50 protein-coding genes and 1 tRNA gene (1 of these 51 only partly in view) are annotated in these 56,789 nt (G+C 64.3%); 32 read left to right on the top strand and 19 right to left on the bottom strand.

Annotated elements, in window-relative coordinates:
- The 5 genes in view from DAEP_RS0100635 to DAEP_RS0100615 are tightly spaced (each overlapping or abutting the next) and all read left to right on the top strand, a layout consistent with a single transcriptional unit that may run on beyond the window.
- On the top strand, positions 1-601 hold the 3' portion of the coding sequence (locus DAEP_RS0100635; RefSeq protein ID WP_027243308.1) for a MupA/Atu3671 family FMN-dependent luciferase-like monooxygenase. Its footprint begins 3,965 nt before the window's first position; only the last 601 of its 4,566 coding nucleotides appear in the window; its start codon lies beyond the left edge, outside the window; it ends in the stop codon at positions 599-601.
- Positions 598-1,287, top strand: coding sequence for a 4'-phosphopantetheinyl transferase family protein (locus tag DAEP_RS0100630; protein WP_008553299.1), 690 nt, complete (start codon positions 598-600; stop codon positions 1,285-1,287). The genes DAEP_RS0100635 and DAEP_RS0100630 overlap by 4 nt, the downstream gene beginning before the upstream one ends.
- A complete protein-coding gene (locus tag DAEP_RS0100625) occupies positions 1,287-2,222 on the top strand; it encodes a hypothetical protein (RefSeq protein ID WP_084204479.1) in 936 nt (311 codons plus the stop codon). The genes DAEP_RS0100630 and DAEP_RS0100625 overlap by 1 nt, the downstream gene beginning before the upstream one ends.
- A complete protein-coding gene (locus tag DAEP_RS0100620) occupies positions 2,219-4,723 on the top strand; it encodes a hypothetical protein (RefSeq protein ID WP_027243306.1) in 2,505 nt (834 codons plus the stop codon). The genes DAEP_RS0100625 and DAEP_RS0100620 overlap by 4 nt, the downstream gene beginning before the upstream one ends.
- A complete protein-coding gene (locus DAEP_RS0100615; protein ID WP_027243305.1) occupies positions 4,720-5,556 on the top strand; it encodes a glycosyltransferase family 2 protein in 837 nt (278 codons plus the stop codon). The genes DAEP_RS0100620 and DAEP_RS0100615 overlap by 4 nt, the downstream gene beginning before the upstream one ends.
- A gap of 167 nt (positions 5,557-5,723) precedes the next feature.
- Here the strand turns inward: DAEP_RS0100615 and DAEP_RS0100610 are convergent, their stop codons facing one another.
- Positions 5,724-6,929 (bottom strand): glycosyltransferase, encoded by a 1,206-nt coding sequence (locus DAEP_RS0100610; RefSeq protein ID WP_027243304.1) that lies wholly within the window; start codon positions 6,927-6,929, stop codon positions 5,724-5,726.
- 239 nt (positions 6,930-7,168) lie between these two features.
- Here DAEP_RS0100610 and DAEP_RS0100605 point away from each other — a divergent pair, with 239 nt between their 5' ends.
- Complete coding sequence (locus DAEP_RS0100605) at positions 7,169-8,539, top strand: oligosaccharide flippase family protein (RefSeq protein WP_027243303.1); 1,371 nt, start codon at positions 7,169-7,171, stop codon at positions 8,537-8,539.
- 82 nt (positions 8,540-8,621) lie between these two features.
- Here DAEP_RS0100605 and DAEP_RS0100600 read toward each other — a convergent pair whose 3' ends face one another.
- The 4 genes from DAEP_RS0100600 to DAEP_RS22370 all read right to left on the bottom strand — a co-directional run bounded on the left by DAEP_RS0100600 (position 8,622) and on the right by DAEP_RS22370 (position 13,265).
- The gene (locus DAEP_RS0100600; protein WP_027243302.1) at positions 8,622-9,872 is read right to left on the bottom strand and encodes a GumC domain-containing protein; all 1,251 of its coding nucleotides are present in this window, start codon (positions 9,870-9,872) and stop codon (positions 8,622-8,624) included.
- 152 nt (positions 9,873-10,024) lie between these two features.
- Entirely contained in the window at positions 10,025-10,876 is an 852-nt protein-coding gene (locus DAEP_RS0100595; RefSeq protein WP_342665819.1) for a CpsD/CapB family tyrosine-protein kinase, read from the bottom strand.
- Positions 10,877-11,035: 159 nt separating this feature from the next.
- Positions 11,036-11,833, bottom strand: coding sequence for a sugar transferase (locus DAEP_RS0100590; RefSeq protein ID WP_027243300.1), 798 nt, complete (start codon positions 11,831-11,833; stop codon positions 11,036-11,038).
- 388 nt (positions 11,834-12,221) lie between these two features.
- Positions 12,222-13,265 (bottom strand): AraC family transcriptional regulator, encoded by a 1,044-nt coding sequence (locus tag DAEP_RS22370; protein ID WP_161787053.1) that lies wholly within the window; start codon positions 13,263-13,265, stop codon positions 12,222-12,224.
- 329 nt (positions 13,266-13,594) lie between these two features.
- Between DAEP_RS22370 and DAEP_RS0100580 the strand changes: the two genes are divergently transcribed.
- Positions 13,595-14,446, top strand: a complete 852-nt coding sequence (locus DAEP_RS0100580; protein ID WP_027243299.1) for a 2-dehydro-3-deoxygalactonokinase — start codon at positions 13,595-13,597, stop codon at positions 14,444-14,446.
- A 350-nt stretch (positions 14,447-14,796) separates the two neighbouring features.
- Here DAEP_RS0100580 and DAEP_RS0100575 read toward each other — a convergent pair whose 3' ends face one another.
- Both DAEP_RS0100575 and DAEP_RS0100570 read right to left on the bottom strand, forming a co-directional pair.
- Entirely contained in the window at positions 14,797-15,597 is an 801-nt protein-coding gene (locus DAEP_RS0100575) for a TIGR03084 family metal-binding protein (RefSeq protein WP_027243298.1), read from the bottom strand.
- A 596-nt stretch (positions 15,598-16,193) separates the two neighbouring features.
- On the bottom strand, positions 16,194-17,312 hold the full coding sequence (locus DAEP_RS0100570) for a THUMP domain-containing class I SAM-dependent RNA methyltransferase (protein WP_027243297.1): 1,119 nt from the start codon (positions 17,310-17,312) through the stop codon (positions 16,194-16,196).
- Positions 17,313-17,591: 279 nt separating this feature from the next.
- Here DAEP_RS0100570 and DAEP_RS0100565 point away from each other — a divergent pair, with 279 nt between their 5' ends.
- The 9 genes from DAEP_RS0100565 (at position 17,592) to DAEP_RS0100525 (ending at position 26,026) form a co-directional block, all read left to right on the top strand.
- The gene (locus tag DAEP_RS0100565; protein ID WP_008557731.1) at positions 17,592-19,325 is read left to right on the top strand and encodes an ABC transporter substrate-binding protein; all 1,734 of its coding nucleotides are present in this window, start codon (positions 17,592-17,594) and stop codon (positions 19,323-19,325) included.
- A gap of 156 nt (positions 19,326-19,481) precedes the next feature.
- A complete protein-coding gene (locus DAEP_RS0100560) occupies positions 19,482-20,546 on the top strand; it encodes an ABC transporter ATP-binding protein (RefSeq protein WP_008554620.1) in 1,065 nt (354 codons plus the stop codon).
- 7 nt (positions 20,547-20,553) lie between these two features.
- Positions 20,554-21,648 (top strand): ABC transporter ATP-binding protein, encoded by a 1,095-nt coding sequence (locus tag DAEP_RS0100555; protein ID WP_027243296.1) that lies wholly within the window; start codon positions 20,554-20,556, stop codon positions 21,646-21,648.
- Positions 21,648-22,511, top strand: a complete 864-nt coding sequence (locus tag DAEP_RS0100550; protein ID WP_008553303.1) for a carbohydrate ABC transporter permease — start codon at positions 21,648-21,650, stop codon at positions 22,509-22,511. The genes DAEP_RS0100555 and DAEP_RS0100550 overlap by 1 nt, the downstream gene beginning before the upstream one ends.
- A gap of 13 nt (positions 22,512-22,524) precedes the next feature.
- Complete coding sequence (locus tag DAEP_RS0100545) at positions 22,525-23,322, top strand: carbohydrate ABC transporter permease (protein ID WP_008554565.1); 798 nt, start codon at positions 22,525-22,527, stop codon at positions 23,320-23,322.
- Entirely contained in the window at positions 23,322-23,600 is a 279-nt protein-coding gene (locus DAEP_RS0100540) for a DUF2160 domain-containing protein (RefSeq protein WP_027236659.1), read from the top strand. Before DAEP_RS0100545 ends, DAEP_RS0100540 begins: the two co-directional genes overlap by 1 nt.
- 244 nt (positions 23,601-23,844) lie before the next feature.
- Positions 23,845-24,261 carry a BlaI/MecI/CopY family transcriptional regulator gene (locus DAEP_RS0100535; protein ID WP_008555282.1) on the top strand — a complete coding sequence of 139 codons (417 nt, stop codon included), beginning with the start codon at positions 23,845-23,847 and terminating at the stop codon, positions 24,259-24,261.
- Positions 24,251-25,393, top strand: coding sequence for a M56 family metallopeptidase (locus DAEP_RS0100530; protein ID WP_027243295.1), 1,143 nt, complete (start codon positions 24,251-24,253; stop codon positions 25,391-25,393). Before DAEP_RS0100535 ends, DAEP_RS0100530 begins: the two co-directional genes overlap by 11 nt.
- A gap of 384 nt (positions 25,394-25,777) precedes the next feature.
- Positions 25,778-26,026, top strand: coding sequence for an EF-hand domain-containing protein (locus tag DAEP_RS0100525; RefSeq protein ID WP_008554669.1), 249 nt, complete (start codon positions 25,778-25,780; stop codon positions 26,024-26,026).
- Positions 26,027-26,149: 123 nt separating this feature from the next.
- Here DAEP_RS0100525 and DAEP_RS0100520 read toward each other — a convergent pair whose 3' ends face one another.
- The 6 genes from DAEP_RS0100520 to DAEP_RS0100495 are packed head-to-tail and all read right to left on the bottom strand — an operon-like array spanning position 26,150 to position 31,035.
- On the bottom strand, positions 26,150-26,374 hold the full coding sequence (locus DAEP_RS0100520; RefSeq protein WP_008554065.1) for a hypothetical protein: 225 nt from the start codon (positions 26,372-26,374) through the stop codon (positions 26,150-26,152).
- On the bottom strand, positions 26,371-26,544 hold the full coding sequence (locus DAEP_RS24165; RefSeq protein ID WP_008557697.1) for a hypothetical protein: 174 nt from the start codon (positions 26,542-26,544) through the stop codon (positions 26,371-26,373). The genes DAEP_RS0100520 and DAEP_RS24165 overlap by 4 nt, the downstream gene beginning before the upstream one ends.
- Before the next feature lies 1 nt (position 26,545).
- On the bottom strand, positions 26,546-28,423 hold the full coding sequence (locus tag DAEP_RS0100510; RefSeq protein WP_027243294.1) for a nitric oxide reductase activation protein NorD: 1,878 nt from the start codon (positions 28,421-28,423) through the stop codon (positions 26,546-26,548).
- Between the two features lie 4 nt (positions 28,424-28,427).
- Positions 28,428-29,222 carry a CbbQ/NirQ/NorQ/GpvN family protein gene (locus tag DAEP_RS0100505; protein WP_027243293.1) on the bottom strand — a complete coding sequence of 265 codons (795 nt, stop codon included), beginning with the start codon at positions 29,220-29,222 and terminating at the stop codon, positions 28,428-28,430.
- A gap of 3 nt (positions 29,223-29,225) precedes the next feature.
- Complete coding sequence (locus DAEP_RS0100500) at positions 29,226-30,569, bottom strand: cbb3-type cytochrome c oxidase subunit I (protein ID WP_027243292.1); 1,344 nt, start codon at positions 30,567-30,569, stop codon at positions 29,226-29,228.
- Between the two features lie 13 nt (positions 30,570-30,582).
- Positions 30,583-31,035, bottom strand: coding sequence for a c-type cytochrome (locus DAEP_RS0100495; protein ID WP_027243291.1), 453 nt, complete (start codon positions 31,033-31,035; stop codon positions 30,583-30,585).
- A 124-nt stretch (positions 31,036-31,159) separates the two neighbouring features.
- On the opposite strand from DAEP_RS0100495, the gene DAEP_RS0100490 reads away from it, so the two are divergent.
- From DAEP_RS0100490 to DAEP_RS0100475, 4 genes are all read left to right on the top strand, one after another.
- Positions 31,160-31,372, top strand: a complete 213-nt coding sequence (locus DAEP_RS0100490; protein WP_027243290.1) for a hypothetical protein — start codon at positions 31,160-31,162, stop codon at positions 31,370-31,372.
- Positions 31,373-31,549: 177 nt separating this feature from the next.
- Complete coding sequence (locus DAEP_RS0100485) at positions 31,550-31,756, top strand: cold-shock protein (RefSeq protein WP_008553396.1); 207 nt, start codon at positions 31,550-31,552, stop codon at positions 31,754-31,756.
- Between the two features lie 140 nt (positions 31,757-31,896).
- Positions 31,897-32,127, top strand: coding sequence for a DUF982 domain-containing protein (locus DAEP_RS0100480; RefSeq protein WP_008554123.1), 231 nt, complete (start codon positions 31,897-31,899; stop codon positions 32,125-32,127).
- Positions 32,128-32,262: 135 nt separating this feature from the next.
- Positions 32,263-32,463, top strand: a complete 201-nt coding sequence (locus tag DAEP_RS0100475) for a hypothetical protein (protein WP_027243288.1) — start codon at positions 32,263-32,265, stop codon at positions 32,461-32,463.
- A 223-nt stretch (positions 32,464-32,686) separates the two neighbouring features.
- On the opposite strand, the gene DAEP_RS0100470 is transcribed toward DAEP_RS0100475, so the two are convergent.
- Positions 32,687-33,382: a Crp/Fnr family transcriptional regulator gene (locus DAEP_RS0100470; protein WP_027243287.1), complete on the bottom strand. Its 696-nt coding sequence runs from the start codon at positions 33,380-33,382 to the stop codon at positions 32,687-32,689.
- Positions 33,383-33,623: 241 nt separating this feature from the next.
- Here DAEP_RS0100470 and DAEP_RS0100465 point away from each other — a divergent pair, with 241 nt between their 5' ends.
- The 9 genes from DAEP_RS0100465 (at position 33,624) to DAEP_RS0100415 (ending at position 47,319) form a co-directional block, all read left to right on the top strand.
- Positions 33,624-34,817 carry an NnrS family protein gene (locus DAEP_RS0100465; RefSeq protein ID WP_027243286.1) on the top strand — a complete coding sequence of 398 codons (1,194 nt, stop codon included), beginning with the start codon at positions 33,624-33,626 and terminating at the stop codon, positions 34,815-34,817.
- A 121-nt stretch (positions 34,818-34,938) separates the two neighbouring features.
- Positions 34,939-35,937 (top strand): cytochrome-c peroxidase, encoded by a 999-nt coding sequence (locus DAEP_RS0100460; protein WP_008555176.1) that lies wholly within the window; start codon positions 34,939-34,941, stop codon positions 35,935-35,937.
- A gap of 25 nt (positions 35,938-35,962) precedes the next feature.
- Complete coding sequence (locus DAEP_RS0100455; RefSeq protein ID WP_027243285.1) at positions 35,963-38,344, top strand: hybrid sensor histidine kinase/response regulator; 2,382 nt, start codon at positions 35,963-35,965, stop codon at positions 38,342-38,344.
- Between the two features lie 235 nt (positions 38,345-38,579).
- Entirely contained in the window at positions 38,580-40,613 is a 2,034-nt protein-coding gene (locus DAEP_RS0100450; RefSeq protein WP_027243284.1) for a peroxidase family protein, read from the top strand.
- 226 nt (positions 40,614-40,839) lie between these two features.
- Positions 40,840-42,771 (top strand): acyl CoA:acetate/3-ketoacid CoA transferase, encoded by a 1,932-nt coding sequence (locus DAEP_RS0100445; RefSeq protein ID WP_027243283.1) that lies wholly within the window; start codon positions 40,840-40,842, stop codon positions 42,769-42,771.
- Positions 42,772-43,069: 298 nt separating this feature from the next.
- A tRNA-Gln gene (locus tag DAEP_RS0100435) sits at positions 43,070-43,144 on the top strand.
- 390 nt (positions 43,145-43,534) lie between these two features.
- Complete coding sequence (locus tag DAEP_RS22365; RefSeq protein WP_161787052.1) at positions 43,535-45,472, top strand: site-specific integrase; 1,938 nt, start codon at positions 43,535-43,537, stop codon at positions 45,470-45,472.
- 513 nt (positions 45,473-45,985) lie between these two features.
- On the top strand, positions 45,986-46,471 hold the full coding sequence (locus DAEP_RS23255) for a hypothetical protein (RefSeq protein ID WP_051337302.1): 486 nt from the start codon (positions 45,986-45,988) through the stop codon (positions 46,469-46,471).
- A complete protein-coding gene (locus tag DAEP_RS0100415) occupies positions 46,468-47,319 on the top strand; it encodes a uracil-DNA glycosylase family protein (protein ID WP_027243282.1) in 852 nt (283 codons plus the stop codon). The genes DAEP_RS23255 and DAEP_RS0100415 overlap by 4 nt, the downstream gene beginning before the upstream one ends.
- A gap of 20 nt (positions 47,320-47,339) precedes the next feature.
- Here the strand turns inward: DAEP_RS0100415 and DAEP_RS23860 are convergent, their stop codons facing one another.
- The 4 genes from DAEP_RS23860 to DAEP_RS0100405 form a co-directional block, all read right to left on the bottom strand.
- Positions 47,340-47,486: a hypothetical protein gene (locus DAEP_RS23860; protein WP_154665015.1), complete on the bottom strand. Its 147-nt coding sequence runs from the start codon at positions 47,484-47,486 to the stop codon at positions 47,340-47,342.
- A gap of 231 nt (positions 47,487-47,717) precedes the next feature.
- A complete protein-coding gene (locus DAEP_RS0100410; protein WP_027243281.1) occupies positions 47,718-49,775 on the bottom strand; it encodes an AAA family ATPase in 2,058 nt (685 codons plus the stop codon).
- A complete protein-coding gene (locus DAEP_RS23470; RefSeq protein ID WP_084204383.1) occupies positions 49,772-50,302 on the bottom strand; it encodes a hypothetical protein in 531 nt (176 codons plus the stop codon). Before DAEP_RS23470 ends, DAEP_RS0100410 begins: the two co-directional genes overlap by 4 nt.
- Complete coding sequence (locus DAEP_RS0100405; RefSeq protein ID WP_208855437.1) at positions 50,302-51,585, bottom strand: SIR2 family protein; 1,284 nt, start codon at positions 51,583-51,585, stop codon at positions 50,302-50,304. The genes DAEP_RS23470 and DAEP_RS0100405 overlap by 1 nt, the downstream gene beginning before the upstream one ends.
- Before the next feature lie 423 nt (positions 51,586-52,008).
- Between DAEP_RS0100405 and DAEP_RS0100400 the strand changes: the two genes are divergently transcribed.
- The 3 genes from DAEP_RS0100400 to DAEP_RS0100390 all read left to right on the top strand — a co-directional run bounded on the left by DAEP_RS0100400 (position 52,009) and on the right by DAEP_RS0100390 (position 55,819).
- Entirely contained in the window at positions 52,009-52,374 is a 366-nt protein-coding gene (locus tag DAEP_RS0100400; RefSeq protein ID WP_027243279.1) for a MerR family transcriptional regulator, read from the top strand.
- Positions 52,375-52,620: 246 nt separating this feature from the next.
- The gene (locus DAEP_RS0100395) at positions 52,621-54,465 is read left to right on the top strand and encodes a hypothetical protein (RefSeq protein WP_027243278.1); all 1,845 of its coding nucleotides are present in this window, start codon (positions 52,621-52,623) and stop codon (positions 54,463-54,465) included.
- Positions 54,455-55,819 (top strand): hypothetical protein, encoded by a 1,365-nt coding sequence (locus tag DAEP_RS0100390; RefSeq protein WP_027243277.1) that lies wholly within the window; start codon positions 54,455-54,457, stop codon positions 55,817-55,819. Before DAEP_RS0100395 ends, DAEP_RS0100390 begins: the two co-directional genes overlap by 11 nt.
- A 510-nt stretch (positions 55,820-56,329) precedes the next feature.
- On the opposite strand, the gene DAEP_RS24300 is transcribed toward DAEP_RS0100390, so the two are convergent.
- Positions 56,330-56,789: hypothetical protein (locus DAEP_RS24300; RefSeq protein WP_208855436.1), on the bottom strand; the 460-nt coding region annotated here is incomplete at its 5' end.

The following is a 56,789-nucleotide window of genomic DNA, read 5'->3' as shown; positions in this document are numbered from 1 at the left end:
GCAGCCGGGTGTGACCGGCGCCGTGGTGGTGCCGCGCGGAGAGGCCGGAGCGGAACAGCTCGCCGGCTATGTCACAACCTCTGCGCCGGTGTCCGGGGAGGCGCTGAAACAGGCGCTGGCGGCCCGGCTGGCGGAGGTCATGGTGCCGGCGCATATCGTCACGCTGGAGGCTTTCCCACTGACGCCCAACAAGAAAATCGACCGCAAGGCGCTGCCGGACCCGCAGCCTGCGCGGGTTGAGGCCGCCCCGGCGGTGCCGCTGGACGCCGGTGCGCAGGCCAGGATCGCCACCGTCTGGAGCCGTATCCTGGGCGTCAGCGGCATCGGGGCGCAGGACAATTTCTTTGCGCTCGGCGGCCATTCCCTGCTGGCGGTGCAGGCGCACCGGGAGCTGCGCACGGAACTGGGCACGGCGGCGCTGTCGATCACCGACATCTTCCGCTTTCCGACACTTGCGGGGCTTGCGGCGCATATCGAAGGGCTTGCAGGCACCCCGGCAAATACGGAAAAACAGCCTGAAGCAGCCGCAGGGCCGGACCGCGCCGACACCATGTCTAAACGGCGGGCCATGCGGGCAAACCGCAGGGCAAAGGCTGGATGACAGAGACCAACAGCAAACTGGCAGAGCGGCTGGCCCTGGTCCGGCCGCTTTTTGCCGCCGATGTGGCGCTGGCCGGGGCGGATCCGCTGGGCACGCCGCCGCCGCCGCTGGCTGATGAGGCCGCCGGCCTGTCGCCCAACGCGGTGGAGAAGCGGCGCAACGAGTTTGCCGCCGGGCGGTCCGCGGTGCATCAGGCGATGCGGCAGCTGCAGATCCCCCCTGCCCCGGTGCAGGTCGGCAGCGACCGGGCGCCGGTCTGGCCTGCGGGGGTGGTCGGCTCGATCACCCACACCAAGAGCTGCGCCATGGCGGTGCTGGCGCGCGAGGGCGAGGTGCAGGCCTTGGGCATCGACGTGGAGGAAGACACGCCGCTGAAGGACGACCTGCTGCCCGCGATCTGCTCGGAGCGGGAGCAGGCCTGGCTAAGGGGCCAGGACAATCCGGGACAGATGGCCAAGGTGATCTTTTCCGCCAAGGAAGCGGCCTATAAATGCCAGTACACGCTCAGCCGGGCGTTTTACGGCTTTGACGGGATGGAGCTGGAATTCGATCTGGCGGCGGGGGCTTATCAAGCGTTTTTCACTGCCGAGCGGCCGCCGTTTGCCCGCGGCGAGTCTGTCGGCGGGCGGTTTGCGATCGGGGCCGGGCTGATCATGACCACGGCGGAAATCCGGGGGCGCCGATGATGGGCCGGCGCGGGTTTCTGGCCTTGGGAGCCGCAGCCGCAACGCTGGGGCTGATGGTGTTTGCAACCCGCAGCCGCAGCGTGCCGGTGCCGCCGCCGCTGACCCCGCCGGAGGCGCCGCTGAAGGTGTTTCACCTGGGTCATTCGCTGGTCGGGCCGGACATGCCGCATATGCTGGCACAACTGGCGCCACAGGGGCATGAGTATAACAGCCAGTTGGGGTCGGGCACGCCGCTGCGGGCGCATTGGGAGCCGGAGGAAAACATCCTCGATTTCGAAACCGCCAACCGCGCGCCTGCCTACCGCGATGCGAAGGAGGCCGTCGGGTCGGGCGAATACGGCGCCGTGGTGCTGACGGAGATGGTCGAGCTGCGCGATGCGGTCAAGTATTTCGAGGCGGCCAAGTATCTGGGAAAATGGGCGGATCTGGCACGGCAGGCGTCAGCACAGACCCGGCTTTACCTTTATGAGACCTGGCACCGGCTGGATGACCCCGAGGGCTGGCTGGAGCGGATCGGAAGTGATCTGGAAACGCTGTGGACCGGCAAGCTTCTGGCGCCGGACAGCCGCCGCAATCCGGGCCATCCGGTGTATCTGATCCCCGGCGGGCAGGTGCTGGCGGCAGTGGCGCGGGCGGCGGAGGCCGGGGAGATCCCCGGACTGGCTTCACGTGAATCGCTGTTTGCGCGCACGCCTGACGGCGGACTGGACCCGATCCATATCAACGATCTGGGGGCCTATGTGATTGCTCTGACCCATTATGCGGTGCTGTACCAGCGCTCTCCCGCGGGGCTGCCGCATGAGCTGAGCCGTGCCGATGGCACTCCGGCAGAAGCATTCAGCCCCGAGGCGGCGGCCAAAGTGCAGGCAATCGTTTGGGAGACCGTGCGCGCCCTGCCCCGCACCGGTCTGGCGGCGGCAGAGGGGCCGGCATGAGCCTGGAGGCGCTGATCACCTCGGTTGTGATGATCGGGCATTCGCTGTTCGGGCCGGACAATCCGCAGATGCTGGACCAGTTGCTGGATACCCGTGCCGAGGCCACGGTGGAGGCGCAGATCATCAACGGTGCGCCGCTCAGCTACAACTGGCAGCACAGTGCCACCGCGGAGGGTGTTGATTCACGTGAAAGGCTGCGCCGCCCGGCGGACGCGGTGATCGTGACGGAGGCCATTCCGCTGGCCAATCACCTGAAATGGAGCGGCACGGAACAGGCGGTGACGCAGTTTTATGAACTGGCCCGCGCCGCCAGCCCGGAGGTGCAGTTCTACCTGCAGGAAACCTGGCACAGCCTGAACAGCGGCACCGGCACTGCGGTGCCCTTTGACGACGGTGCGGATGCGCCCTGGCGGCAGCGGCTGAAACAGGATCTGCCGCGCTGGCAGGCGGTGGTGGACGGCGTCAATGCCGCAACCGGCGGCGATGTGAAGCTGCTGCCCGCAGGCCAGGCGATGGCGCGGCTGGACGATGCCATTCGGGCGGGCACGATGCCCGGGCTTGCCAGTATCCGTGATGTCTTTGCCGATGACATCCACCCCAACGCCACCGGCTTTTACTTCCTGGCGCTGCTGCAATACGCGGTGCTGACCGGGGAAAACCCCTCGGGCCTGCCGCACCGGCTCAAGGACCGCTGGGGCAAGCCCTATCCTGCGCCGGCGCCAGAACTGGCGGCGCGGCTGCAGGACATTGCCTGGGCCGCGGCGCAAGGGGGCAGCCTGCGCACCGCAGCCCTGCCCGCGGCGCCGGCGGCGCTGCCGCAAGATCCGGTGCTCCCCATGCTGAACGCATCCCCGGCGGCAGCGGGGCCCGGACTGGCGGAGCCGCCCGCGCGCCAGCCCGTCGCCATCAATCTGGCAGGCATTGCTGACTGGAGCACCCAGGCCCCGTTTCTGGACCACTTCAAAACCGCGCGGCCCTGGATCGGCCACCTGCCCGGCCAGTGGGGCGGTTCGGATCACGGCGACTTGCAGGCGGCGGGCTATCTCGATCCGGATGGCTGGCCCACCGCGATCCCGCCCGAACTGGGCTCCATCGGGACGGTGATCCTGACCGACCTGCCGCAGGAGGCAGTATCCCTGAAGGGCCGCTATGTGCTGCGGTTCGAGGGCAAGGGCATTGTCGAAGTTTCGGGCCGCGCGGAAAACGTCCGCTATGGCCAGGGCGAAGTCCGGTTCGATTACACCCCCGGCCCCGGTCCGGTGGAAATCCGCATTCAGCGGATGGGCCGGGATGGTGGCTATGTGCGCAATATCACCGTGGTGAAGGAAGAGCATCTGGAAGCCTTTGACGGCGGCGCGCTGTTCAACCCCCTGTGGCTGGAGCGGCTGGAGGGGTTTGCCGCGCTGCGGTTCATGGACTGGATGGCCACCAATGACTCGGCCCAGACCGGCTGGGAGGACCGCCCGCTGCCGCAGGACTACACCTGGGCGCTGAAGGGGGTTCCGGCCGAGGTGATGCTGGCGCTGGCCAATAGACTGGGGGCCGATGCCTGGTTCACCATGCCGCATATGGCGGATGACAGCTATGTCCGCCAGTTCGCCCGCCTGACGGAGCAAGAGTTGAAAACGGATCTGCGCGCCTATGCCGAGTATTCCAATGAGGTCTGGAACTGGCAGTTCCAGCAGGCCGCCTGGGCCGACGCACAGGCACAGGCGCGCTGGGGCGGTGACGGCCTCTGGATGCAGTTCTATGGCGGCCGCGCGGCGGAGGTGGCGCAGATCTGGACGGAGGTTTTCGGAGCCGGCAGCGAACGGCTGGTGCGGGTGATCTCCTCGCAGACCGGCTGGCTGGGGCTCGAGGAGCAGGTGCTGACCGCACCGCTGTGGAAGGCGGAACGGGCGGACCGGCTGGCGCCTGCGGCCTATTTCGACGCTTACGCGGTGACCGGCTATTTCGGCGGCATACTGGGGCTGGAAGACCGCGCCGGCCAGGTCCGCGCCTGGATTGCCGCCAGCCGGGATCAGGCCCGTGCGGATGCGGCAGAGCGCGGGCTGACCGGGGCCGCGGCGGCGGAATTTACCGTTCGGCACCAGTATGATGCGGCCTCTGCCCAGGCCGGGGCCGAGCTGCGCGACGGGCTGATCTCGGGCGACAGTACCGACACGCTGGCGGATCTTCTGGGCCGGGTGCTGCCCTATCATGCAGGCGTCGCGCAAAAGCACGGGCTGGAGATGATCATGTATGAGGGCGGCAGCCATGTGACCGGGATCGGCCCGATGGTGGAGGATGACGCACTGACCGGCTTTTTCACTCATTTCAACTACACGCCCGAAATGGGGGCGCTCTACCGCGAGCTGCTGGCGGGCTGGCGCGCGCTTGGGGGCGCTCTGTTTACAGCTTATGCCGACGTGGGAGCGACCGGAAAATGGGGCAGCTGGGGCGCACTGCGCACCCTGGGCGACGCCAACCCGCGCTGGGACGCGCTGGAGGCGGTGAAATGAGGCCGCGGGTGTCGGTGCTGATCCCGGCCCATAACGAGGCGGGCTATATCGGGGCGTGCCTGGAGGCGGTGTTCGCCTCTGACCCGCTGCCGCGCGGCATGACGGGCGAGGTGCTGGTGCTGGCCAATGGCTGCACTGACGAAACCGCAGCGCTGGCCCGGTCGTGTAAGCCGGCGCCTGGTTGGACGCTTGAGGTGCTGGAGCTGCCAGAGGGAGGCAAGCTGCGCGCGCTGACCGCCGGCGACGCCGCAGCGCGCGGGGATATCCTGATTTATCTGGATGCCGACGTGACGGTTTCGCCCGCGCTGATTGCGCAGCTGGCTGAGGCCCTGGCGGACGGCGCGCCGCGTTATGCCAGCGGCCGCCCGCAGGTGGCCCCTGCCCGCAGCGCGGTGACCCGGGCCTATGCGCGGCTGTGGACACGGCTGCCGTTCTTCACCCGCGGGGTGCCGGGGTTCGGCGTCTTTGCCATGAACCGCTCAGGGCGGGAGCGCTGGGGGGACTGGCCGGATATCATCGCCGATGACACCTTTGCCCGGCTGCACTTTGCCCCGGCGGAGCGGGTGCAGGTGGCGGCAGGCTACAGCTGGCCGATGGTCGAGGGGTTCCGCAACCTGGTGCGGGTGCGGCGGCGTCAGAACGCCGGGGTGGCGGAAGTGGCCGCCCGGTATCCGCAGCTGCTGCGAAATGACGACAAGCCGCCCGCAGGCGGTGGTGCGGTTCTGAAGCTGCTGGCGGCGGATCCGGCCGGATTTCTGGTCTACGGCTCGGTGGCCCTGGCGGTCAAATCCCCGCTTTACGCCTCGCACTCCCGCTGGACCCGCGGGCGCTGATTGCGGTTGCCAAGGCAGAGCCCTCCCGCGCCCGCAGGATGCCCTGGCTGCGCCAGCGCACCCTTGGCGGCCTTGGGCCAGGCTCAGCGCCCTTGGCGCTGAGCCTGGCCCAACCGGAGCGGCGCATCCCGCGGATGCGGCGGCGGCGGGCGGGAGCGCTCTGGCGGCTACTCTGAGATGGCTTTGCGGAAATATCCGGCGAGTTTTTCTGCCTCGGCTGCGCTGTCGTGGCGGTCCAGAACACGGGCGCGGCCAGCCTGCCCCATGGCCGCGAGCCGGCCGGACGGCATCTGCCCCAGCGCCCGCACCGCCTCTGCCAGCGCGGTCTCGTCCCCGGCCGGCACCAGCCAGCCGGTCTGCTCCGGCACGACCAGTTCCGGAGTGCCGGCAATATATGTCGCGACCACCGGACGGGCGGCGGCCATTGCTTCCATCACCACCATCGGCAGGCCTTCGGCAAAGGAGGGCATCACCAGAGCGTGGGCGCGGGCCAGCTCCGCCCGCACGCCGTCCTCCGCCAGCCATCCGGTCAGGGTTATGTTTCCGCCCAGCCCTTGCGTGGCAATCTCCGCTTCCAGATCCGCGCGCATCTCCCCGTCGCCGATCAGCGCAAGATGCAGGTCCGGGATCTCCTGCACCAGGCGCGCCATGGCGCGGACCAGCACCATCTGGCCCTTCTGCTCGACAAAGCGCCCGATGGCGGCCAGCCGCAGCGGCCCCTCCGGCAGCGGCGCGGGATCGGCGAAGCGGTCCGGCTCGATGCCGCAATGCACCACTTTGAGGCTGTCCCATTTGCCGAACGCAGCCCAGCGGCTGAGCTGGCTTTTGCCGAAACTGCTGACGGCCACGGTGAACCTGGCCCGGTTGATCTTTTCGCCCAGCGACAGGGCGTGGGGTGCGTCGAACTCCTCCGGCCCGTGCACGGTGAAGCTGTAACCCGGACCGCCCAGAACATGCGCCAGCATCGCAACCGCCGCGGAATTGGTGCCGAAATGCGCGTGCATGTGCTGCACGCCTTCAGCTGCGCAGCGCTGTTTCACATAGGCTGCCTCGGCCAGGTAGATCAGGTGCCGCAGGACGCCCTTGCCGGAGGCCCGCGCCAGTTTCAGCGCCAGCTTCAGCGCCTGCCCGAACCGGGCCGGCGCCGCCGTCTCCCGTGCCAAACCCGCCAGCAGACGCCCGGCCCCGGCCTTCAGAACATACTCCGTGCGCGACGCCTCGGCCTGATCGCCGGGATCTGCCAGGGCTGCGCCGGAGGGGCGCATCGCCAGACGCAGGATGTCCACGCCCTGACGTTCCAGCGCCTGCAGCTCGCGGCGGATGAAGCTGTGCGACGGCTGCGGATAGGTGTTCAGGACATAGGCGATCTTCAATGCTGAAAAATCCGTGTAAAAAGGCAAGTGTCCGCCGCAGGTTAGCGGCGGTTTCGCGGCTTGCCCAGCACCCCCTTCCGCTTGTCGCGCAGGCGTGGAGAATGCGGCACAGGTGGCGGGATTGTTCTGCGGATCCGGGCTGCTGAAGCTGTCTGCTGCACCGTTGGCGTCCCCGCGATTGACGCCCCTGCCCCGCCTCCCTAGCCTGCGGTACCGGACGTTGGGGGGCCTTATAGAACATGCAGCGGGTTGCATCGCATTTTGCAGGCCAGGGGATGGCAGCGCGGGTGCTGCGCTCGGCCTCGTGGCTGATGATCGGCTATGGCGGCAGCCAGGCCCTGCGGCTGGCGTCCAACCTGATTCTGACCCGCATCCTGTTTCCCGAGGCCTTCGGCCTGATGGCGCTGGTCACCGTGGTGACGGTGGGGCTATCGCTGTTTTCGGACGTTGGCATCGGGCCGTCGATTGCCCAGAACAAACGGGGGGATGATCCGGCGTTTCTGGACACGGCCTGGACCATTCAGGTGATCCGCGGCTTTGGCCTGTGGGCGCTGACGGCGCTGCTGGCCTGGCCCGCGGCGGCGTTTTATGGCGCGCCGGAGCTGCTGGTTTACCTGCCTGTTGCAGGCGCCGGGCTGGCGATTGCCGGCTTTAACCCGACACGGATCGAAACCGCGCACCGGCATCTGCTGGCGGGGCGGGTCACGGTGCTGGACCTGGGCGGCCAGGTGATCGGGCTGGCGGCGATGATTGCGCTGGCGCTGGCAACGCAGTCGGTGATTGCACTGGTTCTGGGCGGGGTGATCCAGGCTGCGGCCAAGCTGGCCCTGTGCCATTTCGGCCTGCCGGGCGCGGCCAACCGGTTCCGCTGGGAGAAGGCCGCCGCGCAGGAGCTGATCCATTTCGGCAAGTGGATTTTCCTGTCCACCGCCTTCTGGTTCCTGACCTCGCAGGGGGACAGGGCGATCCTGGGTAAGTTCGTGCCGCTGGAAGTGCTGGGGATCTATAACATCGGCTATTTCCTGGCGAGCTTCCCGATGCTGCTGGGCCATGCGGTGAACCAGCGGCTGATGATCCCGGTCTATCGCGACAAGCCCGCGCAGGAAGCGCCCGAGAACCTGCGGCGGCAGCGGCAGCTGCGCGGCGGGCTGACGGCAGCGATCCTGGCGATGCTGCTGGCGATGGCCTGGGCCGGGCCGTGGCTGGTGCAGCTCTTGTATGATGACCGCTATGTGCAGGCCGGGCCGATGATCGTGCTGATTGCGCTGGCGCTGGCGCCTGCGGTGATCACCATGACCTATGACCAGGCGGCGCTGGCGGCGGGCGACAGCCGCGGGTTCTTTGTGTTCTCAGCCGCGCGCGCCTGCCTGCAGACAGCGCTGTTCCTGGGCGGCGTGGTGTGGTTCGGCCTGGCGGGCGGCATTGCAGCGCTGGGGCTGGCGATGCTGGCCGCCTATCCGGTGCTGGTGCGGCTGGCGCGCCGCCACCATGTCTGGGATCCGCTGCATGATGCGGGCTATGCGCTGCTGACGGTTGCGGCAGGCGGAGCCGCGCTGAGCTGCCACTGGCCGGAAGTCGCTGCAATGGCAGCTGCTCTTGGCACCCCTTAGGCACCGCCATAGACGCCTGCATCGCAAACGCGCTCTGAGGGCAGTGCCCTGCCGCGGGCTGCCGGGAGAAGGTGCCTGATGCCTAGCTTCTGCGCCTGAGCAGGTCCAGCAGCGCGCGGCGCGGCGGGCGGGTGTCCATCACCGGGATGGTAACCACGGGCACCAGGCCGGTTTCCCGCTCCATCTGCGCGGCTGTGCGCAGCGCCGGCTGGCGCAGTTCCTGCAGGAAGGCGGCCAGCAGCGCCGCCAGCAGGCTGGCCGCGGCCCCCATCAGCGCCTTGGTCTTGCGGGCGCCGGTCACCGGGTAATCCGGCAGCGGCGCCGGTTCGATCACCGTCAGACGCTCTGCCTGGCGGCCGGTTTCCAGGCGGAAGCCCACCTCTGCCTCGTTGCGGCGGGCGGTCATCTGCGCAAGCTCTGCCTGCAATTGCTCCAGCCGCCGGTCATAGGCGCCCAGCCGCCGCTCCACCTCCGGGGTGGTCTGCAAGGACGCCTCAAGCCCGGCCCTGCGGCGGGTCAAAAGCTGCTCCTGCGCGTCCAGCGTGGCCAGGTTCTGCTCCGCTTCCTCCTGCAACCGGCGGGCGGTGGCGGGGCGTTCGGTGGCCAGCGCCTGATCCGCGGCGCGGCGGATTTCGATCCGTTCGCGGGCGATTTCCAGAAGGCCTTCGTTCAGGGCTGCGATCTCTGCCCGGCGGAATTCGATGGTGCCCGGCAAGGTCACGTCATTTTCGTTGCGGTAGGCCGCGATTTCATCTTCCAGCGCGGCGACCTGATCGGCCAGCGCGGCTTCCTTGCCGGCAAAGAAGCTGAGGGTTTCGCGGGCCTGATCAATGCGGGTGGCGACGCTCAGCTCAATCGTGCGGCGGCCGAATTCGCTGGCGACCTGCTGCGCCTGTTCGGCGGTGGGCATCCGGGCGGTGATGGTCAGCACCGAAATGGTGCCATCATCGGCAAAGCCTTCGCGGGCGGCAGCGACGCCGGTGATCCGCACCGACTCGCGCAGGAGCGCCACTTTCTGAAGCTGGGTCAGCGCTTCCATATCCGCATAAAGGCCGAATTTTTCGATGACTTCCAGCACCGTGCCGCGGGCCATCAGGCGCTGCTCGATCAGCTGCATGCGCCGCGCGGAAGAGCCCTCGACGGTGGATTTGGCCAGCTCGCCCGCGATCTGCGGCTGGGTGACCTGCAGCACCTCGGCGGTCTCATACTCATGCTGCTGGCTGGCGGCGAACCAAAGCGAGACGAGGCAGCCCAGGATAAAAACGCAGACGATGGTGAACAGTCTGCGCCGCACCATGTCCCAAAAGTCGCCTAGCGAGTAAATCGGCCCCATCTTCCTGCTCTCTTGCCCCTGCCCGTTGCCCAGTGCCCGTCGCCTGTGCCGGCTGCCCCTGGCTGCTGGCTGTGCCGGATCGGCCCGCCCTGCAGCGGACCGCGCCCGGAGTCTGACCACAGCAACCGGGCAAAACTATGACGCCGGGATGGTCAGTTCAGCGGGCTGTCCGTGCTTCGCGCCCGGTTCAGCACCACACCCAGAAGCTCTGTATGGCCGGCCAGCATTTTTTCGCAGGCGGCCAGCTGCGCGGCGGTGGTGCTGGTGCCATCAGAGATCAGCAGCACCGCGTCCACCTGCGGCAGGAAGGCCGCGGTGTCGTCATGCTCCAGCACCGGCGGCAGGTCGAACAGCGCGGTATCGGCGCCCGAGCGCAGCATCATGGCGTCCAGCGCCTCGGCGCAGCTTCCGCTCTGCAGCAGTTCCGCCGCATTCTGATCCGCGCTCCGGTTAAGGCCAACCGCCAGCGATGGCAGCGGGCGCACGAGCTGGTCTTCGATCCGGGTGCTTCCGGACAGGAAGGCGGACAAATCGCCCTGCGCCTCAATCCCCAGCGCCCGGGCCATGCCGGGGCGGCGGAAGTTCAGGTCCATCAGGATGGTGCGGCTGCCCGGCACCCGGGCCAGGCTGAGCGCCAGATTGACCGCCGAGAAGGTGGTGCCGCAGCCCGCCGCGGGCGCCGTTACCGCGACCCGGTTCCAGCCGCGCGCCTTCAGGCTGTGCAGCAGCCGGGTGCGCAGGAGGTCAAAGGACTTGGCCGCAGGCGAGGTCCGGAACCGGCTGACCAGCGGCAGCTGCGCGGCCGGCTCAGCGCCCTTGCCGAACGGCACCTGGCGGATCCGGTCCCAGGGTTCCGGCAGACGGGCCGGCAGCTGCGCCTGCGGCGGCGTAGCGGGTGCAGCCAGCTGCGGCGGCTCCGCAGGGCCGGTGCCGCCGTCGGCAGACGGCATGTCCGCCGCCGGCGCACGGCGGCGGCGGAACCGCTTGAAGCCATGCTCGCTCATGCCATCCTCATCGTCTTCCAGTCCCGTATGCGGGCCGCGGGCCGGGATGGCGCCGCACGCCCCTGATATCGCAAAATGCTTCACAAGCCTGCCCTCCGCAATGGCTGGCTGATCTGCTGCCAGGCCCGGATGGCGGGTCTGCATAGGATCAGACAGAAGTTAATATCCCGTCCCCTTCATCACCACGCCAAAGGTGCGCCAGATCAGCCCCAGGTCGCGGCCCAGAGACAGCCCGTCCCGGTACTCGACATCGGCCCGCACGCGGCTGTCAAAGCTGCCTTCGTTGCGCACAGAGACCTGCCAGACGCCGGTGATCCCCGGACGCAGCGCGAAATAGGCGGCAGCATCACCGTAAAGCGGCAGCTGTTCCGGCATCATCGGGCGCGGGCCGACCAGGCTCATGTCGCCTTTGAAGACGTTCCAAAGCTGCGGCAGCTCATCCAGAGAGGTCATGCGCAGCAGCCGCCCGACCGGGGTGATGCGCGGATCGTTCTTGAGCTTCTGGGTGTCCTGCCATTCCCGGCGCAAGGCAGGGTCGCTGTCCAGATAGTGCTGCAGCAAGGCATCGGCGTCGCGCACCATGGTGCGCAGCTTCAGGATGCGGAACACCTTGCCGCCGCGGCCCAGACGCGGCTGGGTGTAAAACGGCCGCCCGCCCTCCAGCCACAGCGCGGCGGCGCAGAGTGCGACAACCGGCAGCGTCAGCGGCAGGCTGAGGATGGCCAGCAGCAGGTCCAGGGCCCGCTTGCCTGCGATCCGGTAGCCGCTGCCGCCAGCCCGGCGGCCGGGCCGGGCAACAGGCCGTCCCGCCGCCGCGAAGCCGGTCAGGCCTGCATTCATGTTGATCGGCTGCAAGCGCAGATGCTGCAGAGGCCGGTGAGGCAGAGTGGCGCCCCCGGTGTCCTGCTCAAACTGCACAAAAGACAGCCCCGCCCCTCCGGGAACCAAATCTTTCATTGTAAACCCCCGCTACCCAGCCTGAAACCGGCTGGACCACCCCCTTGACGAGGCGGCCGTGTATAAACTCAAACCGGCCTCCCGCGCGCCATCGGCGGCAGAACACCACTACTGATTTTCAGGTTCCAAAACGGGGCGCGCCCCCACGCGCCCGCGCCGTTCTTGTTGGCCGCCTAATCCCCTGGCGGCACTGCGTTTCTGCAGTCACCCCTAATTAAACTAAATTTTAGAAAATTCGCGCAAATTGTGGCGAGGAGCCGGGAAAGCCCGAAAAAAGCCACAAAACGGCGATGAGAGCGGAAACAATGCCGGGAAAGATTGCGGAATTGTTCCCAAGCCGGTGAAATCAGGGGCAGAATCGCTGCTGATACCGCCCGGTCTCAGCCGGTCAGCCGCCGCGGAACTGCCCCGGGCTTTGCCCGGTCCAGCGCCGGAAAGCCTCGCTGAAGCTGTTCAGCCCGGAATAGCCCAGCAAAAAGGCGATCTCGGAGAGCGGCAGCCTGGTCTCCCGCAGATAGCGGATCGCCAGTGCCTTGCGCAATTCCTCAAGAACGGTGAAGTAGCTGGTGCCAGCCCGGGCCAGCTTGCGCGACAGGGTGCGCGGGCTCATGCCCAGATCCGCCGCCACATTCGCCAGCGATGCGGTGCCGCCGGACAGCCGGGCGGACACCGCTTCTTCGACCTGCGCCGTCAGGTCGGTGCTTTTGCGCCCCAGCCCGCGCCCGTGCAGCATCTGGTCGCCAAAGGCGCGCAGCACCCGCAGCAGAAGGCGGTCGCCGCTGGCCAGCGGCAGATCCAGGTCTTCGGGTTTGAACACAATGCGGCTGGCCGGAGCCCCGAACCGAACCGGGCAGCCGAAAAAGGCCGCCATCTCCTCGGCGCCGCGGCGGCGCTGGTGGACAAAGGCCGCCTCCTGCGGCTCGATCCGCGTTCCGGCGGCCTCGCGCAGAGCGGAAAAGAACAGCGCTGCGAGGAATTCGATATACTGGTGCGTCTGCTGGCCGGACGCGGCCGTGCAGGACCAGGCGAACTCTCCGTGCGAGGCAAGCCGGGATGTGTCCACGTCCCAGGCGTCGCTCATCACCCCGGCATAGCGCGCGATGTTGCGCAGGAAGCAGCCCGCGGTCGGCGAGGTGCGGGCGATATAGCCCAAGAGACCGGCCAGCCGCAGGTCGCTGGCGCAACCGAGGCGGAAGCCGAACAGCGGATCGCCGGTCAGCTCCGCAGCGCGGCTGAAGAAACCGGCGATCGCATCGAAGGGGGCGGCAGGCTCTTCCTGGTTCAGCAGGGCCTGGCCGAAACCGGTGCCGGCAAACACGGCGGCGGGAGTGAACCCCTGGGTCAGCAGGTGACGCGCGGCGAGCTGGGCAAATATGGCATTGTGCGGTACCGGTGCGGCGGGCATGTTTGCGGTCTCTCCTGTTGCTGTCACGGCCTGTTTCAGTGTTTACGGTGCAACCCGTGTTCCGGATTGGCGGGGTCAGTCACGCGCGGCCGTCCGGTGCGGCAGCCGGCCGGGAGGACAGGCAGAGCCCGGGCCCGGCGCTCTCACCGTACTGGATATTGCGCGCCGGGCGCAGCGCTGCGCGGCCTGTCTTTTGCAGAAATGGCCTGCGTTTTAGCCTATGACGCGCATACCTGCGGACAGACACCTCTCCTTACGGGTATTTGCGGCTGTACGGCTGCGCGCCGCGCCCTTGCCGGGACCGGGAATCACCGCCATAACCGCCGGCAAAGCCATGGCAGAGAAATGAGGACATCATGCACCCTCCCCAAAGCGCGGCCGGCTGGCTGGCTGCCAATCTGGACGGGCTGACGCTCACCGCCTGGTCTGTGACCCCCGGCGCGCCGGCCGCAGCTCCGGCGCAGGTGCTGCAGCTGCCGGACGGGAGCCCTGCCGCGCTGGCCGCGGCGCTGCGCCAGGCCGTGAGCGGCGCGATCTGCCCGGTCGTGCTGGGCGGCAGCTCCCTCTTGCCGCCGCATCCGGTCCCGGCGGTGCCCGCCGGTTTGCCGCTGGGCGAAACCCGGCTGGACGGGCTGGAGATCCACGCCCTGCCCGGTCTGCGCCAGGCGGCGCCCTGCGGCGTGATGCAGGGCGCGCTGGCCCGGCTCAGCGGTTTCCTGCAGCTGAACCCGGACTGGGACGGGGTGGTGTGCCTGCCCGGAGCGGTGACCCACTGGGTGCAGGTCAGCGCCCGCGAGGCGGTCAGCTTCCAAAGCGCCCTGACCGGCCAGATGGCGCAGGCAGCGGCGCAGGCGATGGGACTGGAGGCAGCGGGCGGCTGGGACAAGGCGGCGCTGGCGGAGGCGGCAGCGGACGGGATTGCCAGGCCGGAACAGCTGGCGGCCCGGCTGGCGGCGGTCCAGGCTTCGTCGGTTCTGGATGAGCTGCCCGCGGCCGCCGCGCGCGCCCGGATCTGGGGCCTGCTGCTTGGCGCTGAACTGGCGGCAGCGCGGCCTTACTGGCTGGGCCAGAACCTGGCGCTGATCGCAGAGCCGCCGCTGCAGGCGCTCTACGGGGCGGCACTGGAGGCCCAGGCGCTGCCGGTCACCCTTGCCGATCCCGGCCGCATGGCGCTGGAGGGGCTGAGCCGCGCCTGGAACCGCCGCTGAGCGGCGGCGGCTGTCTGCCGTCCGGAACTGACGCTTTCGAGGGCGCCCCGTCTGGCGCCCGGCACAGGCCCGCGCCTGGAATAACGAAGCGCTCCCGCGCCCGCAGGTGCCCCGGCTGCGCCGCGCCCCCTTGGCGGCCTTGGGCGTAGCGCCGCGCAAAGCGCGGCGCTACGCCCAACGGGCACAGGCCGTCCGCCAGGTCGGCCGACGCCGGGCGGGAGCGCTTCGCTGTCCTTGCCCGCCAGCCAGGCTGCATTTCACGTGAACCGGGACTTTGCCAGCCAGGGAACAAGGCGGAACAGGCCCGAAGAAAAGACCTGTGCATAACGCCCGTGCCTAAAGCCTGTGCATCAGGTCTTTGCGATGAAGCGGCTGCCCTTGCCGGGGGGCGTTTCCGGCGGGCCGGCAAAGCATTGGGCGATGCGCATCCACTCCTGCGCTGCTGCGCCTTCCGCCTGCAGGCTGGTGTCGCCGGCATTGCGGACCTGCGTGACCACTTGCGCGAATTCCACTGCGCTGCCCTTGACGGAATTTCCGTCTTGCGGCTCGTTCCACTCCCAAACCGCCCCCGACGGCCCCGTCAGTTGCACAAACGGCGCAGGCTCCGGCACCTGCAGCCCGCGGTTGGCGAAGCTCCAGCCATAGGTGGCCACCCCCAGATGCGCGATATTGCGGATGCGGTCGTGGTCCTGCCGCTGCAGCCCCAGCAGGTCGAACACCTCCTGGCCATGCGCCCAGGTCTCCATCTGCCGGGCGGTGATGGCGCTCAGCGCGCTCATGTCCGGGCCGATCCACTTGAGCCGCCTTTTGGGGTCCGCGGCAGCATAGGCGTCGGCGCAGCGCTCCGCCCCCTCCCGCCAGGCGTGAAACAGCGCGCGGCCCGAGAGGCCGCCGAGCCAGGGGAACTGGCATTCGAGGATCGTCCTGCCCGCCTGCATGTCCTGCAGCACCGGCGCGATGAAGGCGGCAAACGCGTCTTCCCCCTGCAGCGATGCTTCCGCCGCGGCGTTGAACAGGTGCAGGTGCCCCAGAACATGGTCGATGGTCCAGTCCTTGAACTGGGTCGCTTTATGGAACGCCGCCTCTGGCAGATCTGCCAGAATGGCCGCCAAGGCGCGGCTTTCGGCGCGGAAATCTTCGGCCTGCTGCATGTCTTCTCCCCCGGTGTGACCAGCAGCAGGATAGCCGCCCGGATCTCCTCGCCGGAACCCCGGACGGCACGTCACAGAAGCGAGAATTCGTCGGCCCGCGGACATTGCCGTAAAGGCGAGTTCTGCGGTCCCGAAGTTGCGGCTGAGGGGGCCGTGAGCCGGGATAGGGCGGCAATATAGGCGCCGGTGCGGCACGGCTGCCGGCCACTCCGCAATCGGGATTCAAGGGGTTGCCTGGGATAGAGACGGGCCGGGGAGATTTTTCGTGGGGCTGGGGCGGCGAGCAGGCTTGCAGCGGCAACAGCTATAATAACGGCGGCGTGCAAGGCGGGCTTTTAACCGCTGGTCCGGCAGCCACCTGTCAGACCGCTTTGGCTGGAAAGGCAAGGGCTACGAGGCTTGGCGTGACGGCAGAGAGAAAGAAGACGGCTCCGGCGGCACCAAGGGGTCTGGCGGAACCAAGGGGACCGGTGGTGATGGCGGCACTGTGCCCGGCAGCGGCACCGGCGACATGCACGAATTCGGCTGAGCCTGTCCCCTCAGGCCAAACAGCCGGGAGGGCGCCTGAGGGCGCCCTCTTGCCTGTCCCGGTCCGCTCAGGGCAGCGGACCGGTCTTGAACAGGCGGATTTTCAGGCCGCCATGGGCGACCGGTGCGCCAAGCGGCAGGAACGGCAGGCTGGTCGCCTTGGCCAGCGCGGTTTCCGAGGTGACGATCCCCACGCGCCAGCCGGAGAACCGCTCTTTCAGCACCTGCCCCAAGGCGCCGTAAAGGGCAAAGAGCAGTTTCTTGTTGCCGATCCGGGCACCGTAGGGCGGATTGACGATGACCAGGCCCGGCGGGCCGTCCGGGCGCTGCAGATCGCTGACCGCCGCCTGAGCGAAACGGGTGCAGTCCGCCACCCCGGCACGCTCCGCATTGGCAGCGGACATCTCCACAGCGCCTGCATTGCGGTCGGAGCCGTGGAACAGCAGATCCGTTTTGCGTGTTTCGCCCTGCTGCTTGAGGTCTGCCCAAGCGTCCGCGTCAAATGTGGCAAGCTGTTCAAAGGCAAAGCTGCGGCTGCGGCCGGGCAGCAGGCTTTTGGCGATCTCTGCCGCCTCGATCACGAAGGTGCCGGAGCCGCACATCGGATCCACCACCGGCTCTGTCCCGTCAAAACCGCATTCGCGCAGGAACAGGGCGGCGAGGTTTTCGCGCATAGGCGCCTTGCCGACGGCGGATTTATGGCCGCGCTTGTGCAGCCCCTCGCCCGAAGTGTCGACGCTGAAGACGCAAAGGTTGTCCTCGATCCGCAGCTTGACCGTCAGCGCAGCATCCTTTGTGACGGGGGCGCCGAGGGTTTCGGCGATCGCCTTTTCGACCCGCTGCGCGGCGGCGCCGGCGTGGTAGATCTTGGACTTCTTGTTGGTGGCGACCTCGACCTTCACCGGCACGTCCGGGTGCAGCACATCGCCCCAGGGAAACTTGCGCGCGCGCTTATCAAGCTGGGCCAGATGAAAGGCGCGGAATTCGCCGATCCGCGCCAGAACCCGCGCCGCCCCGCGCACAGACAGGTTGGCGCGCCAGACCTCGCGCCAGTCTCCCTGCACCGTGACCCCGCCCGGCACCGCCTTGGGCGCGGCAAAACCCAGCTCCTTGGCCTCGGCCAGCAGCGCCTGTTCCAGACCCGGCGGCGCGGTCAGGAAAATCTCGAATGTGTTGTCTTGCGTCATGACGCCTCTGTAGCGGGTATGCCCCGGCACGGCGACTGCTTTTTTTCACCGCCGGCAGGGCGAAAAATTTGCGTTGCGCCGCAACCCGAAATGCTGCGCCGCGGCATCCGCTGCGCGTGAAAAACGGCCGCCGCACGGCGCGTTTTTACTAAATAAAATCAATTATTTAAAGCATACTAAAAAATTAGTTTGACAACATATTCCAACCTATGAAAGCTCTATACAGCCAGATGCAGCCTATGCACAGCTGGCGATAAGCGACTTTCAGGGAGGAAAAAGATGCGGAAGTATCTTTTGTCCGCAGCCGCCGTTTGCGCGATGGTTGCGGGATCAATTGGCTATGCCGATGAAATGGCGGCCAAAAAATGGATTGATGAGGAATTTCAGCCTTCGGTGCTGACCAAGGATGAACAGCTGTCGGAATTGCAGTGGTTCATCCAGGCTGCTGAGCCGTTCAAGGGCATGGAGATCAACGTGCTGTCGGAAGGCATCCCGACGCACTCCTACGAATCCGAGGTGCTTACCAAGGCGTTCGAGGAAATCACTGGCATCAAGGTGAACCACCAGATCCTGGGCGAAGGCGAGGTCGTTCAGGCCGTGCAGACCCAGATGCAGACCAAGCGGAATCTCTATGACGCCTACGTCAACGACTCCGACCTGATCGGCACCCACTCGCGCCTGCAGCTCGCCTACAACCTGACCGACATGATGGCAGGCGACTTCAAGGACGTGACCAACCCCGGCCTCGACCTGGATGACTTCATGGGCACCCAGTTCACCACCGGCCCGGACGGCGACCTGTACCAGCTGCCCGACCAGCAGTTCGCGAACCTTTACTGGTTCCGCAAGGACTGGTTCGACCGCGAAGACCTGCAGGCCGCGTTCAAGGAAAAGTACGGCTATGACCTGGGCGTCCCGGTCAACTGGTCCGCGTATGAGGACATCGCCGAATTCTTCAGCGAGCAAGTCAAGGAAATCGACGGCACCGCGATCTATGGCCACATGGATTATGGCAAGCGCGCGCCGGACCTCGGCTGGCGGATGACTGACGCCTGGCTGTCGATGGCCGGTGCAGGCTCCAAGGGTGAGCCGAACGGCGTGCCGATCGACGAATGGGGCATCCGTATGGAAGAAGGCTCCTGCAACCCGGCCGGTGCCAGCGTGACCCGCGGCGGCGCGGCAAACGGCCCGGCGGCGGTCTATGCGATCCGCAAGTGGGACGAATGGCTGCGCAAATACGCGCCTCCGGGTGCAGCGTCCTATGACTTCTACCAGTCGCTGCCGGCACTGGCGCAAGGCAACGTGGCGCAGCAGATCTTCTGGTACACCGCCTTCACCGCCGACATGGTGAAGCCGCAGTCCGAAGGCAACAACACTGTTGACGGCGACGGCAACCCGCTGTGGCGGATGGCGCCCAGCCCGCACGGCCCCTACTGGGAAGAAGGCCAGAAGGTCGGCTACCAGGACGTGGGTTCCTGGACCTTCCTCAAGTCCACTCCGCTGGACCGTGCCCAGGCTGCCTGGCTCTATGCCCAGTTCGTGGTGTCCAAGACCGTGGACGTGAAGAAATCGCACGTGGGCCTGACCTTCATCCGCGACTCTTCCGTGAACCACGAAAGCTTCACCGAGCGCGCGCCGAAACTGGGCGGCCTGGTCGAGTTCTACCGCTCGCCTGACCGCGTGGCATGGTCGCCGACCGGCATCAACGTTCCGGATTACCCGAAGCTGGCCCAGATCTGGTGGCAGCAGATCGGTGACGTGAACTCCGGCGCCTTCACGCCGCAGGAAGCCATGGACCGTCTCGCCGAGGAAATGGACATCACCATGGGCCGTATGCAGCGCGCAGACGAACAGGCGAATGTCTACGGCGGCTGCGGCCCGCGCCTGAACGAAGAGAAGGACGCGGAGTGGTGGCACGCCAACGGCGGCGCCAAGCCGAAGCTGGAGAACGAGAAGCCGCAGGGCCAGACCGTCAACTATGACGAGCTGGTGGCCCGCTGGGCAACCAACTAAGCCCCTCCTCCCGGTCCGGCCAGCGATCCCCATCATCTGGCCGGGCTGCATCAGGCCCCGGAGACCCTTTCCTGTCTTCCGGGGCCTTCTTCCCCAAGATACCGCGCGCCCTGCCCCCGCGCGCAAACTGGCCGCCTGCCGGAAAGTCAAAGCAAGATGGCACTCGAACTTAAGGGTGTGACCAAGCGCGTCGGCGCCATTCAGCACATCAAGGAAACATCCCTGCTGCTGGAGCCCGGTCACTTCAACGTCCTCCTCGGCGCCACCGGCTCCGGAAAGACCTCACTCATTAAACTGATGGCGGGCCTCGACCCGATGGCCAGCGGCCAGGTGCTGATGGATGGCGAGGATGTCAGCCGTCTCAGCACCCAGAAGCGCAACATCAGCCTGGTGCATCAGTTCTTCATCAACTACCCGCATATGACGGTTTTCGAAAACATCGCCTCGCCGCTGAAAGTGGCCGGAATGGCGAAATCGGAGATCGAAGGCCGCGTGGAAGAGGCCGCTGCGATCCTGCAGCTGAAACCGATGCTGCACCGCCGCCCGCATGAGCTGTCCGGCGGCCAGCAGCAGCGCTGCGCCCTGGCCCGCGCGATTGCCAAGGAAAGCCGCGCGGTGTTCCTGGATGAGCCGCTGGCCAACCTCGATTACAAGCTGCGGGAAGAGCTGCGCGACCAGCTGCCTGAACTGTTTGCAGGCCGCGGCGCGGTGGTGGTCTATGCGACCTCCGAACCCGAAGAGGCGCTGCTGCTGGGCGGCAAGACCGCACTGATGCGCGACGGACGGGTCACTCAGTTCGGCCCCACCGCCGAGATCTACCGCAACCCGGGCAACGTCGATGCGGCGCGGGTGTTCTCCGATCCGCCGATCAACACCGCCGAGATCACCAAGCAGGGCAGCACGGCCCGGCTGGGCGCCGGCGTCACCTGGGAACTGAGCGGCGCGGCCGCCGGTCTGGCCGATGGCACCTACACCATCGCCATCCGCCCGCACCACGTGCTGCCCGTGGCAAAGAACGGCGCCCATGTGCAGCTGTCAGGCCAGGTGCAAGTGACCGAGCTTTCCGGCTCCGAAAGCTCTGCCCATTTCGACATGGGCTCCGGCAGCTGGGTGTCCCTCGCCCACGGCGTCCACCCCTATCAGGTGGGTGAGCTGCACGACTTCTACATGGACCCTGCGCAGGCATATTTCTTTGCCCCCGACGGCAGCCGCGCGGCGTGAGGCATCAATGGCAAAAATAACTCTCTCAAAACTGCGCCACAGCTATCTTTCGACGCCGAAGTCCGACTCGGACTACGCGCTGAAGGAAATCGACCTCGACTGGACCGACGGCGGCGCCTATGCGCTGCTCGGCCCCTCGGGCTGCGGCAAATCCACCCTTCTCAACATCATCTCGGGGCTGCTGGTCCCGTCCGAAGGCCAGATCCTGTTCGACGGCAAGGACGTCACAGCCCTGCCCCCGGATCAGCGCAACATCGCGCAGGTGTTCCAGTTCCCGGTGATCTACGACACCATGACGGTTTACGACAACCTGGCCTTCCCGCTGCGCAACCGCGACCGGGACGAAGCCACGGTGCACAAGCGGGTGATGGCGATTGCCGAAATGCTCGAAGTGACCGGGATGCTGGATCAGAAGGCGGCAGGACTGTCACCTGACAATAAACAGAAGATATCGATGGGCCGCGGGCTGGTGCGCGAGGATGTGAACGTGGTGATGTTCGACGAACCGCTCACCGTGATCGACCCGCACCTGAAGTGGAAGCTGCGCTCCAAGCTGAAGGAGCTGCACCAGCGGGTGAAGGCGACGATGATCTACGTCACCCACGACCAGACCGAAGCGCTGACCTTTGCCGACCAGGTGGTGGTGATGCAGCTGGGCGAGGTGGTGCAGATCGGCACGCCGGTGGAGCTGTTCGAACGCCCCGCGCACACCTTTGTCGGCCACTTCATCGGCTCGCCGGGGATGAATATCCTGCCCTGCGCGGTGCAGAGCGGTGCCGCCCTGTTTGCCGGGCAGCAGATTGCGCTGGAAGGTCCTGTTCAGGGTGCCGCAAATGGCCGGACCGAAATCGGCATCCGCCCGGAGTTCGTCTCGCTCGCAGGCCACGGTCTGCCTGCCACGGTCACCAAGGTCTCTGACATTGGCCGCCACACGGTGGTGGAATGCGAGGCCGGCGGCCACCGTATCAACGCCATCACCGACGGCGCCGCCCCGGAAAAAGGCAGTGCCGTGCACCTCGCCTTCCGCCAGGACATGACCCGGCTTTACGTGGATGGCTGGCTTGCCACCTCCCCCGCTGCAGACGAACAAGGAGCGGCCTGATGAAAACCGAAAACCAGAAAGCCTGGTTCTTTGTCCTGCCGGTGCTGGCGCTGGTCGCCTTCAACGCGCTCATTCCGATGATGACGGTGGTCAATTACTCGGTGCAGGAAACCTTTGGCGACAACGTGTTCTTCTGGCAGGGGCTGGACTGGTTCCAGCAGATCCTGCGCTCTGACCGGTTCCACGCGGCGCTTGGCCGCCAGTTTCTGTTCACCTTCCTGATCCTGATCATCGAGGTGCCGCTGGGCATCGCCATTGCGCTGTCGATGCCGCGCAAGGGCTTCTGGGTGCCGGTCTGCCTGGTGCTGATGGCGCTGCCGATGCTGATCCCGTGGAACGTGGTCGGCGCGATGTGGAACATCTTCACCCTGCCCGACATCGGCCTCTTGGGATATTTCCTGAACCACGTGCTGGGCATCAACTATGACATGACACAGGATCCCATTGCGGCCTGGGTGACCATCGTGACCATGGACGTCTGGCACTGGACTTCGCTTGTCGTGCTGCTGTCCTATGCGGGCCTCGTGTCGATCCCCGACGCCTATTACCAGGCGGCCAAGATCGACGGTGCCACCAACTGGGCGGTGTTCCGGTTCATCCAGCTCCCCAAGATGAAGACGGTGCTGACCATCGCAATCCTGCTGCGCTTCATGGACAGTTTCAACATCTACACCGAGCCGTTTGTTCTGACCGGCGGCGGTCCCGGCAACTCCACCACGCTGTTGTCGATCGACCTGGTGAAAATCGCGCTTGGCCAGTTCGACCTCGGCCCGGCAGCTGCCATGTCGCTCATCTATTTCGCAATCACTCTGTTGGTCAGCTGGCTGTTCTACACGCTGATGACCAAAGACGACCTGAACTAAGGGAGGGAGACCGATGCAAAAACGATCCATCGTCCCCATCGTCTATATCCTGTTTCTCATGCTGCCGATCTACTGGCTGGTGGCGATGAGCTTTAAGACGACCAATGAAATCCTGTCGGGCTTCTCGCTGTTCCCGCAGACCTTCACGCTGGACAACTACAAGACGATCTTCACCGATCCCAGCTGGTACTGGGGCTACATCAACTCGATCCTCTACGTGTCGATCAACACGGTGATCTCCATCGCGGTGGCGCTGCCGGCGGCCTATGCCTTCAGCCGCTACCGGTTCCTGGGCGACAAGCAGCTGTTCTTCTGGCTGCTCACCAACCGGATGGCGCCGGCTGCGGTGTTTGCGCTGCCGTTCTTCCAGCTTTACTCCGCGGTGGAGCTGTTCGACACCCATCTCGCGGTGGCGCTGGCGCACTGCCTGTTCAATATCCCGCTGGCTGTCTGGATTCTCGAAGGCTTCATGGGCGGCGTGCCGAAGGAGCTGGATGAGACCGCCTTTGTCGACGGCTATTCCTTCCCGCGCTTCTTTGCGACGATCTTCATCCCCTCGATCAAGGCGGGCGTGGGTGTGGCGGCCTTCTTCTGCTTCATGTTCTCCTGGGTGGAACTGCTGCTCGCGAAGACACTGACCGCGGTCGCCGCCAAGCCGATTGCCGCCACCATGACCAAGACCGCATCTTCCGCGGGCTATGAGCTGGGGCTGCTGGCCGCGGCCGGCACTTTGACAATCATTCCGGGAGCCATCGTGATCTGGTTTGTCCGCAACTACATCGCGAAGGGTTTCGCGATGGGGAGGGTGTAATGCTTTCATGGATGGCCTGGACCTGGCCCACTGCCCTTTTGTTCATCGGCATCTTCACCGCGATCGGCGTGCTGATCATCGCTGAAATCCGCCACCCCGGCGGCGCGGCCCGCAAGGGCGTGCTGGGCCTCACCACCACCCGCGGCGACCGGCTGTTCATCAGCCTCCTCGGCACGTCCTACATCTTCCTGGCCTGGCTGGGACTGGTGGGAATGCCGCTGTGGTGGCCCTTGGGTCTGTCGATTGCCTGGGGCATCTTCTGCTTCTGGAAGGTCTGACCCGCGGCCGCAAACGAAATCGGGACAGGCCTTGAAGGCAAACCTGCCCTTCAAGGCCTTCTCAGCCAAAACCCTGAACCGATGGGCCGGGCACCTTCGCACGGACCGGCCCATCCCCCGGACCCTGCTGAAAAGACCCACGCGGCAGCGCACATTTTGACGACAAATGCCCCGCCGCCGCGCACCTGCTAAGAAAATAGTTTTCACGGGAGCCCCCTTCCCCTAGCATGACTGGAACCACCAAATGAGCCGGACTGCCGAGGCGATGCGCAAGAAACACGACACTTCCCTGCTGACCGAGGTTGAGCTGGAATTCATGACCGTCGTCTGGGACCTGGGCGGCGGCACCGTGCGCGACATCCTGGCGGAGCTGAACAAGGTGCAGGAACGCGCCTATACCTCAGTGGCCACGGTTCTCAAGATCATGGAGCAGAAGGGCTTCCTCACCAGCGAGCGCAAGGACCGCTCCCTGGTCTACCGCCCCGCCGTTCCCAAGGCAGAGTATCAGAAAACATCTCTGAAAAACCTTTCGAGCAAGCTTTTCAACGGCGCGCCCGCCGCCCTGGTGGCGCGGCTGGTCGATGATGAGGATGTGACCGACGAGATGCTCGAGGAGATGCGGGCGCTCTTGGAGGAAAGGCTGGGGGACAATGCCAACTGATGTTCTGCTGAACGCCTATATCGACCTGAATATCCTGCTGCTGGCAGGCACCCTGCTATGGTTCGCCGCCCGCAAGGCACTGGCACGCAGCCCGCTGGGCCGCGCCTACCGGCCGCAACTGCGCCTGCTCAATGGGATGACAGTACTGCTGGCAGGCTCGCCGGTGCTGATCCTTGCCTTCACCCATTATGTCATCGCCCATCCGCCGAATTTCTCCGACATGCTGGTCTCGCAGTACCTGCAGGGCAATGTCAGCATGAGCGCCGGCACGTTCGAGGCCACCCTGGGCCTGCGCGAGGATGCGGTGCGCGGGCTTACCAGCCTGCAGCCGTTGTGGGCACAGGCCCTTGCCGCGGCGTTTGCCGCCGGAGCGCTGCTCTGCCTGGCGCATGTGGCGGTGTCCGTCTTCCGCCTGCACCAGAACCTGAGCGGCGCCTTTGTCTGGAAAAGCATCGGCCGGGTGCAGCTTATGGTGTCAGACGACATCCGCGTCGCCTATTCCACCCGCGGGCCATTTCGCCGTTACGTGGTGCTGCCCTCATCGCTGCTGAACGACCCCCGCGACCTGCGCCTGACGATCGCCCATGAGCTGCAGCATTTCCGCCAGCGCGACATCGAATGCGAGTTTCTGCTGGAGATGCTGCGCCCGCTGCTGTTCTGGAACCCTGCCTTTTACATGTGGCGGCGCGAAGTGCGGCTGCTGCGTGAGTTTGCCTGCGATCAGGCTTTGATGGCGCGGCCCGGTTTTGATGTGCGCGCCTATTGCGAATGCCTGATCCGCGCCTGCGCCCATGCCGCCCGCGGCCCGGCCCTGTTCACCCGCCGCAGCCCGGCGGTGGCGCTGGTCGACCGCCGCGAAACCCGCCGCGGCGCATCGCTGCAACGGCGCATCATAGCGGTGACGGCGGTTCAGCCGCAGGGGCCGAACTCGCTGGGCTGGGGACTGGTGTCCTTGGCGATGGCCGGGGTGGTGCTGGCAACCGCCATGCTGCTGCAGCGGCCCAGCGACTGGAGCCATGACCGCATCATGCTGTCGACCATCGTCAACCTGGAACGGATGGCCAGCCGCAACACGGCGCCGGAACTTGCGGTCAGCGCCCTGAACGGCGGCTTTGCCGTACCGGCCCGCTAAACCCGGAACCCCGGTCCTCTGCCGAATGCTCAGATCCGCCGCGTGAATTGCGGCCAAGCATTCATGGCGACCGCAATCCGGCTGTTTCCGGCGTTTGCCGCTGTATCACACCTCTCCCATTTCAAGAGGCCGCCCGGTGCCTGCGCCGGCGCTGGCAGAATTCTGCGGGAGCGGCTGGCGGGCGTGAGCGGAGAAAGGACCAGCCGGGCGCCAGGGCGGCAAAGCGCCGAAGCCGGCGCCCGTTTCCGGCGGTGCGGTGCCTGAAATTCTGTCCTGCCGCCAAGGGGATAGCGCCAGGCGCATACACGCCCTAGCTCTATGCCACGGCACGCGGACCACCGTGGCCGCAGGTAGAAAACCAAACAAACGAATGGAGTGTCTCACATGAAAAAATTCGCGCTGACCGCCGCCGCTGTTGCTGCTCTGGCTGCTTCGCCGCTGGCCGCGATGGAATCCATCACCGAGGCTGACACCGACGGCAACGGCACCTATTCGCTGGAGGAACTGCAGGCGGCCTATCCGGATTTGACCGCAGAAACCTTTGCCACCATCGACTCCAACGCCGATGGCGAAGCCGACCTGGCCGAGGTGCAGGCAGCGGAGGAAGCCGGCCTGCTGGCAGCAGAAGGCTGACTCTGCGGCAAGGCGGCTCCCCATCCCCCCCGGCCGCCTTGCCTCCTGATGCCGCGCCGGTTTCAAACGGTGCGAGGGCCCTGCAGTGCAGGGCCCTTTTTTTCCGCGCGGCTATGCACCGGCTCAGCCGCCGTCCGCCTGCTGTTTCAGCCGCTCGATATGGCCGGCGAAGACATAGGTCAAAGGCAGCCCCAGCAGCAGCCCCCACGCCACCGACTCATATGGTGTCAGCACCCGCCAGCCGATCCAGCTCGCGATCAGCGAGGCAAAGAAGATATTGACGGCCGCCGCGCCGGCCCCGAAGGGGTAAAGCGCCGCCAGCAGCCGCCAGGAGGGCCGCGGTGTCATCGCCGGCTCACCAGGTATTGCACCAGGCAAAGGCTGGCGATCAGGGCGATGGAGGCGACCAGGAACCAGAACTCAGCGGTTTCGGTCTGCGGCTGCGGGATCGGACGCTCGAAGGCGGCGGCGAAGGCGCTGGAGGGGGCCAGCAGGGCCAGAGAGAGGATGCGTTTCATCTCAGTGCTCCATGGTCAGGGATTGATAGATTTCCGGCAACGCGCGCGGCAGCCGGTCCGGGTCGGGCAGCAGGGTGAACCCCGCGCGCCCGAAGATGCGGGCAAACCAGTCCTGCCCGTCAGCGTCGATCACCACGCCATGCACCGACTGGCCCAGAGCACGCGCCTCGCGAACCGCCATGCGGCTGTCCTCGATTCCGTGCACGCCTTCATAGTGGTCCAGATCGTTGGGCTTGCCATCGGTCAGAACCAGCAGAAGGCGGCGTTCGGATCCTTCCTCGGCCAGCAGGGCAGAGGCATGGCGGATTGCCGCGCCGAGGCGGGTGTAGTGGCCGGGCTTGAAGCCGCCGATACGGGCGGTGACCGCCTCTGACATCGGGTCCTCGAACCCTTTGGCGCGGGTCAGGAACACCCGGTCGCGGCGCAGGGAGGAGAACCCCCAGATGCCCAGCCGGTCGCCAGCCGTGGCGATGCCGCCGGCCAAAGCCGACAGGGATTCGCGGGCGGTCTCAATCACCGGACGGTCGCCGACCGTGGCCTCAGTCGAGCGGGAGCAGTCCATCAGCACCGCCACGCTCAGGTCGCGGGCCATCGGGCGGCTGGCCTGCCAGACCCGGTCGCTGCCCTGCTGGCCGCAGGCCAGATCGACATGGGATTTCACCACCGCCTCCAGATCCAGCTCGTCGCCGTCCAGCTGCCGCGGCAGCATCACCCGGCGCGGGTGCAGCGGCGCGAACTGGCGGCGCACGCGGGACACCAGCCGCGGGTCGGGCTGGAAGCTGTCCGCGGGCTTGCCTTCGGCCTCCAGCACGCGGGCATGGGCGGGCATGTGCTTGCCCAGCCGGTGGTTCCACTCGGGATAGGTGAACTGCCCCGCCAGCCGCTCGTGCTCAGCATCCTGCGGCGACAGGTCCAGCGAGATCCGCAGCCGCGAAGCCGCGCGCTTCATGTGCTGCGAGAGGGTGAGGTTGTCCTGATCCTCCGCCGCTTTCTGGGCGTTCTCGTTGTCGTCGTCATCGACCATGCGGTTGATGTTCAGGCTTTCGGCCCAGGACAGGATGGATTCAAACCGGTGAACGATGAAGCTGTCCTTGCGGGTGGTCTGGTCCTGATCCTGCCGCTTGGCCGTCTTGCGGGTCGAGACGGCGAGACCGGGTGTTTTCATCTCTTCCGCTTCCGGGGCTGCGCCCCTGCCCGCCTGCGGAACCGCCAAGCGCAGCCAGAACGGCACCGGCTGATAGGTCCGGTAGCCGCGCGGTTCGGTGCAGGTGCAGGGCTCTGCGATGCGGCAGTCGGTGCCGATCTGGTCCAGCACCATCCGCTCAATCCGGGCCTCGAACCGCGGCAGGCCGTTGCGTTTGCGCGTCCCGGCAACATGGGCGCAGAAGCCGCCATAGGCTGACCGCAGCCCCGGACAGGCGGCAAACACTTGATCCGCGGCCCGGGCATTGGCGGCGATCTCCAGCTGGTCGGCCTGATAGCGGTCCTCGTTGCGGTCCGGCAATTCGATCATGGCGGCCATTGCGGCCAGCCACAGGTAGGCCTTGCGGTTCAACTCGCGGCTTGAAAATGCGGCCATTTCCGGCGGCAGGCGCAGGCGCTCGCCGTCAAAGCTGGCCACATGCACCATCTCCCGCGGGGTGCCGATGCGGCGCAGCCGGTCCGGACGATGGTCCGACAGCACGGAGGGCGCCACCTGGATTTCCACGCCCCCGGCCCCGCCCAGCGCCCGGAACAGCGCCGCCGCGCTGGCGCGCATGTCCTCGAACCGGACGGTGTGTTCGGCCCCATCCTCAGCGGCACCGATCCGTGAGGCCATGCCGTGCCACAGGTTGCCAACCGTTTCTTCGGGTTCCAGAAGGTCGAGAGCGTGGATCATGGCTTCACCCGTAGACGCTGGCGGCAAGGTCGCGCAGCGCCAGCTGCACGTCACTCTCGTCGCTGAGGGGTTCAATGATGGCGGCCTCCACCGCGCGCTCCACGCCCATGCCCTTGGCGATCAGCGTCGCGGCGTAGATCAAGAGGCGGGTGGACACACCTTCCTCCAGATCCATACCGGAGAGCTTGCGGATATGGCCCGCCAAGCGCACCAGCGCGGCGGAGCGGTCCTCGTCCAGCCCGCTCTCCGACGCAACCACCGCAGTTTCGGCAGAGGCTTCCGGGAAGTCGAAGCCGATCGACAGGAAGCGCTGCCGGGTCGACGGCTTCAGCTTCTTCAGGATGTTCTGGTAGCCGGGGTTGTAGCTCGCGACCAGCATGAAGGGCTTGGGCGCCGCCAACTCCTCACCCGTGCGGTCAATGACAAGGCGGCGGCGGTCGTCGGTCAAGGGGTGCAGCACCACGGCCACGTCCTTCCTGGCCTCGACCACCTCATCCAGGTAGCAGATGCCGCCCTCGCGCACCGCGCGGGTCAGCGGACCATCGACCCAGACGGTTTCCCCGCCCTTCAGCAGGTAGCGCCCGATCAGGTCGGCGGCGGACAGGTCGTCATGGCAGGCAACGGTGTGGAGGGGCAGCCCGAGCCGGGCCGCCATATGTTCCACGAACCGCGTCTTGCCGCAGCCGGTGGGCCCCTTCAGAAGAAGGGGCAGACCGTTGGCTTGGGCCATCTCGAAGACGGTGCATTCATCGCCTGCAGGACGGTAGAAGGGCACGGACGGCATATTCATCGCGTTCATGACTTATTCTCCCGGTACGGCCACGGGGCCGGGTTTGATGACTTCGCGGCGGACCACGACGGTTGCGTAGATGAACAGAAGCGCGCCCAGGACCACCACCGCGCCAGAGCCGAGGCGCATCAGGTAGAACAGTCCCAGCTGGTCCTGCACGTCCATGAAGTAGTCGCCGACAATACGCTGCATGTGGGTCTGGATGGTGCCGGCAAAAGTCAGCACGAAGGTCATGAAGGCCATGCCGCCGGTCATCAGCCAGAAGGACGCCATGTTCAGCACCTGGTTATAGGGATCGCGGTTCCTGAGGTGGGGCATCGCATAGGTGAACATCGCCAGGTTCATCGCCACATAGGCGCCATAGAAGGCCAGGTGCCCGTGGGCCGCTGTGATCTGGGTGCCGTGGGTATAATAGTTCACCCCGTGCAGCGTGTGCAGGAAGCCCCAGACGCCGGCACCGAAGAAGGCCACGGTAGATGCCCCCAGCGACCACAGCAGTGCGGCCTTGTTCGGGTGGTTCTTGCGGCCCTTCCAGACCATGATGAAGGCAAAGCTCATCATCGCAAAGAACGGGATCACTTCGAGGGTGGAGAAGATCGAGCCGATCCACTGCCAGTAGCCAGGCGTGCCGATCCAGAAGAAGTGGTGGCCGGTGCCGAGGATGCCGGAGAACAGGGCCAGCGCCACGATGACATAGAGCCATTTCTCCACCACCTCGCGGTCAACACCGGTCAGCTTCAGCATCAGGTAGCCAAGGATAGCGGCCATCACCAGTTCCCAGGTCGCTTCCACCCACAGGTGGACAACGAACCACCAGTACATTTTGTCGAGCGACAGGTTGTCCGGGTTGATAAAGGCGAAGATCCACAGAAGCGACAGCAGCCACAGGCCCATCAGGAGGATGTTGGTGATCGCGGTCTTGCGGCCGGCCAGCACGGTCAGGGAGATGTTCACGAGGAAGATCACCGCCGCGACCAGGATGCCGAACTTGACCCACAGGGGCTGTTCCAGGAACTCCCGCCCGCCGTGGATGCCCGCGAGGTAGGAGACCACTGCGCCGAGTGTCCCGACGACAAGAATTGCCAGCTGGATATACGCGAGTTTCACCGAGAACAGCTCACGCTCGGATTCTTCCGGCACGAGGTAGTAGGCGGCACCGAAGAAGCCCAGCAAGAGCCAGACAATCAGCGCGTTGGTGTGCAGCATCCGCACGATGTTGAACGGCAGAAGCTCGCTCAAGGTGTTGGGCCAGACATAGATCCAGCCGGCCAGCAAGCCGCCCAGGACTTGAATGGCGAACAGGCCCAATGCCACCATGAAATAGGCATAGGCCACTTTTTGAGATTGATATTTCATTGCTTTTCTCCCCTCAGCCCGCGTCGTTCGGCGGCCAGTTCTGGGTGTCGGTCTGATCCGCCCAGCGCAGGAATTCGGACAGGGCCTTGGTTTCTTCCTCGGTCAGCTCGAAGTACGGCATCTGGCGGCGGCCCTCGACGCCGGAAGGCTGCGCCTTCATCCAGCCATCGAGCATTTCATAGGCGGCTTCGGGATCGTCCAGCACGCCCCAGCGGGTCATCACGTTGCCCACCTCCGGTGCGAAATAGGCGCCCTCGCCATGCAGCGTGTGGCAGTTGATACAGGAGTGGCGCTCCCACACGTGCTTGCCCTGGCGCACCTCGTCGGTCAGCTCCATGCCAGCGGTGGATGTGTTCACGATGAAGCGGTGGCTGTGCGCGGTCATGGCCACGAACACGACGACGAAGAACAAGGAGCCCCCGTAGAACACGTTCCTGGCCCGCGACTTGGTAAGTATCTCTGACATATCGCGGTCCTGAGTACAGTTGCGGATAGGACCTGCCTAACTGCGCGCACCGCCGCATATGTTGTTAAAGCGCAAAGACCGGGCGCATTGCTGCACGCAAAATGCAGGAAAAGGAGGACAGGCCATGCGACGCCCAGATTTCGACAATCCCGACCTGCCGCTTTCCGAGATGTTCCACCATTGGCCGGCCTGCGCGGGCGAGTTCATGAACCGCCAGATGCTCTGCCCCGGCTGCCCGATCGCGCCGTTCCACACGCTGGTTGATGCGTGCGAGGAATACGGGCTGGAGGAGATGGCGTTCCGCGAGCAGTTAAGGCGCGCTATGGGGGCCATCTAAAAACTATTTTGAAGATATCACTGATGGTCCCTTGCAATCGCGAGTCGCATACCCCACCTTGGTGGAGCAAAGCGCTTCCTACGACCTTCTGTTTCCTAACGGCCCCAGTTGTTCCGATGTTGACACTGGGCCGGGCTATCGCGTGTTGCGGATAGCATTTCAAAAGGAGACGACACGATGGCCAATGGCACCGTGAAATGGTTCAATTCTCAAAAAGGTTTTGGTTTCATCGCGCCCGAGCACGGATCGCGGGACATTTTTGTCCACATTTCCGCCTTGGAACGCGCTGGCATCCAGCAGCTTGACGACGGCCAGGCCGTGACTTTCGACATCGAAAGCGGCCGCGACGGACGCGAGTCCGCCAGCAATCTTGCCCTCGCATAAGCTGCTGACGGCCTGAGACCTCTAACGGGAGCATGTTGCAATGCTCCCGTTTCCCGCATCTGCCAAAATTGTCTGTCAGACGCGGTTTTCCAAAAAGCACAGAAAGATAGAACTTGATAGAAATTTCCTGGGGCACTCCCATGACCATTTTCCTGCCCTCCGAGGGCCGGACCCGAAAAATCACCACAATCGAACAAGCCCATTTCTGGCTGCAGAAAGCTTGGCCGGTTTCCGACCGCAACAGAGATGTTGCGATTGAAAAGATCGATGCAGCCATGGACTGTCTCGCGCCTGTCGGCGCCGCCCGTGACGCATTCCTCTCGGCCGTTAACACCGCCGGTTTCCAAGCGGACCTCCCCGCCGCCGCGTAACCTGCAACGCATGACCGGCGCCGCCGCAGCTGCGCCGTTTCCATCGGCCCCTTGGCGCCTCCCGGAGAAGGTCCTGACCGGACTTTCGCGCGCGCCAACGAAGTCTCCAAAAATCAGCCTCGCAGGAGTGAACAGATGTCCAAGCTTAACACTGAGGAATTGAAACTTGCCGGCCTGACCCGCAAGGAGACGGCGATGGAGAAGACCGCGCGCGCAGCGCGTGAAATCCTGGAGGACGAAAACGAAAGGCGCCGCAACAAAATTGAGCGCCTGAGACGTTCTCGGCTTCAGTATGAGCGCGGCAACCCGCCCTTGAAGGACTCCGAAGACAAGTGAGACCGGCCCGGAACGGTCAATTGTCCTGAACACCGCGCATAGCCGGGTCGCCAGACGGCGCCGGCAATAACTGCTGCAAGTGGCCCGGCAGCAGTTGCGCGAGCATATTTGCGCCTCCGGGGAACCTGGCAGCGCGCCGGCTGATCCGCTTTGTGTCCGTGATGGAACAACAAGCCGGACAGCGGAACACTGGCCGGTCTCCCGCCAGTTACTCCCCCCGCTCCTACCCCTGCGCCCCGCTCAAAACCACCAGCCTATGCGGAGCCGTGACCACGATGTACTTGCGGGTGGATTTCACCACGCCGTCCTTCTCCCAGGCCGACAGCAAGCGGCTGACCGTGTGCAGCGTGGTGCCGGTCATCTCAGAGATATTGCGGCGGGTCACGGGGAAGGCGATCTCGATCCCCTCCTCCACCTTGCGGCCCGACTGGGTCACCATCCGCAGAAGAGCTGCCGCCACCCGCTGTTCCACCGCCTGCGTGGCCAGTTCGGTGATCCGCGTCTGCATCTCGCCAAGCCGCTGGCCCAGGGTGTTGTAGCTTTCAGTGGCAAAGCCCGGGTACTTGGCGGTGAACTCCCCCCACAACCGCGCCGGCCAGGACAGCGCCAGCGATTCCGAGGCGGCGATGGCGGTGGCCGGATAGGTGACGCGGTTCAGCGCAGGCGCGATGCCGAACAGCTGGCCCGGTGAAATATGCAGCGCGATGATCTGCTCGCCGCCCTCGGTGGTTTTCACCACCCGGATGTAGCCGTCCAGCAGCAGGTGGAAGCGTTCGGCATCATGACCTTCGTGAAAAATCTCCGCGCCCTCGTCATAGCGCTTGGGCAGCGCCTGGTCGAGAATTTCGCGGATCTGGCCGCGCTCCAGGAGGCTGAAGGGCGGCAGCCCGGTCAGAAGGCTTTCGTCGAGCTTGGACAAGAATGCACCGCAAGTTTGCTGAAGGACAAAGAGGTTCACCCGCCGTTATCGCATAGTGAGGCCAGAGGAAACAACCGTGCGGGAAAAACCGGCACCCGGAACCGGGGAAGCCTCCCTCGATCCTGCCCGCCGGAGCTGATCCACGGGGTTCGGCGAAAGATTGCGTCCCTTGCGCTGAACCGGCGGGCGGCACCTGACCAGTGCCGCCCGCCCGTCGTTGACCGGATGCAAGGAGGCCACCATGGCTGCGCGAACCGAATATACCGGACCTGTTCTTTTCTCCTTCGGCTTCAGGCCGTTCTTTCTGGGTGCTTGCCTGTTTGCCCTGCTGGCGGTGCCTGCCTGGCTGCTGATCTGGCGCGGCGACCTGGGGTATAGCGGGCCTTTCCTGGCAACAGACTGGCACATTCACGAGATGATCTTTGGCTACGGTGCCGCCGTGGTTGCGGGCTTTTTGTTCACTGCGGTGCCGAACTGGACCGGGCGGATGCCTGCCCGCGGCTGGCCGCTGGCGCTGCTTTCCGGACTGTGGCTGCTGGGGCGGCTGGCGATGGCCGGCTTGCTGGGGCTTCCCGCGTTGGGCGTATTGGTTGTCGACTGCGCCTTTCTGGCCGCCGTCATCGCCATGATCGCGCGCGAGATCATTGCCGGTGAAAACTGGCGCAACCTCAAGGTTCTGGTGCCGGTCACCCTGCTGGGCCTTGCCAACCTTTGCTTCCACCTTGAGGCGATGACCGAAGGCGCGGCGGATCTCTCGCGCCGCCTGGGCATTGCGGTTCTGATCTTTCTGATCATGCTGATCGGCGGGCGGATCATTCCCAGCTTCACCCGCAACTGGCTGGCGAAACAGGGGGCTGCGAAAATGCCCGCGCCCTTTGGCAAGTTCGATGCGGTGACGCTGGTCTTTGGCGCGGCGGCGCTGGTGGCCTGGACCGCAGCGCCCTGGGCCGCCGCCAGCGGTGCGCTCCTGCTGGCCGCGGGCCTGCTGCACCTGCTGCGCCTGGCGCGCTGGCGCAGCCTTGCGACCCTGCCGGATCCGCTGCTGCTGATGCTGCACCTGGCTTATGCGCTGGTGCCCGCGGGGCTGATCGCGGCGGGCGGCGTGCCCTTCGGCCTGCTGCAGCCCGCGGCGGCGGCGCATATCCTGGGCATCGGCGCAATCGGCGGCATGACCCTTGCGGTAATGATGCGCGCCACCATGGGTCACAGCGGCCGCCCGCTGGTTGCTGGCCCGGCCCTTACGCTTGCGTTCATGCTGCTGCTGGGTGCTGCCGCCCTGCGCCTTGCGGGCAGTGCAGAGCTTGCCGCGGGCTGGGACGGGATCACGGTTTCCGCCGTGGTGTGGACCGCAGGATTTGCTTTGATGGTGCTGAAGACCGCCCCCTGGCTGATCACGCGGCGCATCGGCCCCAAGAAAGTGTCCGGCAAGCCATGAAACCGGGCGGATGCCCGCCTCCTCTGCCGCAGCAAACATGCATGGCTCACGTAAAATTAACGGCCTTCTCAGAAGCTGCCATTCCAGATAGGTAGGAATGGGTTGCAAGAGGAGGTCCTGAATGCAGTGGAAAGCTGCCGCCGCCGTGGTGCCGCTGCTGTTTTGGGCCGTCCAGAGCCTGGCGCAACCCGCCGGGCTCGATGCGTTCCGGCGTCCGGATACCGTGCCGTTTCCGGACAACGCGCCTTATGACCGCGGAATTGCCACCCTGGGCAAGATGCTGTTCTTCGACCCGCGCCTGTCCGGGGCGCAGAACATCAGCTGCTCCAGCTGCCACAACCCCTCTTTCGGCTGGGAAACTCCGGTACCCAAGGCGATCGGCGCCGGCGACAACCCCGTGCACCGCCATGCGCCGACGATCCTGAATGCTGCTTGGATCACGCCGCTGTTTTGGGACGGGCGCGCGGCCAGCCTTGAGGAACAGGCAGTGGGGCCGATCACCGCCCCAAATGAGATGAACGCAAGTTTTGAGGACATTACCGCCCGCCTGACGGCTGTGACCGAATACAAGGCCTGGTTCGAGCGGCTGTTTCCCGGCCAGGGCATCCGCAAGGAAACCATCCTCACCGCCCTCGCCACCTACCAGCGCACCATTGTCAGCGGGGTTGCCGGTTTCGACCGCTGGGTCAGCGGGGATGACACTGCGGTGCCGGAGGCCGCCAAGCGCGGCTTTGCGCTGTTCACCGGGCGGGCAAATTGCGTGTCCTGCCATTCCGGCTGGATGTTCACCGACAACAAAATGCACGACATCGGCCTGCCCGCCTCGGACCTGGGCAGCGGCGGCGTGTCACCGCAAACCCCCGCCGGGTACTTCCGCTTCAAGACCCCGGGCCTGCGGAACATCGCCTTGCGGGCGCCCTATATGCACGACGGCTCGCTGCCATCGCTGCCTGCGGTCCTCCGCCATTACGCCGATGGCGGCGCGGCGGGCGTTGAGCGGCAAACGGACATCGCGGGGTTTGCCGCCAGCGAGGGCGACATCGCAGACCTCATCGCCTTTCTTGAGACACTAACGGACAATGAAACCAATGTGCCCACCCCGATCCTGCCGGCCAATTGATGCGTGTGGCTGAAGGCATCCGTTAATGATCATCAAGCGATCCATCGTCCTGCCGGTTCTTGTCATTACGGTTGCGGCGCTTTTTGCCGTGCTGCTGGTCGGCGGCATGGCGGTCTATGCGTCCAGCCGCAAGGACGCCGTGCTGGAAGCCGCCCTGGAAGTCACCCGCCGCACCAGCAGCGTCAGCACCGGCATCACGGCCGCCCAGACCTATGCCCAAGACGTGCTGGCGATGACCCGGCTGATCCCGCAGGAGGACGTGGCCGGCGAATTCCAGGCGCATCTCAATGTCATCAACCGCGATCTGAGCGCCCTGCTGCAGCAGCCCCTGCCGGCGCTGCTCCGGGGTGAGGCCGAAGCGCTGAACCAGGCGCTGGCGGAGTGGTGCCAGATGGCAGTGGTTCTGCTCAGCATCAAAACGGCACAAGAGATCCCCACGCTCAGCGCGCTGATGATGAGCAGCGAAGCCGTCACCCGGCAAGCCGCGCTGGTGACGGCGCTTGCGGTGGCGCACGCAGAGCAGACCGTGGCGGCAACCAACCAGGCGCTGTCCCGCATCTTTGTGCTCGGGCTGACCGGGACCGCGCTGATCATGGCCGCGGCGCTGATTTTTTCGATGCGCAAGGCCCACGCCATTTCAACCGCGATCCAATCGGCTGCCGCCAAGCTGCAGCGGCTGGCCAGCGGCGAGCAATCCGGCCCGCCAACGGCCAAAGACGAGATCCGCGCCGTATTCGCGGCGCTCGACACGCTGGCCGTGAGCCTGCAGGAAAAGAAGCGGATTGCCGAGCGTCTGCAGCAGGAAAAGGCCCGCGCGGAGGCCGCCACAGAGACAAAATCCCGTTTCCTGGCTACCATGAGCCATGAAATCCGCACGCCGATCAACGGCGTCCTGGGCATGGCTGAGGTGCTGAACGAAACCCGGCTGACCCCGGAGCAGACCTCCTGCACCAGCACGATACTCGCCTCTTCCGAGGCGCTGCTGCGCATCGTCAATGACATTCTGGACTTTTCCAAGCTGGAAGCGGGCAAGGCGCAGATGCTGCAGCAGCCGTTCAACCTGCGCGATGTGATTTATGACGTGGCCACGCTGATGTCGCCCAGCGCTACGGCCAAGGGCGTTGAAATCTGCATCGACATCCCCGAGGACACGCCGCCGGAGTTCATCGGCGACAGCGGCCGGGTGCGGCAGATCCTGATGAACCTGGTCGGCAACGCCGTCAAATTCACTCTGGAAGGCCATATCAGCATCACGCTCAATTACGATCCCAGACACAACATCCCGCTGTGCATCGACGTCCGCGACACGGGCGTTGGCATCCCCGAAGACAGCATCGGCCAGATCTTCCACGCCTTCGAGCAGGTGGAAAGCACAACTGCCCGGCGCTTTGAGGGCACCGGTCTGGGGCTGGCCATCTCCTCGCGGCTGGCGCAGGCTATGGGCGGGCGCATCGATGTGGTCTCGCAGGCCGGCAAGGGTTCCTGCTTCACCGTGTGCCTGACGCTGCCGGTTGCGGCTCCGTCACCGGCCCCTTCCAGGCCGCTGGCCGGGAAGCGGGTTGCCGTGGTGGCCGATCTGCCGTTTTCGCGCGATGTGCGGCTGCGCCAGCTGGCGTACTGGGGGGCGGAAACGATGGTCCCGCCCGGCGCAGCAGAGCTGCTGGAGCAGGTGGAAGCGCTGGCCGCCCGTCAGCAGCAGCCGGATCTGGTGCTGGTGGAAAACAGCGTGCCGCTGGAACAGGCCAGACAGCTGTGCCAGCGGCTGCACAGCCTGCCCGGCTGCCGGGAGCTGCCGGTGGTGTTCTGCGTCGGCAGCCGGCTGATCTCGGACTATCAGGCGCTCAAAAAGTGCCGGACCTTGCACGTGCTGATGAAACCTGCCCGCAACCGGGTGCTGCTGCGGATGCTGCAAGACGCGCTGCGGCCCGGCGCCGAGCCTGCTGCCCCGGCCGCGCTGCCTGCGGCAGCCGCGCCGGCCGCTGCCGGGTTCAGCCGCCTGCGGCTGCTGGTGGCGGAGGACAACCGCACCAACCAGCTGGTTCTGAAGAAAATGCTCGGCCCGTCCGGCATCCAGATGACCATTTGCAGCAACGGCCAGGAAGCGGTTGAAACCTTTGCGGCGCAGCCGTTCGATCTGGTGCTTATGGATATGTCGATGCCGGTGATGGACGGGCTGGAGGCGACCCGGCGGCTGCGGGCGTGGGAGCAGGAGAACGGCCGCGCGCCCTGCCCGATCCTGGCCCTGACCGCCAATGTGCTGAGCGCTGATGAGGCCGCCTGCCGCGCGGCGGGAATGGTCGGCTTCCTGTCCAAACCCGTGCGCAAGCAGGAACTGCTGGGTCAGATCGCCAAATGGACAGGCATCGCGGACGCCGCAAACGCCGTGCTTCAGGCCAGGCAAGCCTGACCCTCCCCCGCTCCGCGCAGCAGCTTCCCTGTGGCAGCGGTGATCCGCGCGCGCCGCGCACTCACGCGATCACACGGTTTGACACGAAATCGTGAAGCACTACCTGAAACCTGCAGTCCGCGCACGGGTGCATGTGCGGGGGATATCGGCGTTCGGCGGCAAGGTAGCACAGCGCTTTCGGGCCGCGCGATGGCATTTCCGGTGACAGTGTTTTTACGAGTGATTGGGGGATCACATGTCCAGTTTACAGATTGGGGCCGCACGGCCCTCCGATGGCACGTCCGCAAATCCAGACCATCCTGACTGGGGCGCAACCGGCACCGAACTGCTGAGGCTGGCGGGCAGCGGGCTGGGACCGGACGGCGAAATGGCGGGCGCAGACCGTCCGAACCCGCGCGAAGTGTCAAACATACTGTCCGCCCAGACCGGGGAAACGGCAAACGCCGCCGGAGCGTCTGACTTCCTTTGGATCTGGGGCCAGTTTCTGGACCATGACTTGTCGCTGACCGGCACCGAAAGCGGCGTCCGCGCGAATATTGAAGTTCCGGCAGGCGATCCCTTCTTCGATCCCTTCGGCACCGGAAACGCCATCATTCCGTTCACCCGGGTAGAACAGCACGACGGGGAATTCCTCAATGAGATCACCGCCTGCATCGACGCCTCGATGATCTATGGCTCAACCGCAGAGATGGTCGCAGCGATGCGGGGCGAAGGCGGCAAACTGAAGATGACCGAGGATCATTTCCTGAACCTCGAAGGCGACGGATTCCTGACCGGTGACGTCCGCGCCGCAGAAAACGTCGCGCTGACCTCGATGCACACCCTGTTCACCCGCGAACACAACCGGCTGGTCGAAGAGCTGGCGGACAGGGATCCGTCGCTGACGGATGATCAGCTGTTTGAGGCCGCCCGCGCCCGGGTCGAGGCGCTGGTGCAAGCCATCACGTTCAAGGAGTTTCTGCCGGTCCTGCTGGGCGATAATGCCTTTGGCGCCTACCAGGGCCATGACCCGGATGTGAATCCGGGGATTGCGATCGAATTCTCCAGCGCTGTCTACCGGCTCGGGCACACCCTGCTGTCGGCCAACCTGCAGCGTGTCACCGAAAACGGCACCCAGCTGGACCCTCTGGCGCTGCGCGATGCGTTTTTCCAGCCGCATCTGGTCAGCCAGACAGGCATGGTCGAAAACGTCCTGCGCGGGGCGGCCACCCAGACTTCCGAAGCCATCGACACCCAAGTGGTGGAGGACGTGCGCTCCTTCCTGTTCGGGCCGCCGGGCGCCGGCGGGCTGGATCTGGCGGCGCTGAACATCCAGCGCGGGCGCGACATGGGGGTGGCCAGCTATAATGACCTGCGCGAGGCCCTGGGCCTGCCGCGCGCGGAACGCTTCTCTGACATTACCTCCGACGCGGTGCTGGCCGCCAAGCTGGAAGAGGCTTATGGCGATACCGATCTGGTGGACGCCTGGATTGGCGGCCTGGCCGAGGACGCCTTTGGCAGCGGGCTGCTGGGGCAGACGTTCTCGCTTGTCATGATTGATCAGTTCACCCGGCTGCGCGACGGCGACCCGTTCTGGAGCGAGGGCCGCGAAGGCATCCCGGCAGACGAGCTGAAGGCGCTTTGGGACACGACTCTGTCTGACGTTATCCTGCGCAATACGGATGTTCAGAACCTGCAGAAAGATGCCTTTGCCGCAATGGACAGGATCGCTGGCACTGCCGGCGATGATGTTCTCAGCGGCAACTCCGGGCAGGATTTCATCTTTGGCCGCAAGGGTGCGGATGTCCTCTCCGGCAGGTCCGGCGATGACGACCTGCAAGGGGGCGGCGGCAGGGACATCCTCTCCGGAAACCGGGGCAGCGACTGCCTGGACGGCGGCAGCGGCGCGGACAGGCTCAAGGGAGGCGGCGCGGCCGACTTCCTGTCAGGCGGCAGCCACAACGACGTTCTGAAGGGCGGATCAGGCCGCGACACCCTGGAAGGCGGCACCGGAAACGACACCCTGGCCGGCGGCAAGGGAAATGATGTTCTGACCGGCGGTGCGGGCGCGGACTGTTTCGTGTTCAACACCCTGAAAACGGGCGCGGACACGATTTCAGACTTCGAGCTTGGGGTCGACAGGACCAAAATCATCGGCCCGCACACCTGGTCCGCACAGGCAATGGACACGGACGACGGGCTGGTGTTTGCGTTCGCGGATGGCTGCTCCGTGACTTTCCAAGGCATCACGCTGAGCGACTGGCAGGACGCCGGGGCAAGCTTTTTCTAGTCCCGTCAGCCGGCCGCAGTATACAAAAAGACCCCAGCGCGGAAATTGCAGGCGCCGATCGGAAACTTCCCGCCAGCCGGCGCTGGCCGATGTCGCAGGTCCCCGGTCCGCTGACGCAATCGAAGGACAGGCGCGCCTGCGCGCGGGCCTAACATTCCCGTTCATCCCGCCGTCAGGACGCCGATCCTGACCGGACGGCAACCGGCATCGGGGAGGACGCGCCGCCATGAAAGACAAGACAACCACCACCGAACAGGCGATGGCGCTGATCCGGGACGGGGATGTCGTGACCACCACCGGGTTCGTGCAAAGCTGCATCCCGGAGATGCTGCACGCGGCGCTGGAGAAGCGGTTTCTGGACCAGGGCGCCCCTCGCGATCTGACGCTGATCATGTGCGCGGGCGCCGGCGACAGCAAGGGGCTGGGCACCGGGCGGCTGCACCATGACGGCCTGCTGCGCCGGGTGATCGCCGGAAATTTCGGCCGCATGCCCAAGGTCGCCCAGGCCGCGCAGGAAAACAAGATCTGCGGCTACAACCTGCCGCAGGGGGTGATCTCCCAGCTCTACCGCGCCTGCGCCGCAGGCCAGCCCGGCCTGTTCTCCAAGGTCGGACTGCACACCTATGTCGACCCGCGCCACGGCGGCGGCAAGGTCAACAAGGTGACCGAAGAAGACATCGTCAAATACGTCCAGGTCGATGGCGAGGACTGGCTGTTCTACAAGGCCACCAGGATCGACGTCGCCTTCATCCGTGGCACCAGCGCCGACCGCTCCGGCAACATCAGCATGGAACGCGAGGCGCTGACGCTCGACTGCCTGGCCCAGGCGATGGCCGCCCACAACAACGGCGGCATCGTTATCGCCCAGGTGGAGCGCATCGTCGAGGACGGCTCGATCAAGCCCAAGGACGTGAAGATCCCCGGCCTGCTGGTGGACTGCGTCTGCGTTGCCGACGATCCGGAGATGCACCGGATGAACTACGGCGTGCAGCACAATCCGGCGCTGTCGGGCGAAATCCGGGTGCCCTTGGGCGGCATCCCCAAGATGCCGCTGGATCAGCGCAAGATCATCGCCCGCCGCGCCGCCTTTGAGCTGCCGCCCAACGGTGCCGTGAACCTCGGCGTCGGTGCGCCTGACGGGGTCGCGGCGGTGGCCAACGAGGAAAAGGCCACCCCCTATATCACCCTGACCACAGAGGCCGGCGCCGTCGGCGGCGTTCTGGCAGGCGGCTCCAGTTTCGGCTCCTCGGCCAATGCCGATGCCATCATCGACCAGAACCAGATGTTCGATTTCTACGACGGCGGCGGGCTGGATCTCACATGCCTCGGCATGGCAGAATGCGACGCCGAGGGCAGCGTCAACGCCTCCCGTTTCGGCGGACGCCTGAACGGCTGCGGCGGTTTCATCAACATCTCGCAGAACTCCCGCGCCGTGGTCTTTGCCGGCACCTTCACCGCGGGCGGGCTCAAGGTTGCGGTGGATAACGGCGAGCTGCGCATCGTGCAGGAAGGCCGCAACAAGAAATTCGTGCGGCTGATCGAACAGATCACCTTCTCTGGGCCCTACGCCTCGCAGCGTTCGCAGCCGGTGCTTTACGTGACCGAACGCTGCGTGCTGCAGCTGACCCCCAAGGGGCTGGAGCTGATCGAGATCGCCCCCGGGATCGATCTGCAGCGCGACATCCTGGATCAGATGGAATTCAGGCCGATCATCGAAAACGTCGCCCTGATGGATGCGCGTATCTTCCGGGAGGAGCCGATGGGGCTGATGAACGACCTGCTGAACCTAAATCTTTCCGAACGCGTCACCTATGACGCCGCCCGCCACACCATGTTCCTCAACCTCGAAGGCTGGAGCGTCCGCAAGAAGCAGGACGCCGAGGACTTGTCCCGCGTGCTGCAGGACGCCTTCGCCAGAAGCGGCCGGGACGTGAACATGGTGATGAACCAGAACGGTTTCCGCATCGCCGAGGATCTGCAGGACGACTATGCCGCCCTGGTCGGCGAAAAGCTGGAGGCAAACAGCGCCTCCATCGCTCATTACACCACCAGCGCCTTCATGCGCCTGAAGATGCAGGGCGAGCTCGCCAGCCGCAGTGTGCAGCCCCATATCTTCGAAAGCGGCGAGGAAGCGCATCAGGCTATTTGGGGCTCCTGAAGCGGTCGCGGCCGGTGCCAGCCCAGGACGGGGCCGGCGCCGCATTTCTCTGCCCGCACCCCGCCCTTCCCGCCCCCAATGGCACCGCTCCCGGGACCGGAGCACCCCCTGAAACCCACCGCAAAGGGGCTGGCAACCCCTTATATTCATTCCCGTTTCTTGCCAGACACCTCCGGGCCGCAAGGGCCATCAAAGACCTGCCGGCGGGTTATTTGCGGGCCTTCGGAGAAGAACTGCATTTTTTTTCAAAAACCCTCTTGCACCCCCTCGCAACAAACTTTAGACAGCGCCTCACCGATGGGGTGTAGCCAAGTGGTAAGGCAGCGGTTTTTGGTACCGTGTACCGTAGGTTCGAATCCTACCACCCCAGCCATCTCCCATGACAAAACACCGGAAAGCCCAAGTAAATAGGGCCGAAAGATCCCGTTCGCAAAACGCTGTGCCGCACTCCGCCGGGAGTATGACACAAGGTGTGACACAGGCTGCGGCACAAGCCGCGGCGCATCGTGTGCCGCCGGGTCCAGCGCACGAGCTTCAGACTCCCTCCAGCCCCGCCCGGACGCATTCCGGCCGCCGCCCGGCCGGTCCCTACCTCCAGCGGCGCGGCTACATCTTCTATTTCCGGAAGCGTTTTTCGCAGGTCCTCGCAAAAAACGGCGGCAAATCGTTTCTGTGTTTGTCCCTTCACACCCCTCTATTGTCGGAGGCGATGAGCCGGGCGGCTCGTCTCCTCGCAGTTCTGGAACGCGAAGAGGCAAGAATCATGACCAACCCCAAAACCCAGTCGCTCTCGGCGGAAAAAATCTCCGTCCTCCTCACCGAAGCTGTACGCAAGGAGCTTGGCCATATCCTCCTTAAACAGGACCAGGGCGTTCCTCTCACTGACGATGCTATCGACGCGCGTATCGAACGTCTGGACCAAGAGTGTACCGACCTGAAGCGCCGGGCGCGCCGGAATGACTATTCGGCGGTTACCGCCCCTCTGCGCGCCGCTGCCAGCGCGGCCGGAATTGAGCTGCCCGAGGAAATCCCGCAGGAGCTTGGCCGCCAGGCCGTAGCCCTTTTCCGTGAACTGAAGGAAATCGAGGCCAAATCTCTCGACGGTCACGACGCGCGCTCAGAAGCCAAGAGCATGGTTTCCACCTTTACGTCGAAGCCGGTCGATGAGTTCGTAGCATCGCGATCCGTACTGCTGTCAGACAGCTGGCAACAGGCGCTGAACCTCTATCCGTCGAAACACATGAAGGGAAATATTGATGCGATCGCCAAACTCGCACTCGAGTTCTTCGGCGACGTGCCCGTGACCTCGATCTCCGAGACCGACCAGAAAAGATTCTTCGCTTGGATGGCACGTTTGCCCAAGAAACATGGCAAGGCTCATGGCGAGAACCGCTTCACCGTTGCGGCACGCCGCAAGGGAGAGCCCATAAAAGAGCGCAAGATTGTCAAAAAGAATGACGAGATTGCTGCTGCCGACCTGGAGGATGAGATCGTGACCGAGGAAATCCGGGCGCGGGAAGATATCAGCGACCTCGAAAAACGGGCGCTACTGGCCGAAAAACTAAAGCCCCGCCTGACGATGACAACGATCCGCCGCAACCGCGATGGTCTCAACCGCATGTTCCGCGGGGCCGCGGATCTGGGGTGCAAGGACATCCCCAAGGCTCTGTCCTACAAGCAAGTGGAACTGGCAATTGCCGCAGCGGCACCCGATGATCCGCTCTACATCCGCGTGACCCAGCCCAAGATCCGCATGCCGTGGACAGAAGAGCGGATTGCGCAGTTTCTGACGTGCCCGATCTACACGGGATGCGCCTCGCCCCGCGCCCGCTGGCGTCCCGGGGACATGATCATTCGTGATGCCTTCTATTGGGTGCCCCTTCTGGTGCTCACACTCGGCAGCCGGATCGAAGAAATTCTGCTTTTGAAACGGAAGAGCCTGCGCCTGCGGAACCATGTGCATTGCCTTGCCCTGGGTGCGGGATGCGACGTGTCCGGCAAGACCGAAGACGCGGAACGCATCGTTCCCGTCCCGCAAACCCTTCTCGACCTCGGGTTCGTGGACTGGATTCGCGCGCTGGATGAGGATCACGGCCCGCTGCTGTTCCCGGAGATCGCGCGCCGCACGGCGACCGGCAACGTGACAGAGGTTTTCAGCAAGTCTCTGCGCATCATCCTGAGTCACCTTGACCTTGCTGATTTCGACGAGGATTTCTACGCCATGCGCAAGACCCTGAGTTCGATCCTGAAGCGGGCGAAGGTCGACGACGGGCAGCGTCAGGCACTTGCAGGCCACAAGAACGGGTCCATCCTCAATCTGCACTATACGGCGCATCACACCCAGGACCTGAAGGCTGCGGTGGACAAAGCCGACTTCAAGATCGCGATCGGCTATTGCGCGGAGCACGGTCACCCCGTCATCAAGAGTTGCGGTCTTGCACCCGCCGAGAGCTTCGCTGTTGATGTGGTCCTGAGCGACGACGGTGAGGCTGAAGTGATCCGTGTCAGCCAGACGGGGAAGGAAGCCAGTCTGTTCGAGTTCTCCCGGCGAAAGGCACCCGGAGACGACGGCCGCAGCCCGCGCGAAGTCCTTCTCACGGCAGCCAAGGAGTTTCGCAAGATAGTTGGGAATCATCCCCTCCGCTTGCCGCGCAGCCCGCTCAAGCGCGCTGCCGTCGAGTATTTCCACGCGCTTGGCTGAGAATCTGCCAAGAAAAATGTGGTTTTGCGGAAATCCCGGAGTTGGCAAGCCGGGATGCGGCCGGGAACCCGCGGGAAATTCCCTTGGGCCGGTGCAAATTGCGGCTTGCAAGCGCCGGCTCTCCTCTCTTCAAACAGCGAGCCGGAGAGCTCCGGCTTGAAAGACAGACAGGCACCTCGGCATAGCCACCGCCCCATTCACCACATCCAGACCTGAGCTGGCGGCCTATGAAGTGCGCTCTTACGGCACCCCGCGACAGGTCGACTATATGGCAGGGCTCTGTAGGTCCGGTAAAAGAGGTCTTCGGTTTCTAACCGCCAATCCTCTTGCGGAGGAAACTAATCGCTGCCGAAATCCAAGGTGAAACTTTCTTCATCCTCCGTCCCACCCAACTGGGTTGGAACGCCGATGTATCGAAGAATCATCGGTCATTTGTCGGCCCTGCTTTTTTCATCTCGACCGTTTCAATCGGCACAAACCAATCGCTCCGGCGGTTGGCAAAGCCAAGCAAGAATGAACAAAGAAATTCGTATCCGATTGGCCAGGTTGTCGGATAGTACTTGGGGCATGACAACCGACAGCCTCCACCAAGACGTGCAGAACTTCCGCGAGGCCCTCGATGCGTGCCACAGCGACCTCGACCCGACGGTTTTCGGTCACTTTCCCAGCGGATGCTGCGGCACTGTGAGCGAACTCCTCGCCGCCTTTCTTGAAGAACAGGGGCACGGCAGCTGGCCCTATGTCTGTGGCACCCGGCTTATGGAAGACGGCCAGAACGCAACGCATGCCTGGCTGGAACGGGACGGCTGTATCATCGATATCACCCGGGACCAGTTTGACAAGCGGCAGCCTGGACTCGTGACAGCCGATCGCAGCTGGCACGACGAGCGGTTCCCTGATCAGGAGCAGCAGGAAGATTTCGGCGAGTTGCGGTCGGAACTTTGCGATGCCTACGCTCGTATCAAAAAAGAGATTGGAAGAGGGAGCAACGCCGCATGAGCCTTCGCCGCCTCATGCACGCCCATCTGGGAGACTGGCAGAACGACCTGCCGCCCGCCTGGCGGGAGTTTTTCAGGGATTGCCCTGCATTGGATTTCGACCTCGTTCCGGAGATCCAAGTGGCCGAAGAGGCGCGGATCTGGCCCGGCCGCCGCAACTCCCCGCTCCCGGGAGCGCCGGAGGGGGCTAATATCTGCCGCGCCTTTGACAATCTCGATCCGGGCCAGGTACGAGTTTTGATCCTCGGACAAGATCCATATCCCAGGCTCAACCGAGCGACGGGTCGCGCTTTCGAGGACGGAGGATGGGACGAAGCGAACCCCATGGTCGTTGCCGACAGCCTGCGCCGACTGCTTCAGTTGGCGGCAGCCCTTGAATATCCTGATCTCGGGATCTCAGAAGAAGAAGACGACTGGGACAGTGTCCGTGATGCAATGCGGAAAGAGGTGATCGCTCCCCCAGCCACTCCTGCGTTCTTTGATGCCATGGCCGCACAAGGCGTCTTGTTCCTCAACGCCGCCTGGACGTTTACAAGCTCTGACCGCGCACAGAAGAAGGCTCACCTCCAAATCTGGAAACCGGTGGTGAACCACCTCCTGCGAAATCTGGCCAGAAGCGATCAACCAGTGGTCTTTCTGCTCCTCGGAGAGGATGCGCGGAAAGTGTTCTGCGCGGCCGATCCGGTGTGCAACCGCTCTGCTATTGTCGACGACGACCACCCCAGAAGTAGGCAGTTCTTTCAGCGCACGTCTCCCCTGGTGCGGGTGAACCAAGTTTTGACCCAGATCGGAGCGAACCGCATTCAGTGGTGGCCCCTCCAGAGAGCCGATGCCGAAGAGCACGAATGACGGCCGCGCATTACGCCAATTCAAAACAGCGAGAACCGATTACCAGGCAGGTCATCTTCGTTGACGCGCACCTCATGCTCTGGCGGCTTCACCTCCACAAAGTCGAGATGCTGTTCTACGCTTTGGGGAGCGCCATGGCGCGCCGCCACATTTCTGATTCTTCCCATCCAAGATCAGGGGCGGGAAGGAAACCATCGATACGCTGCACAAAGGCCTTGGGGTAGTAACCGAAGATTTCACTATCGTTTTTGCCAGAATTGTTCTGGTGTCGCCACCGGAGCGGAGGTCTTCCTTGCCTACAATGACCTGTATATACCAGCATCCTTGCGACCGTTTAACCAACAAGAACGTTGCCCTTGGAGCGTCACGTTTCGGACCATTTCAACATCGGTGCGGTCTCAACCTCCGACAACCCGGGGACCTTCGCGCAAGACGCCGACGGGCATGGGCGAGACATCCGCAGTCGTCAGGACACTCGGTGCTCCCTCGGACCCAAGGTCGATATCATATCTGCGGCCTGGCTCGCCAGTCGTGCTGAGCAGACGCCGGCATAGCAGATCGGCCAGGGCCGGATCTTCGACAGCGCAGATGATCTGGCGGTGATCAAGGCGAAGGGCGGCAAGCACTTCAACAAGATGTAGCGCCCGAAAATCGTCGATATGCTGAACTGGATCATCGAGAAGGAGGGAGCGCAAAGGCGTCCAGGCGCGGGCCAGGTGGACTGAAAGTAAAAAGGCCAGTCCCGCCGCACGTCGTTGGCCGCTGCTAAACACGAACTGAGGGTTTAGTCCGTCTCCCACCTTTAAGCTCAGGAAGCGTTTTACATCGCCGCGGATGCTATAATCGATAGTTCGCCAATCCGCGTGCGGCCTCAATCTTTGGTAGAGTTCATTAAGTAGAGGGCTAATCTGCGCCAGTCTTTCGTCGATAATCTCAGCGCTTACACGTTTGACCGACCGTTCGATCTCGCGGGCGCTTGTCGCGGCGGCTTGCGACTGGTTGACGAGGTCGGTTAGATTGTCGATTTCCTCACGCAGACGTTCGATGTCTTTCTCGATTGAGGCCATGCGAGAGACCGATTGGGACGCTTCAAGGACGACCAATGCGCGCTCGAGGTTGAGCAATCTGTCACGCTCAGCTTCGGCGTGGGTTTCAAGTCCAACAGGGTCACTAAGAAAGCGCGGGTCTATCCTCCAGCGCTCGAAGAACGCCGCATAGGTTTCCTCAGCCTGACGTAAGGCACCTTCCTCAGCCTGATTGGCCGCAACTTCACGTTCTACTCTGGCGAAGGTAGACGAAGCCTCCCATGCCTCGTCATTGGCCGCGGTCAAGGTCTTGCGCGCATCTTGAACACCGGATGCAAGGCTCGAAATACGTCGGCGCGCAGCGACCAGGCCGGCGGCAAATTCCGCGGAAGTTCGATGGGCCGCGCAAAGCGGGCAATGCTCGTCGTGAATACCGAGGCGCTCCCCATGCTCAACCATAATGGCGAGCGAAGCTGCGACCGCATCTGCATCCTCTTCCCGCGCCAGCTGAGCTTCCGCCGCGGTGACCGCCGCCAGGGCAGCGTCTTTTGCTGCTCGCGCAGTTTCGAGCTCGGCCAGCGATCCTTCACGCGCCACTACCGCGGCGGGCGTATGGAAGCGTTTTTTACGCGCAAAAAGCTCTCGTCCGACCTCGACAGCTTCTGCGATCCGCGCATTGCGCGCCCGCCCGTCAGCGAGGACACCACGAGCAGCCTCAAGGAGAGCGATAATTTCTGTCGGCGCATTCGGCACCGAGGCGCCCACAATCGTCAGGGCGGCGGAGGCGTCACCGGAGCGGCTGAGCGTGGCCTGGATTTCCGATTGCTGGGTCAGGCGTTCCGCCAACCTCCCACGCGCTTTCTCATATGCTCCTTCGTTACGCACGTGAGCAGCGTCGGCTGCCACAACGACCTCTCTGGCTTTCGCGGCCGCTTCAGAACCTTCTATGGCCCCCAGCGCCCCACGGACGAGATCGAAGCGCTCTGTCTCCGAAAGGTCCAAACTCATTGCGGCGATCCATTCGTCACGAATGATAGACGTGCGCGTCAGCTGGCGTAGCGCGTTCTCGGGTGCAGGCCCGCTGCACAAGGCGGCCTGGATCTCTTCCGGCGAGCGATCGGCGCCACTTTCGCGGGTCCGCGTGATCTGGAAAGGAGTGCCGTCTTCGCCGATGAAGGAAGCGGTTACGTAGTGGGCATCCGGCTCGCCGACGCCGCGCCACCAGAGATAGTCCGCAAGGCTCTCCTTGGCTGCCTTCTCGACGGCGTACTTTTCTATCAGCCCAGTAATTGCAAACTCAACGGCATCGCACAGCGTGCTCTTACCGACGCCGTTGCGGCCGGTGATGACAGTGAAGCCGCCACCGAAGTCTATCCTGACCTTGTCCCGAAAACCTCGGAAGCCGCAAACTTCAACATAGTCAAGCTTCATGACTTAGCCCCCAAGATTCGAGCAACATTCACTGCTGGCGTTTCATTGAGGAAGGCCGTCACAGCGTTAGCAGGAACATCTTTCAAACGGGTGCGAAGACGATCTTCGAAATTCGTCGCGCCCAGCAGCGGTTGCGCGCGAATTCTTAACAGTGGGGTTAAAGCCCTCTCTACGTCCTCAGTCGTCGTCACGGCAGTGCGGGCGATCTTCCGCGTGAGAGTGAAGTCTTCTTCAATCCGCTCGACAACGCGGGCATTCGAAGGCGCACGCTCGGCGGTTAGGAACACCGAATAGACGTTCCACGCTTTGTCACCAGCACCTCGCAGGGATGCGGCGTATCGAGCAAGGGTGGTATGTTGAGTGCCTGGCCAACCGGCAATGAGGGCGGCTGAGGTTTCGAACACATGGACGAAACCCATGGCAGCGGCACTTTCGAAACAGGTTACTGGACCGTTCGGTCCTGACCAGGACCAAGTTTCATATTGTTCATTGCGGAGCACGATTTCAGCTTGGTTTGCGATATCCATTAGATGTCCAATTCCTCTCGTGCGCCATTGACATCGAACCAGTCTCCGGCGGCTTCTGGACGTATTAAGTCGCCTGTTCGACCGCTTCGAACAACATTGCTGGGAAGGCCGAGATCGGTTGCCCCCACCGCGACCACGATATCCGCGCTTACGGTAACAGGAGGTTCGATGAACTGCTTTCTCAGCGTTCCGAGGATCGCTTCGGAGCCATTGAGCACCCGGATGCTGCGACCTTTCAGATCATACCCATTCGGGAGCTGTGTCGCGCCATTCTGGCGCAGTAATAGGTGAAAATAACCCAGAGCCTCGACATTACCAGGACGAAGACGTGTGGCAGGCTGCACAGCTGCGACACCTTCGGCATCCCTGCGCAACCCATACAAAGTCTCACTGTCGAAATTGGCGACTTCGAGCCACTCTGGATTGCATTGTACACCGGTCGATGCTTCGAAAACGGCTCTACCGGCGGCCAGCACTTGGCGCAAGTAGTTCGTGGAAAATGCCTTTCGCAATTCGTCGAGGGCTACTGCTCCAGACTCGCGGACATGCTCGAAGTGAACGTTTTCGGCATGGGCGATCTGCCAGAGTTGGGGCGCCTTTTCTTGCAAGGCATTCGTCGGCGAGAGATCGACGACAGTAACCGAAAGTGGTTGGACGTCAGCCAAGGCGCCACCGATCACAGCGTTGAGATATTCCCAGTCTGACCAAAATCCGACGACCAGAAGATCCTTCTGTCGCAGGTTGGCCGCCATCCAGGTCTTGCTGCGTTCGATGCGAGCAGAAATGATGGGATCTTCAAGCTGCGAGGGGGCCCAGACCGTTGAGGCAGGATCGCGCTGCGAACACCCGTGAAACTTCAGAAGCGGCGCTTGGCGCGTCACGTCAACGTTGGCCTCATCCCCATCGAGCGAACCACGAAAGTCAGCTCCGTAATCCCAGGCACTGCGCTCGATGAGTATGTCGTAGTTGCTGGATATGCCGGCCACAGCAGCTCGGGTAAGCAAAAAGTCGGCGATGGCAGAATGACCGGGATTGTACGGCCGCGCAAAGGATTGCCAGGGCACCAAGTGCTCGATGAATACGGACTGGAGTGTATTCGTGGCCACGAAGTGTTCAGCCAGCGCTTCAAGATTGTCACGTAGCGCGACATCACACGCAGGATCAACCTCGAGCTGGTACTTGTCGAAGCAGCGTTCCGCCACGGTACGGGCGGAAGGCAGACTGCTGGGCGGAGCCATCGAGAGGCCCGCTCCGCAGACCACCAGAAGGCGCCCGGCATTCATAGATGCGAGAAGCCGCGCTAATGTCTCCGGACTCAAACTGCATTTCCCCCAATACTACATACGTCTAAATCTGGTCAGTTCGTGCGCACGCCGTTCTCGCGGCGAAATTTACTTCGTCCGCGTTTTGATTCGCGCAGTTCAAAACCTCCACTATTGATATGCACCGGGCCAAGCATTGTCAGTCGACTTATGGGCTGAACCGGCCTTTCGCGTCCGCATCGGAGAAATCTACTCTGCCCATGTCCGGCCGATCCAACGCAGTAGCTTGTATGCTCCGACTTGGCCAATTTTTTGAACGACTGAGAGCCGCCGCCCCTGCCGAGGGGCGGGTTGCTGACGCACCATAGAAAAATTGTAGCCGCCAGAAAATGGCAATTTTTATTTTCGGCATCGGTCCGAGTTTCTTCTTGAAAGGAGCCGACCATGCCACAAAACACCGATCCGGGCACTGCCACCGTCGCGCAGATCGCCCGCCATTGGGGTCTCACCCCGCCCACCGTCCGAAATCTGCTTAAGCGCTCCAGCGCTGCTCCCGTCTCGACAGGGCCAAAGCGCTACCTCTGGCGCGACATTTGGGCGCTCGAGGGAGCCAGGTACGTGCCCCGGGCCGACGAAGCGGAATTCCTCAGACCTCTGCTGACGCCCACCGAGGTCGGCCGTTTATTTCCCCACCTGAAGCCGCGCACAATCACCGATCGGGCGCTCAAGGGAAGCCTCCCAGCAATCCGGCTCGGCACCGATTGGCGATTCCGCGAGTGCGACATCCGGAAGGCCGCGATCCTTGGCTGATCGTGACGGGCTTCACCCGCTTCCTGCCGGAACCAGCCCGGTTTGCAGCATTGGACGCGGTTTTGCGGCAACCTCAGCCGACCACTCCCCGACATACCCGGCATGTATGTCCAAGGGTGTGCGGCTGAAGCCCCCTTAAAACCGCGTTGTTTGCGGCAAACCGGCTGGTTTCCGGCACTGCCAGCCTACGCTTCTTCCGCGGTCGTGGAGAGGCCTTTCTCCGAACCTCTCCCCGCCACTTCAGACATGAAAGACAAGCAAATGGACAAACCAAAAACCATGAAGGACGCCGAGATTCAGCTGCCCGGTCTCGGCTACGCTGCCAGCTTCGAAAAGAACCTCCGGGCTTCCCTCCGGAAGTCCGCCAAGGTCTACCGGACTGACCTGAGCCGCATTTCCGCCGACCTTGCCGCCTTCAACAGGAAGTGGGGCAAGGGACGGGTCCATATTGTACCCGCGCCGTTCAAGTCCGCCCAGGAGTTCAAGTCCTGGCGCAAGAATGTGCGCATGATCCTCAAACGCCTGAGCGGCGTTCCTCAGCACGTGCCCCTGATCCCCGCCTGCGCAACCGTCCTGACGACGGTGCGTGACAACCAGGGCAAAGGAAAGATCCTCGGGGCCAACTCGGATCTGACCATCGGTGTAGTGGTGCGTGAAGCGTCCCGCTCAGGCCTCCCTCTCGCCGATCTCACTCCGGACTGGATCGACCGGACGGCCTTGGACCTCCCCAACAGGCGCCGGAAGTCGTTCCGTCGCGGCCTGGTGGGGCTCAACCGGCTGATCAAACGCCAGGACGAGCTGCCGGGGCTGGCGGGCCTCCTTCCCGCGGCCCCCTTGCCCCAACCGCGCATGCTGCGCCCGGAAGTCAGTAATTGGCGCCGGAGCGCAGGCAATCCCGCGGCGGCTTTGATATGGTCCGACTTCGACCGAATCATGTCTTTCAAACAGTTTGGAGAAGAAGGCCCACAGTTCGAGGGCACCCCGGCGGAGTTCAAGCAGTCCTCAATCGACGGCTACGAAACCTCGTTGAACTGGCTTCTGCGCGAACTCGCAGCCCAGGACCTGATCGAGGACAGCGCCGACCTAAAGGAGGCGATCACCCATCCGAACCTCGTCGCCGCAATCAACCACTGGATCACAGCACGCAAGGCACGCGGCCAGAGCGCGGAGACGAGCACACTGCACTGCCATGTTTCACGGCTCGTGCATCTTGCGATCGTCTATCTGGGGGTTTGTCCGAAGGAGGAAAAGCGGCTGGTGAAACTGCGTCGGAAACCTGCGATCCGCACCAATTCAGTCGGCAAGATGTCGACGGGCCGCGAGCGCTGGATCAAGGAGTTCGACCGGAACATTGCCAAGCAGGAAAAGGCGCACCTTCTTCCGGAACTGCTGATGAAGCGCTCGAAGGCGATCCTCGCCCGCACCAACAATAACCGCAAAGTGCGGCCGAGTGAAATGATGATGGCCCTGCGCATGGGCGTCACTGCCGTTCAGGTTGCGATCCTCTTCCGCGCGTCGCCGGTTCGTTCTACGAATCTCCGCACCCTCCGGATGCGCGGCGAGGAAGCGGAATTCGACACGGAAGAGTTCATGCAAGATCCCCGTCTTCGGGTGCTACGCCTCAAGATTCCAGGCGAGCAGGTCAAGAACAACGCCGACATCGATGAGATCGCCGACGATGATCTGGGGCCGATCCTGCACTGGTATCTCACCGAGATCAGGCCGCGCCTCGTTGCCGCCCATCCCTTCGGGAAAAATCACGCCGACAGCGACTACCTGTTCCCCTCCACCACGGAACGCCCAATGGAGCGCTCCGGCTTCGCTGCAACTTTCCGCGCGGCCTGTCTTGAGGTCGGTTTCGACATGACGATGCATCAGGCGCGCCACGTCTGCGTCTACTGGATTCTCTCGGTCGACCCTAACGCTTGGGCTGAAGCGGCAGCACTTCTCGGCGACGACGAAATGACCGTCCGGAAATACTATGGCTGGCTCAATGAGCGCCGCGCGTCCGAGGCAGGCCGCCAGAAACTCCGGGAGAAGCGCGCCTTCTCCGGCAAACACCGTCAGGGAGACTTTGCCGATGCGACCTAAGTCCGCCGTTCCCGCACTCCCTTCGAGCGCTGCGGCGCTCGACGGCGCCTCCCGGCGGCTTCTCCACCGCTGGGATGCGCACCTCGCCGCCCGAACCGTTCAAGTGCCGGAGCGGGAAGACTTCGAGGCTTTCGGCAGTCTCAGCCAACTGGAGCGGTTGCAGAAGGTCCTGAACCTTGCCCGCCCATCCCACGCGAGACCGCTCCGGCTCGCCCTGAAAGCTAAGCGTTCGCAGCGCTGGCGGAAGGATCACCCCGAAGCCGAAACCCGGGAGAACCGGAAGGAACGGAAACGAGCTGAGTTGTCGGTTCCTGAGATACAGCTGCCGCGCTTCTGGCGCCGGACGCTGCACGACATGCGCTCGCTGCGCACGACAATGTCTGAAGGGCTTATCAGTATCGACGACCGCACGCCACCCGCTGCGAAGGTGATCGGATCGATTGCTTCGACGCTCCGTGTCCTCGCCAGAACCTGCCTCGATCACGACCGCTCTGTCGAACTGACCGTGGAGACGGTCGATCTCTGGCGGGCGGCCCGCTACAAGGCCGGCAACGCCAATCGCAGCATCGCCGTCCGGCTGAAGGAACTCCGCACCTTCGCCGTCTGGTGCGATCTCGACGAGGATTTGATCGACCGGCTGACCAAACTGAAAACGCGCTACGAGAAATCTGGGCGGAAAGAGAGGAAGCGCAAGGACCTGTGGGTAAACTCCAACGTCACGCAGGTAGAGGATGTCTGGGTCCGAGCCAGCGAACTTCTGGAGATGGCGGGAGCCGCTCCGGTCGGGTCTGAAAGGCGCGCGCGCCTGGTGCTCGATGCGACCTGTCTTGCGCTCAGCGTGGTCTGCCCGCTGCGGTGCGGCGACCTGCACCGCATCCGCTTCGAGACCCATCTGCGGCGACACGCAGATTACTGGAGCCTTGAGTTGGACATGAACAAGACGGGCTGCGAGTATCGGCGCCCGGAACTTTGGCCGGAACTCACCCCGTTCCTCGATGCGGTCGTGATGCTGGACATGCCGGCATGCGAATTCTGGGAGGCCTACGATCGCAAGGCGGGAACCCCACTGTTCTCTCGAGATGGAGGAAACTCCGGCGTTCTCGTGGGATGGCCGTCGCAATGCTGGAAGCGGCACTTCGGGATCGGAGAGCACATCATTCGCTCGCTCTGGCACACCATGATGTTCGACAGCGAGGACGACGACCAGTGGATTGCGCTCACCCTCTGCGGCCAAGGCAATAGCCGCACGGCGCAGGACTATATCCTAAAAGGCCGATGCAAGCGGGCCGGTCGAAGAGCACGTGCAAAACTCCGGGCGCACCGCCTCGACCTTCTCGCACGGCGAGAAGATTAAAGAGGACTGGGCTGAAGAACAGCCTTCCGTCTCAACTCCTGAACGGGTTTCCGAGGTCAGCCAGCACCCCAATTGCCGACAGCAAAACCTCTCTGCGGCGCCACAGAGAGATGCGTTCGGCCCCGGCGGAAGTTCCGGCCGGAACAGCCGTATCGCCTGGGCGGGCCAGATGGCCACCAAAGTTCCGGCCGGAACAACCGTATCACCTGAAAGGGCCAGATAGCCACAGCTGGCCAGAAACCGCTTCCGAACAGCCAGCATGGCCTGTCGCACTTGTGAGGCATGCTCCCAGCAGCGGCGAAAGTTCCGGCCGGAACAGCCGCATCACTTGAAAGGGCCAGATAGCCGCAGCTGGCCAGAAACCGCTTCCAAACGGCCAGTATGACGCTGCCGCACTTGTGAGGCATGCGCCCAGCAGCGGCGAAAGTTCCGGCCGGAATTGCTGCATCGCCTGGACGGGCCAGATGGCCACCAAAGTTCCGGCCGGAACAGCCGTACCGCCTGGACGGGTCAGATGGCCACCAAAGTTCCGACCGGAACAGCCGTATCACCTGAAAGGGCCAGATACCCACAGCTGGCCAGAAACCGCTTCTGAACAGCCGGCATGACGCTGCCGCACTTGTGAGGCATGCGCCCAGCAGCGGCGAAAGTTCCGGCCGGAACAGCCGTATCGCTTGAAAAGGACCGATGGCCACAGCCGGCCAGGAACTGCTTCCAAACGGCCGGTATGACGCTGCCGCGCCTGGACGGGTCAGATGACCACCAAAGTTCCGGCCGGAACAGCCGTATCACCTGAAAGGGCCAGATAGCCACAGCTGGCCAGAAACCGCTTCCGAACAGCCAGCATGGCCTGCCGCACTTGTGAGGCATGCTCCCAGCAGCGGCGAAAGTTCCGGCCGGAACAGCCGCATCACTTGAAAGGGCCAGATACCCGCAGCTGGCCAGAAACCGCTTCCAAACGGCCAGTATG

The organism is Leisingera daeponensis DSM 23529 (assembly GCF_000473145.1).
Taxonomy (GTDB): domain Bacteria; phylum Pseudomonadota; class Alphaproteobacteria; order Rhodobacterales; family Rhodobacteraceae; genus Leisingera; species Leisingera daeponensis.
This window is presented reverse-complemented; position numbering and strand designations above follow the sequence as displayed.

Excerpts from the sequence above, each read along its gene's own strand:
- DAEP_RS0100630 (WP_008553299.1), top strand. The coding sequence starts at position 598 with ATGACAGAGACCAACAGCAAACTGGCAGAGCGGCTGGCCCTGGTCCGG.
- DAEP_RS0100625 (WP_084204479.1), top strand. The coding sequence starts at position 1,287 with ATGGGCCGGCGCGGGTTTCTGGCCTTGGGAGCCGCAGCCGCAACGCTG.
- DAEP_RS0100620 (WP_027243306.1), top strand. The coding sequence starts at position 2,219 with ATGAGCCTGGAGGCGCTGATCACCTCGGTTGTGATGATCGGGCATTCG.
- DAEP_RS0100615 (WP_027243305.1), top strand. The coding sequence starts at position 4,720 with ATGAGGCCGCGGGTGTCGGTGCTGATCCCGGCCCATAACGAGGCGGGC.
- DAEP_RS0100605 (WP_027243303.1), top strand. The coding sequence starts at position 7,169 with ATGCAGCGGGTTGCATCGCATTTTGCAGGCCAGGGGATGGCAGCGCGG.
- DAEP_RS0100600 (WP_027243302.1), bottom strand. The coding sequence starts at position 9,872 with ATGGGGCCGATTTACTCGCTAGGCGACTTTTGGGACATGGTGCGGCGC.
- DAEP_RS0100595 (WP_342665819.1), bottom strand. The coding sequence starts at position 10,876 with ATGAGCGAGCATGGCTTCAAGCGGTTCCGCCGCCGCCGTGCGCCGGCG.
- DAEP_RS0100590 (WP_027243300.1), bottom strand. The coding sequence starts at position 11,833 with ATGAAAGATTTGGTTCCCGGAGGGGCGGGGCTGTCTTTTGTGCAGTTT.
- DAEP_RS0100580 (WP_027243299.1), top strand. The coding sequence starts at position 13,595 with ATGCACCCTCCCCAAAGCGCGGCCGGCTGGCTGGCTGCCAATCTGGAC.
- DAEP_RS0100575 (WP_027243298.1), bottom strand. The coding sequence starts at position 15,597 with ATGCAGCAGGCCGAAGATTTCCGCGCCGAAAGCCGCGCCTTGGCGGCC.
- DAEP_RS0100570 (WP_027243297.1), bottom strand. The coding sequence starts at position 17,312 with ATGACGCAAGACAACACATTCGAGATTTTCCTGACCGCGCCGCCGGGT.
- DAEP_RS0100565 (WP_008557731.1), top strand. The coding sequence starts at position 17,592 with ATGCGGAAGTATCTTTTGTCCGCAGCCGCCGTTTGCGCGATGGTTGCG.
- DAEP_RS0100560 (WP_008554620.1), top strand. The coding sequence starts at position 19,482 with ATGGCACTCGAACTTAAGGGTGTGACCAAGCGCGTCGGCGCCATTCAG.
- DAEP_RS0100555 (WP_027243296.1), top strand. The coding sequence starts at position 20,554 with ATGGCAAAAATAACTCTCTCAAAACTGCGCCACAGCTATCTTTCGACG.
- DAEP_RS0100550 (WP_008553303.1), top strand. The coding sequence starts at position 21,648 with ATGAAAACCGAAAACCAGAAAGCCTGGTTCTTTGTCCTGCCGGTGCTG.
- DAEP_RS0100545 (WP_008554565.1), top strand. The coding sequence starts at position 22,525 with ATGCAAAAACGATCCATCGTCCCCATCGTCTATATCCTGTTTCTCATG.
- DAEP_RS0100540 (WP_027236659.1), top strand. The coding sequence starts at position 23,322 with ATGCTTTCATGGATGGCCTGGACCTGGCCCACTGCCCTTTTGTTCATC.
- DAEP_RS0100535 (WP_008555282.1), top strand. The coding sequence starts at position 23,845 with ATGAGCCGGACTGCCGAGGCGATGCGCAAGAAACACGACACTTCCCTG.
- DAEP_RS0100530 (WP_027243295.1), top strand. The coding sequence starts at position 24,251 with ATGCCAACTGATGTTCTGCTGAACGCCTATATCGACCTGAATATCCTG.
- DAEP_RS0100525 (WP_008554669.1), top strand. The coding sequence starts at position 25,778 with ATGAAAAAATTCGCGCTGACCGCCGCCGCTGTTGCTGCTCTGGCTGCT.
- DAEP_RS0100520 (WP_008554065.1), bottom strand. The coding sequence starts at position 26,374 with ATGACACCGCGGCCCTCCTGGCGGCTGCTGGCGGCGCTTTACCCCTTC.
- DAEP_RS24165 (WP_008557697.1), bottom strand. The coding sequence starts at position 26,544 with ATGAAACGCATCCTCTCTCTGGCCCTGCTGGCCCCCTCCAGCGCCTTC.
- DAEP_RS0100510 (WP_027243294.1), bottom strand. The coding sequence starts at position 28,423 with ATGATCCACGCTCTCGACCTTCTGGAACCCGAAGAAACGGTTGGCAAC.
- DAEP_RS0100505 (WP_027243293.1), bottom strand. The coding sequence starts at position 29,222 with ATGAACGCGATGAATATGCCGTCCGTGCCCTTCTACCGTCCTGCAGGC.
- DAEP_RS0100500 (WP_027243292.1), bottom strand. The coding sequence starts at position 30,569 with ATGAAATATCAATCTCAAAAAGTGGCCTATGCCTATTTCATGGTGGCA.
- DAEP_RS0100495 (WP_027243291.1), bottom strand. The coding sequence starts at position 31,035 with ATGTCAGAGATACTTACCAAGTCGCGGGCCAGGAACGTGTTCTACGGG.
- DAEP_RS0100490 (WP_027243290.1), top strand. The coding sequence starts at position 31,160 with ATGCGACGCCCAGATTTCGACAATCCCGACCTGCCGCTTTCCGAGATG.
- DAEP_RS0100485 (WP_008553396.1), top strand. The coding sequence starts at position 31,550 with ATGGCCAATGGCACCGTGAAATGGTTCAATTCTCAAAAAGGTTTTGGT.
- DAEP_RS0100480 (WP_008554123.1), top strand. The coding sequence starts at position 31,897 with ATGACCATTTTCCTGCCCTCCGAGGGCCGGACCCGAAAAATCACCACA.
- DAEP_RS0100475 (WP_027243288.1), top strand. The coding sequence starts at position 32,263 with ATGTCCAAGCTTAACACTGAGGAATTGAAACTTGCCGGCCTGACCCGC.
- DAEP_RS0100465 (WP_027243286.1), top strand. The coding sequence starts at position 33,624 with ATGGCTGCGCGAACCGAATATACCGGACCTGTTCTTTTCTCCTTCGGC.
- DAEP_RS0100460 (WP_008555176.1), top strand. The coding sequence starts at position 34,939 with ATGCAGTGGAAAGCTGCCGCCGCCGTGGTGCCGCTGCTGTTTTGGGCC.
- DAEP_RS0100455 (WP_027243285.1), top strand. The coding sequence starts at position 35,963 with ATGATCATCAAGCGATCCATCGTCCTGCCGGTTCTTGTCATTACGGTT.
- DAEP_RS0100450 (WP_027243284.1), top strand. The coding sequence starts at position 38,580 with ATGTCCAGTTTACAGATTGGGGCCGCACGGCCCTCCGATGGCACGTCC.
- DAEP_RS0100445 (WP_027243283.1), top strand. The coding sequence starts at position 40,840 with ATGAAAGACAAGACAACCACCACCGAACAGGCGATGGCGCTGATCCGG.
- DAEP_RS22365 (WP_161787052.1), top strand. The coding sequence starts at position 43,535 with ATGACCAACCCCAAAACCCAGTCGCTCTCGGCGGAAAAAATCTCCGTC.
- DAEP_RS23255 (WP_051337302.1), top strand. The coding sequence starts at position 45,986 with ATGAACAAAGAAATTCGTATCCGATTGGCCAGGTTGTCGGATAGTACT.
- DAEP_RS0100415 (WP_027243282.1), top strand. The coding sequence starts at position 46,468 with ATGAGCCTTCGCCGCCTCATGCACGCCCATCTGGGAGACTGGCAGAAC.
- DAEP_RS23860 (WP_154665015.1), bottom strand. The coding sequence starts at position 47,486 with ATGGGAAGAATCAGAAATGTGGCGGCGCGCCATGGCGCTCCCCAAAGC.
- DAEP_RS0100410 (WP_027243281.1), bottom strand. The coding sequence starts at position 49,775 with ATGAAGCTTGACTATGTTGAAGTTTGCGGCTTCCGAGGTTTTCGGGAC.
- DAEP_RS23470 (WP_084204383.1), bottom strand. The coding sequence starts at position 50,302 with ATGGATATCGCAAACCAAGCTGAAATCGTGCTCCGCAATGAACAATAT.
- DAEP_RS0100405 (WP_208855437.1), bottom strand. The coding sequence starts at position 51,585 with ATGAATGCCGGGCGCCTTCTGGTGGTCTGCGGAGCGGGCCTCTCGATG.
- DAEP_RS0100400 (WP_027243279.1), top strand. The coding sequence starts at position 52,009 with ATGCCACAAAACACCGATCCGGGCACTGCCACCGTCGCGCAGATCGCC.
- DAEP_RS0100395 (WP_027243278.1), top strand. The coding sequence starts at position 52,621 with ATGAAAGACAAGCAAATGGACAAACCAAAAACCATGAAGGACGCCGAG.
- DAEP_RS0100390 (WP_027243277.1), top strand. The coding sequence starts at position 54,455 with ATGCGACCTAAGTCCGCCGTTCCCGCACTCCCTTCGAGCGCTGCGGCG.